General features: G+C 67.1%; 57 protein-coding genes (1 of these 57 cut by a window edge). 22 read left to right on the forward strand and 35 right to left on the reverse strand.

The genetic code is table 11. The annotated features are described in order from the left end of the window. The 4 genes from EWE75_RS17505 to sdhC form a co-directional block, all read right to left on the reverse strand. A partial coding sequence (locus tag EWE75_RS17505) for an IS5 family transposase (protein ID WP_130159404.1) occupies positions 1–310 on the reverse strand: 310 nt, incomplete at its 3' end. A 78-nt stretch (positions 311–388) separates the two neighbouring features. Then, positions 389–2206 carry a succinate dehydrogenase flavoprotein subunit gene (gene sdhA, locus EWE75_RS17510; RefSeq protein WP_130159405.1) on the reverse strand — a complete coding sequence of 606 codons (1818 nt, stop codon included), beginning with the start codon at positions 2204–2206 and terminating at the stop codon, positions 389–391. Continuing rightward, positions 2206–2601 (reverse strand): succinate dehydrogenase, hydrophobic membrane anchor protein, encoded by a 396-nt coding sequence (gene sdhD / locus EWE75_RS17515; RefSeq protein WP_130159406.1) that lies wholly within the window; start codon positions 2599–2601, stop codon positions 2206–2208. The genes sdhA and sdhD overlap by 1 nt, the downstream gene beginning before the upstream one ends. After that, positions 2601–3011 carry a succinate dehydrogenase, cytochrome b556 subunit gene (gene sdhC / locus EWE75_RS17520; protein WP_130159407.1) on the reverse strand — a complete coding sequence of 137 codons (411 nt, stop codon included), beginning with the start codon at positions 3009–3011 and terminating at the stop codon, positions 2601–2603. Before sdhC ends, sdhD begins: the two co-directional genes overlap by 1 nt. Before the next feature lie 199 nt (positions 3012–3210). Between sdhC and EWE75_RS17525 the strand changes: the two genes are divergently transcribed. Then, entirely contained in the window at positions 3211–4554 is a 1344-nt protein-coding gene (locus EWE75_RS17525; RefSeq protein WP_130159457.1) for a methyl-accepting chemotaxis protein, read from the forward strand. 101 nt (positions 4555–4655) lie between these two features. Next, positions 4656–5996, forward strand: coding sequence for a cell envelope integrity protein CreD (creD, locus tag EWE75_RS17530; protein WP_231708431.1), 1341 nt, complete (start codon positions 4656–4658; stop codon positions 5994–5996). A 38-nt stretch (positions 5997–6034) separates the two neighbouring features. Here the strand turns inward: creD and EWE75_RS17535 are convergent, their stop codons facing one another. Next, positions 6035–6778 (reverse strand): SDR family NAD(P)-dependent oxidoreductase, encoded by a 744-nt coding sequence (locus tag EWE75_RS17535; RefSeq protein ID WP_130159408.1) that lies wholly within the window; start codon positions 6776–6778, stop codon positions 6035–6037. A 309-nt stretch (positions 6779–7087) separates the two neighbouring features. Here EWE75_RS17535 and EWE75_RS17540 point away from each other — a divergent pair, with 309 nt between their 5' ends. The 10 genes from EWE75_RS17540 (at position 7088) to EWE75_RS17585 (ending at position 18514) form a co-directional block, all read left to right on the forward strand. Next, positions 7088–7870: a succinate dehydrogenase iron-sulfur subunit gene (locus EWE75_RS17540; protein ID WP_130159409.1), complete on the forward strand. Its 783-nt coding sequence runs from the start codon at positions 7088–7090 to the stop codon at positions 7868–7870. 10 nt (positions 7871–7880) lie between these two features. Further along, positions 7881–9002, forward strand: coding sequence for a cell division protein ZapE (gene zapE / locus EWE75_RS17545; protein WP_130159410.1), 1122 nt, complete (start codon positions 7881–7883; stop codon positions 9000–9002). A gap of 98 nt (positions 9003–9100) precedes the next feature. Beyond that, positions 9101–9427 carry a YbjQ family protein gene (locus EWE75_RS17550; protein WP_130159411.1) on the forward strand — a complete coding sequence of 109 codons (327 nt, stop codon included), beginning with the start codon at positions 9101–9103 and terminating at the stop codon, positions 9425–9427. After that, positions 9424–9741, forward strand: a complete 318-nt coding sequence (locus tag EWE75_RS17555; protein ID WP_130159412.1) for a hypothetical protein — start codon at positions 9424–9426, stop codon at positions 9739–9741. Before EWE75_RS17550 ends, EWE75_RS17555 begins: the two co-directional genes overlap by 4 nt. Positions 9742–9860: 119 nt before the next feature. Continuing rightward, positions 9861–10823, forward strand: coding sequence for a malate dehydrogenase (gene mdh / locus EWE75_RS17560; protein ID WP_130159413.1), 963 nt, complete (start codon positions 9861–9863; stop codon positions 10821–10823). Between the two features lie 61 nt (positions 10824–10884). After that, positions 10885–11769 (forward strand): succinate--CoA ligase subunit alpha, encoded by an 885-nt coding sequence (gene sucD / locus EWE75_RS17565; protein ID WP_130159414.1) that lies wholly within the window; start codon positions 10885–10887, stop codon positions 11767–11769. Positions 11770–11866: 97 nt separating this feature from the next. Further along, the gene (locus EWE75_RS17570; protein ID WP_130159415.1) at positions 11867–14803 is read left to right on the forward strand and encodes a 2-oxoglutarate dehydrogenase E1 component; all 2937 of its coding nucleotides are present in this window, start codon (positions 11867–11869) and stop codon (positions 14801–14803) included. 109 nt (positions 14804–14912) lie between these two features. Further along, positions 14913–16127 (forward strand): 2-oxoglutarate dehydrogenase complex dihydrolipoyllysine-residue succinyltransferase, encoded by a 1215-nt coding sequence (odhB, locus tag EWE75_RS17575; protein ID WP_130159416.1) that lies wholly within the window; start codon positions 14913–14915, stop codon positions 16125–16127. A 111-nt stretch (positions 16128–16238) separates the two neighbouring features. After that, positions 16239–17630 carry a dihydrolipoyl dehydrogenase gene (gene lpdA, locus EWE75_RS17580; protein ID WP_130159417.1) on the forward strand — a complete coding sequence of 464 codons (1392 nt, stop codon included), beginning with the start codon at positions 16239–16241 and terminating at the stop codon, positions 17628–17630. A gap of 221 nt (positions 17631–17851) precedes the next feature. Continuing rightward, on the forward strand, positions 17852–18514 hold the full coding sequence (locus tag EWE75_RS17585) for a trimeric intracellular cation channel family protein (protein WP_130159418.1): 663 nt from the start codon (positions 17852–17854) through the stop codon (positions 18512–18514). On the opposite strand, the gene EWE75_RS17590 is transcribed toward EWE75_RS17585, so the two are convergent. The 7 genes from EWE75_RS17590 to EWE75_RS17620 form a co-directional block, all read right to left on the reverse strand. Continuing rightward, positions 18484–18987, reverse strand: a complete 504-nt coding sequence (locus tag EWE75_RS17590) for a DUF1993 domain-containing protein (protein ID WP_130159419.1) — start codon at positions 18985–18987, stop codon at positions 18484–18486. The genes EWE75_RS17585 and EWE75_RS17590 overlap by 31 nt on opposite strands. An 86-nt stretch (positions 18988–19073) precedes the next feature. Continuing rightward, positions 19074–20636, reverse strand: coding sequence for a hypothetical protein (locus tag EWE75_RS17595; RefSeq protein WP_130159420.1), 1563 nt, complete (start codon positions 20634–20636; stop codon positions 19074–19076). Positions 20637–20879: 243 nt separating this feature from the next. Continuing rightward, the gene (locus EWE75_RS17600; RefSeq protein ID WP_130159421.1) at positions 20880–21707 is read right to left on the reverse strand and encodes a TorF family putative porin; all 828 of its coding nucleotides are present in this window, start codon (positions 21705–21707) and stop codon (positions 20880–20882) included. 216 nt (positions 21708–21923) lie between these two features. After that, positions 21924–23438, reverse strand: coding sequence for a SulP family inorganic anion transporter (locus EWE75_RS17605; RefSeq protein ID WP_427915795.1), 1515 nt, complete (start codon positions 23436–23438; stop codon positions 21924–21926). After that, on the reverse strand, positions 23435–24130 hold the full coding sequence (locus EWE75_RS17610; RefSeq protein WP_130159423.1) for a carbonic anhydrase: 696 nt from the start codon (positions 24128–24130) through the stop codon (positions 23435–23437). Before EWE75_RS17610 ends, EWE75_RS17605 begins: the two co-directional genes overlap by 4 nt. 140 nt (positions 24131–24270) lie before the next feature. Then, a complete protein-coding gene (locus tag EWE75_RS17615; RefSeq protein WP_130159459.1) occupies positions 24271–25632 on the reverse strand; it encodes an ATP-binding protein in 1362 nt (453 codons plus the stop codon). Beyond that, positions 25629–26342: a response regulator transcription factor gene (locus tag EWE75_RS17620; RefSeq protein WP_130159424.1), complete on the reverse strand. Its 714-nt coding sequence runs from the start codon at positions 26340–26342 to the stop codon at positions 25629–25631. The genes EWE75_RS17615 and EWE75_RS17620 overlap by 4 nt, the downstream gene beginning before the upstream one ends. A gap of 233 nt (positions 26343–26575) precedes the next feature. Between EWE75_RS17620 and EWE75_RS17625 the strand changes: the two genes are divergently transcribed. Beyond that, a complete protein-coding gene (locus tag EWE75_RS17625; RefSeq protein ID WP_130159425.1) occupies positions 26576–26845 on the forward strand; it encodes a hypothetical protein in 270 nt (89 codons plus the stop codon). A 69-nt stretch (positions 26846–26914) separates the two neighbouring features. Here EWE75_RS17625 and EWE75_RS17630 read toward each other — a convergent pair whose 3' ends face one another. Both EWE75_RS17630 and trmB read right to left on the reverse strand, forming a co-directional pair. Continuing rightward, on the reverse strand, positions 26915–27391 hold the full coding sequence (locus EWE75_RS17630; protein ID WP_130159426.1) for a DUF2721 domain-containing protein: 477 nt from the start codon (positions 27389–27391) through the stop codon (positions 26915–26917). Between the two features lie 166 nt (positions 27392–27557). After that, positions 27558–28238 carry a tRNA (guanosine(46)-N7)-methyltransferase TrmB gene (trmB, locus tag EWE75_RS17635; RefSeq protein WP_130159427.1) on the reverse strand — a complete coding sequence of 227 codons (681 nt, stop codon included), beginning with the start codon at positions 28236–28238 and terminating at the stop codon, positions 27558–27560. Between the two features lie 104 nt (positions 28239–28342). Between trmB and EWE75_RS17640 the strand changes: the two genes are divergently transcribed. Further along, positions 28343–29200, forward strand: coding sequence for a formate/nitrite transporter family protein (locus tag EWE75_RS17640; RefSeq protein ID WP_130159428.1), 858 nt, complete (start codon positions 28343–28345; stop codon positions 29198–29200). 6 nt (positions 29201–29206) lie between these two features. Here the strand turns inward: EWE75_RS17640 and EWE75_RS17645 are convergent, their stop codons facing one another. From EWE75_RS17645 to lnt, 3 genes are all read right to left on the reverse strand, one after another. Next, positions 29207–30025: a hypothetical protein gene (locus EWE75_RS17645; protein ID WP_130159429.1), complete on the reverse strand. Its 819-nt coding sequence runs from the start codon at positions 30023–30025 to the stop codon at positions 29207–29209. A gap of 64 nt (positions 30026–30089) precedes the next feature. Further along, positions 30090–31310 (reverse strand): methionine adenosyltransferase, encoded by a 1221-nt coding sequence (gene metK / locus EWE75_RS17650; RefSeq protein ID WP_130159430.1) that lies wholly within the window; start codon positions 31308–31310, stop codon positions 30090–30092. Between the two features lie 70 nt (positions 31311–31380). Then, positions 31381–32919, reverse strand: coding sequence for an apolipoprotein N-acyltransferase (lnt, locus tag EWE75_RS17655; RefSeq protein WP_231708435.1), 1539 nt, complete (start codon positions 32917–32919; stop codon positions 31381–31383). A 187-nt stretch (positions 32920–33106) separates the two neighbouring features. Between lnt and EWE75_RS17660 the strand changes: the two genes are divergently transcribed. From EWE75_RS17660 to EWE75_RS17680, 4 genes are all read left to right on the forward strand, one after another. After that, positions 33107–33523, forward strand: a complete 417-nt coding sequence (locus EWE75_RS17660) for a VOC family protein (RefSeq protein ID WP_130159431.1) — start codon at positions 33107–33109, stop codon at positions 33521–33523. Positions 33524–33615: 92 nt separating this feature from the next. Beyond that, positions 33616–33918, forward strand: a complete 303-nt coding sequence (locus tag EWE75_RS17670) for a polyhydroxyalkanoic acid system family protein (RefSeq protein ID WP_130159432.1) — start codon at positions 33616–33618, stop codon at positions 33916–33918. Between the two features lie 109 nt (positions 33919–34027). Then, entirely contained in the window at positions 34028–34234 is a 207-nt protein-coding gene (gene rpsU, locus EWE75_RS17675) for a 30S ribosomal protein S21 (RefSeq protein WP_069203433.1), read from the forward strand. Positions 34235–34321: 87 nt separating this feature from the next. Further along, a complete protein-coding gene (locus tag EWE75_RS17680; RefSeq protein ID WP_130159433.1) occupies positions 34322–34936 on the forward strand; it encodes an FKBP-type peptidyl-prolyl cis-trans isomerase in 615 nt (204 codons plus the stop codon). Positions 34937–35063: 127 nt separating this feature from the next. Here EWE75_RS17680 and EWE75_RS17685 read toward each other — a convergent pair whose 3' ends face one another. The 7 genes from EWE75_RS17685 to EWE75_RS17715 form a co-directional block, all read right to left on the reverse strand. Further along, positions 35064–36110 (reverse strand): cell wall hydrolase, encoded by a 1047-nt coding sequence (locus EWE75_RS17685; RefSeq protein ID WP_130159434.1) that lies wholly within the window; start codon positions 36108–36110, stop codon positions 35064–35066. Between the two features lie 179 nt (positions 36111–36289). Beyond that, on the reverse strand, positions 36290–39118 hold the full coding sequence (locus tag EWE75_RS17690; protein ID WP_130159435.1) for a M16 family metallopeptidase: 2829 nt from the start codon (positions 39116–39118) through the stop codon (positions 36290–36292). Positions 39119–39185: 67 nt separating this feature from the next. After that, positions 39186–39368, reverse strand: a complete 183-nt coding sequence (locus tag EWE75_RS17695; protein ID WP_069203431.1) for a hypothetical protein — start codon at positions 39366–39368, stop codon at positions 39186–39188. Further along, entirely contained in the window at positions 39365–40510 is a 1146-nt protein-coding gene (gene tgt, locus EWE75_RS17700; protein WP_130159436.1) for a tRNA guanosine(34) transglycosylase Tgt, read from the reverse strand. Before tgt ends, EWE75_RS17695 begins: the two co-directional genes overlap by 4 nt. A gap of 120 nt (positions 40511–40630) precedes the next feature. Beyond that, positions 40631–41527, reverse strand: coding sequence for a GTPase Era (gene era, locus EWE75_RS17705; RefSeq protein WP_130159437.1), 897 nt, complete (start codon positions 41525–41527; stop codon positions 40631–40633). Between the two features lie 114 nt (positions 41528–41641). Then, positions 41642–42370: a class I SAM-dependent methyltransferase gene (locus EWE75_RS17710; RefSeq protein ID WP_130159438.1), complete on the reverse strand. Its 729-nt coding sequence runs from the start codon at positions 42368–42370 to the stop codon at positions 41642–41644. Further along, entirely contained in the window at positions 42370–42753 is a 384-nt protein-coding gene (locus tag EWE75_RS17715; RefSeq protein WP_130159461.1) for a GtrA family protein, read from the reverse strand. Before EWE75_RS17715 ends, EWE75_RS17710 begins: the two co-directional genes overlap by 1 nt. Positions 42754–42872: 119 nt before the next feature. Between EWE75_RS17715 and EWE75_RS17720 the strand changes: the two genes are divergently transcribed. Further along, entirely contained in the window at positions 42873–44648 is a 1776-nt protein-coding gene (locus EWE75_RS17720) for an AcrB/AcrD/AcrF family protein (protein WP_130159439.1), read from the forward strand. 43 nt (positions 44649–44691) lie between these two features. On the opposite strand, the gene EWE75_RS17725 is transcribed toward EWE75_RS17720, so the two are convergent. The 10 genes from EWE75_RS17725 to EWE75_RS17770 all read right to left on the reverse strand — a co-directional run bounded on the left by EWE75_RS17725 (position 44692) and on the right by EWE75_RS17770 (position 53614). Next, the gene (locus EWE75_RS17725) at positions 44692–45312 is read right to left on the reverse strand and encodes a MarC family protein (RefSeq protein WP_130159440.1); all 621 of its coding nucleotides are present in this window, start codon (positions 45310–45312) and stop codon (positions 44692–44694) included. Then, a complete protein-coding gene (locus tag EWE75_RS17730; RefSeq protein WP_130159441.1) occupies positions 45309–45902 on the reverse strand; it encodes a hypothetical protein in 594 nt (197 codons plus the stop codon). Before EWE75_RS17730 ends, EWE75_RS17725 begins: the two co-directional genes overlap by 4 nt. Next, complete coding sequence (gene folD, locus EWE75_RS17735) at positions 45899–46774, reverse strand: bifunctional methylenetetrahydrofolate dehydrogenase/methenyltetrahydrofolate cyclohydrolase FolD (RefSeq protein ID WP_130159442.1); 876 nt, start codon at positions 46772–46774, stop codon at positions 45899–45901. Before folD ends, EWE75_RS17730 begins: the two co-directional genes overlap by 4 nt. A gap of 4 nt (positions 46775–46778) precedes the next feature. Next, positions 46779–47102 (reverse strand): DUF167 domain-containing protein, encoded by a 324-nt coding sequence (locus EWE75_RS17740; protein WP_231708433.1) that lies wholly within the window; start codon positions 47100–47102, stop codon positions 46779–46781. Next, on the reverse strand, positions 47069–47380 hold the full coding sequence (locus EWE75_RS17745) for a YggT family protein (protein ID WP_231708434.1): 312 nt from the start codon (positions 47378–47380) through the stop codon (positions 47069–47071). The genes EWE75_RS17740 and EWE75_RS17745 overlap by 34 nt, the downstream gene beginning before the upstream one ends. 61 nt (positions 47381–47441) lie before the next feature. Then, positions 47442–48341 carry an acetylglutamate kinase gene (gene argB, locus EWE75_RS17750; RefSeq protein ID WP_130159444.1) on the reverse strand — a complete coding sequence of 300 codons (900 nt, stop codon included), beginning with the start codon at positions 48339–48341 and terminating at the stop codon, positions 47442–47444. A gap of 54 nt (positions 48342–48395) precedes the next feature. Beyond that, positions 48396–49985 (reverse strand): S1C family serine protease, encoded by a 1590-nt coding sequence (locus tag EWE75_RS17755; RefSeq protein WP_130159445.1) that lies wholly within the window; start codon positions 49983–49985, stop codon positions 48396–48398. Between the two features lie 77 nt (positions 49986–50062). After that, complete coding sequence (locus EWE75_RS17760) at positions 50063–50368, reverse strand: hypothetical protein (protein ID WP_130159446.1); 306 nt, start codon at positions 50366–50368, stop codon at positions 50063–50065. After that, positions 50365–51192, reverse strand: coding sequence for a hypothetical protein (locus EWE75_RS17765; RefSeq protein WP_130159447.1), 828 nt, complete (start codon positions 51190–51192; stop codon positions 50365–50367). Before EWE75_RS17765 ends, EWE75_RS17760 begins: the two co-directional genes overlap by 4 nt. A 253-nt stretch (positions 51193–51445) precedes the next feature. Further along, positions 51446–53614 (reverse strand): primosomal protein N', encoded by a 2169-nt coding sequence (locus tag EWE75_RS17770; protein ID WP_130159448.1) that lies wholly within the window; start codon positions 53612–53614, stop codon positions 51446–51448. 151 nt (positions 53615–53765) lie between these two features. Between EWE75_RS17770 and EWE75_RS17775 the strand changes: the two genes are divergently transcribed. After that, entirely contained in the window at positions 53766–54215 is a 450-nt protein-coding gene (locus EWE75_RS17775) for a hypothetical protein (RefSeq protein ID WP_165388432.1), read from the forward strand. Beyond that, complete coding sequence (locus EWE75_RS17780) at positions 54212–55090, forward strand: tyrosine recombinase XerC (protein WP_130159450.1); 879 nt, start codon at positions 54212–54214, stop codon at positions 55088–55090. Before EWE75_RS17775 ends, EWE75_RS17780 begins: the two co-directional genes overlap by 4 nt. Before the next feature lie 131 nt (positions 55091–55221). Here the strand turns inward: EWE75_RS17780 and EWE75_RS17790 are convergent, their stop codons facing one another. Next, complete coding sequence (locus EWE75_RS17790) at positions 55222–55587, reverse strand: PRC-barrel domain-containing protein (protein ID WP_130159451.1); 366 nt, start codon at positions 55585–55587, stop codon at positions 55222–55224. Positions 55588–55720: 133 nt separating this feature from the next. On the opposite strand from EWE75_RS17790, the gene EWE75_RS17795 reads away from it, so the two are divergent. After that, positions 55721–56152 carry the 5' portion of a hypothetical protein gene (locus EWE75_RS17795; RefSeq protein WP_130159452.1) on the forward strand. 108 nt of this gene lie beyond the right edge of the window, so the window shows 432 of its 540 coding nt (coding positions 1–432); the start codon lies at positions 55721–55723; its stop codon lies off the right edge, out of view.

Consider the following 56152-nt stretch of genomic DNA (forward strand, 5'->3'; position numbering starts at 1 on the left):
CATGCTGGTGGGCGCGTACGATGGTGCTGTCGATCATCAGCCATTCAAGATCGGCCTCACGCGTCAGCACCGACAACATCGCGTCGAGAACGCCCATCTCGATCCAGCGATAATAGCGCCGTTTTACAGACCGATAGTCGCCGAGCCGTTCCGGCAGGTCGCGCCAGCGCCCGCCCGAGCGCGCCATCCACAGCAGAGCATCCAGAAATTTCCGGTTGTCGGTGCGGGGGCCACGCTTACCCTTCGTCCCGCCAGGCACGAACCCTTTGATCCGGTCCCATTGATCATCCCGAAGCGCATCGCAATCCATCGCTGATCTCCAAAAATCAGCCTTGAATCCGATTTAACAGCGATTGGGAATCCCTGATCCTTAAATCGTCACCACGTCCTAGTACACGCGTTTCTTGGGTTTGATGTACTCGGCGTCGTCGGTCAGCGTGTAATCGTGGACCGGGCGATAATCGAGCGTCACCTTGCCATCCGAGCCGCCCCAGCCGTCGAACCAACTGATCGTGTGCTTCATCCAGTTGGTGTCGTCGCGATCGGGGAAATCCTCGTGCGCGTGCGCGCCGCGCGATTCCTTGCGGGCTTCGGCGCTGGTGATCGTGGCGACCGCCTGGCACATGAGGTTGTCGAGTTCGAGCGTCTCGACCAGATCGGTGTTCCAGATCAGCGAGCGATCGGTGACGCGGACGTCCTGAAGGCGCTTGTTGACCTGCTGCATCTTGGCGACGCCTTCGCTGAGCAGCGCGCTGTCGCGGAACACCGCAGCATGCTTCTGCATCGTGCGCTGCATCTCAAGCCGGATTTCCGCCGTCGTCGAACTGCCGTCGGCATTGCGGAACCTGTCGAGCCGCGCGAGCGCGAGATCGGCCGAGTCCTTGGGCAGCGGCTGCTGCGTGGCGTTGGGCTTGAGCGTCTCTTTCAGGTGCAGGCCGGTAGCGCGGCCGAACACGACGAGATCGATCAGCGAGTTCGAGCCGAGTCGATTTGCGCCGTGGACCGAGACGCAGGCGGCTTCGCCGACCGCGAACAGGCCGGGCACCGACACTTCGGGATCGTCGCCGACCTTGGTGACGACCTGGCCGTGATAGTTACACGGGATGCCGCCCATGTTGTAATGCACCGTCGGCGTGACGGGGAGCGGCTGGCGCGCGAGATCGACGCCGGCGAAGATCTTGCCGCTCTCGGTGATGCCGGGGAGCCGTTCGGCCAGCACCTTGGGATCGATGTGATCGAGGTGCAGGAAGATATGGTCCTTGTGCTCGCCGACGCCCCGCCCTTCGCGCATTTCCAGCGCCATCGAACGCGAGACGACGTCGCGCGAGGCGAGATCCTTGGCGGAGGGGGCATAGCGCTCCATGAAGCGCTCGCCCTCGGAATTGGTCAGGTAGCCGCCTTCGCCGCGTGCGCCCTCGGTGATGAGCACGCCCGCGCCATAGATGCCGGTCGGGTGGAACTGGACGAATTCGAGATCCTGCAGGGGCAGGCCGGCGCGCAGCACCATGCCGCCGCCGTCGCCGGTGCAGGTGTGCGCCGAGGTCGCCGAGAAATAGCAGCGGCCGTAGCCGCCGGTCGCCAGCACCACCGCCTGCGCGCGGAAGCGGTGGATCGCGCCGGTTTCCATGCAGAGCGCGATCACGCCACGGCAGACCGGCACGCCGTCAGCGCCCTTCTCCATGATGAGATCGAGCGCGAAATATTCGATGTAGAAATCGGCGTCGTACTTGAGGCTCTGCTGATAGAGCGCGTGGAGCATCGCGTGGCCGGTGCGGTCGGCGGCGGCGCAGGTGCGCTGTACGGGCGGGCCTTCGCCCATGTTCTGCATGTGGCCGCCGAACGGGCGCTGGTAGATCGTGCCGTCCTCGTTGCGGCTGAACGGCACGCCGGCATGTTCGAGTTCATAGACGGCGGCGGGCGCCTCGCGCACCATATATTCGATCGCGTCCTGGTCGCCGAGCCAGTCGGAACCCTTGACGGTGTCGTACATATGCCACGTCCAATGGTCGGGCGTGTTGTTGCCGAGGCTGGCGGCGATGCCGCCCTGCGCCGCGACCGTATGGCTGCGCGTCGGAAACACTTTGGTGATGCAGGCGGTGCGCAGGCCGGCCTCGGCGCTGCCCATCGTCGCGCGCAGGCCCGAACCGCCGGCGCCGACCACGACGGTATCGTAGCTGTGGTCGATGATCTTATAGGCGTCAGACATCAGGCGGGCACTCCGGCGGCGGCGGTGAACGCCACTTTGAGAATCGAGAAGATCGCGATCGCCGACGTGGCGACCACGAAGAAGTTGAGCAAGAACATCAGCGCGACGCGGGTTTCGGCATGGACGTAATCCTCGATCACGACCTGAAGCCCGAGCCGGAAGTGCCAGAACACCGAGACGATCAGCAGGATCATCGGCACCGCTACCCATGCCGAGGCGAGCCACGGCCGTACCGTTCCGTAATCATAGGCCGGCAGCCGCGCGATCACGATGACGAACCACAGCATCAGGAAAAGGTTGGACGCCGCCGTGATGCGATGCGTCAGCCAGTGATGCGCGCCAGCCTTGGCGCTGCCGAGGCCGCGAACGCGACCCAGTTCCGTACCGCCACGCATTATTTGGCTCCCAACAGAAAGGCCCAGAACGCGATCGTCGCGAGCACCGAGAAGACGAAGGTCGCCATCGCCGCGCGCTTGGCGCTGTTCAGTTCATAGCCGGCGCCAGTGTCGAGGATGAAGTGGCGGATGCCGCTCGCCATGTGCTGGAAGAACGACAGGGTCAGCCCCACCCCGAAGATATAGCCGAGCGCGCCCTTGCCGAATTCGGCGAAGACCATGTGGAACACCGCATAGCTCTGCGGGCCGCCGGCGATCGCCGCGAGCCACCAGACCAGCAGCAACGTGCCGACCGTCGCCATGCCGCTGCCGGTCACGCGGTGGAGAATCGAGACCGTCATATGCGGTCCCCACCTCCAGATGCTGAGGTGCGGGCTTAACGGGCGGGCGGCGGGGCGTTGGCTGGCCAAGGGCTGATCCTCTTACGGGCTATGGGCGCCGTATTAGTCGGCACACGCCCCGATGCAAGCGCTGCGACGCAATATGAATCGGCGGCGGCCCGGCGTTGGTTCCTAACCTCACCTTAACCAGCTTCGCTCTAGCCGGGGCACTGGGCGCATATTCGCGTCCTTCGCCCGCATTGGGAGTCGCTGCTTGCCCCTCACGGATCTGCCCGCACCCGGTGCTATCGCGGCGACGTTCGATATCGGCGCGCGGCTGCGCGCGTTCGACATGGATCCGGCGGTGCTGGCGACCTGCCGCGAGCTGTGGGCGATCCTCGAACCCGATGCGCGCGCGATCTCCGAAGGCTATTGGGCGCAGTGGCTTCGCCGCTTTTCCGACGAGCGCGTGTGGGCGCGGCACGAGACCGAGCGGATGGTCGACATCGGCTGCACCTTCCTGCGCGACCGCTTTCTCGATCCCACCGGGCGCGCGTGGATCGAATCGATCGAGCGCGCGGTCGCTTCGGCGGCAAAGGGCGGAATCGCGCCGATGGCGCTGCGCGCGATGATCTGCGCGAGCGATCGGGTCGCGCTGACGGTGCTGCTCAAGCGGGTCAGCGCCGATGATGCGCGGCTGCCGGCGATGCTCGACGCGCTGATGCGGCTGTCCGCGCTGGAGGCCGACGTCACCGGATCAATCTATCGCAGTTACGATGAGCATGCCGCGCTCGTCGCGCGTGAGCGACTCGCCGCGCAGTTCCGCGAGGGGATCACCGAGGTGGTCGAAAGCGCGGCTGAAGGCAGCGCCGCGTTGCGCTTGCATTCGGTGCGGACCTCGGCCGCGACGCGCGGGATGCTCGGCAAGACATCGGAGGTCGCCGCCGCCGCCGAGCAATCGGCGATGGCGATGCGCGAAGCGGCGCGGACCGCCGCCGGGCTGATCCGCGCGATCGGGGATGCGCGCGGCGAAGTCGAGGCCGCCGCCGAGATCGCCACGCGCGCGTCCGCGCAGGCGAGCCAGGCGGTCGGCATGTCGGAGGCACTGAGCGAGCATGCCAAGTCGATCGAATCGATCCTCGGCCTCATTCGCGATATCGCCGGGCAGACCAATCTGCTCGCCCTCAACGCCACGATCGAGGCGGCGCGCGCGGGCGATGCCGGGCGCGGCTTCGCGGTGGTCGCGCAGGAGGTGAAGAGCCTCGCCAGCCAAACCGCGCGCGCGACCGACGATATCGCCGCCAAGATCGCCGCGATCCAGTCCGCGACACGCTCGACAGTGGTGACCAACGCCTCGATCCAGTCGACCGTCGCCGAGGTGCAGGACAGCGCCAACCGCATCCGTCGCGCGATGGAGGCGCAGGCGCAGACCGTCACCACGATCACCGCGGCTGTCGACGAGACTGCGCTCGCCGCCGATTCGATGTCCCACACCATCGCCACGATCCGCGAGGATACCGAGAGCGTCGCCGCCGATATCGACCAGGTCGGGCGCGGTTTCGAGACGCTCAACGGCAAGCTCGGCACGCTCAAGACCAGCGCCGCCGATTTCGTGGCGCAGGTCGCGGCCTGAGCGGTCTGCACGGCATCTGCACACGCGGATGACGGGAAACCCTTTGGACCGCACCCCCGGCTGCGCCTAGCGCTTGGCCTCCCTTGTCAGGAGGCTTTGCCATGCAGGACGACGCTATTCGGCCGGAGCGTACCCCGGCCATCAAGATGCTGTTTGCGATGCTGATCGCGGGCTTGCTCGCGGTGCCGCTCTTCACCGTCTATCTGCTCGTCTACGATCGCCAGTCGCAGTCGCGCACCGCGCGCGCGTCGATCGCCGAAGGGTGGGGCGGCGCGCAGGTGATCGCCGGGCCGCTGCTCGCCATCCCCTATCTCGCGCAGACGCAGGAGGCGGTGAGCGAAGGGGGCAAGCAGGTTACGAAGACCGCGAGCGTCTGGCGCACGCTGATGCTGACGCCCGATGTTGCCGCGATCGACTCGACGCTTGCGCCGCAGGTGCGGCGGCGATCGATCTACGAGACGGTAGTGTACGAGGCGCGCAACCGTGGCAGCGCGCGCTTCAGCCTGCCCGCTGATCTGAGCCGCTACGGCGTGTCGCGCGAGGCGCTTGCGCTGGACCGCGCCGAACTGCGCTTCGGAGTAAGCGATGCAGGCGGGCTGGTCGGCGCGCCGCCGGTGGTGGCGGTCGAGGGGCGGCGGCTTGCCCTGCAACCGGGCAAGGGGCCACCCGCCACGGGCGGATCGGGCTTCTTCACCGCGTTCGACGCGAGCGCGCTTGGATCAAAGCCGCTGCGCGTCGCCTATGATTATCAGGTGCGCGGCAATGGCAGCCTGGCGCTCGCGCCGCTGGGCGGCGATACCGCGTGGACGGTGCGGTCGTCGTGGGCGAGCCCGAGTTTCCAGGGCGATTTGCTGCCGGGCACGTCCAAGCTGTCGGCGAAGGGTTTCGCCGCGACGTGGCGAGTCGGCAACCTCGCGCTCGGCCGCGCGCTGGTCTCGACCGATGCCGATCAGGCCGCCGACAGCCTGCCGGTGACTCAGGCGCGAGTCGATCTGGTCACGCCGGTCGACGTGTACGATCAGGTCAACCGATCCGTGAAATACGGTTTCCTGTTCATCGGCTTCACCTTCATGGCGTTTCTGATGTTCGACCTGATCGGCGGCGCGCGCGTCTCACCGATCGAGCTTGGGCTGGTCGGCGCGGGGCTGGTGCTGTTCTTTGTGATGTTGCTGGCGTTCGCCGAGGTGACGGGCTTCATGATCGCCTATGTCGTCGCGGCGGCGGCGATCATCGGGTTGCTCACCGCTTATTCCTCGGCGGTGTTGCGGAGCCGGCGGCGCGCCGGGTTCATCGCCGCGTTGCTCGTCGCTTTGTACGGCGTGCTGTATGTGCTGCTCAGCCTCGAAGCCTATTCGCTGCTGATCGGATCGCTGCTGCTGTTCGCGGCGCTCGCCGGGGTGATGTACCTCACACGCGGCATGGACTGGGGCCGGCGCGGGTGAGCGGGATGGGGCATGCCGCAGGGCATGCCCCGGTCTCGTCAGGCCGAGAGGCCGCCATCGACGTCGATCGTCGTGCCGGTGATGAACGACGCCTCGTCGCTGGCGAGGAACGCCGTCACCGCCGCGATCTCCTCGCTGCGGCCGTAGCGGCCGATCGGGATCATCGCGGTCAAATGTTCGGCGAATGCGCTGTCGGCGGGGTTCATGTCGGTATCGACCGGGCCCGGCTGCACCACATTGACGAGAATGCCGCGCGGCGCGAGATCGCGCGCCCAGCCACGCGCCAGGCCAGCCACCGCCGCCTTCGAGGCGCCATAGGGGGCGAGGCCCGGCATGAGTGAGCGGTCGCCGTTGATGCTGCCGATGATGATGACGCGCCCGCCGTCGTTGATGCGCGGCGCGGCGGCGGCGGTGCCGGCCTGCACGCCGCCGACGTTGACCGCGAACATCCGCTCGAACGCGGCGCTGTCGCTCTGGTCGACGGGCGCGATCTCGAACACGCCGGCATTATGGACGAGGATGTCGAGGCCGCCGAGCGCATCGATCGCCTGTCCGATCGCGTCGGCCTGCGCGGCGGGATCGCCCGCGTTCGCCTGGATGGCGTGGCCGCGACGGCCGGCGGCGGTGATTGCGCCGACGGTGACGGTGGCGGCTTCCTGGTTGCCGGCATAGGTGATGGCGACGTCCGCGCCTTCGGCGGCGAGCCGCTTGGCGATGGCGGCGCCGATGCCGCGCGAGCCGCCGGTGACGATCGCCTTCTTACCTTCGAATCTGGTGCTCATGACGAACTCCGCTGCGCAGTCCCGCCGGATGGACGGTCTTTCCGCGTCGCGGCGAAGATGGCGGTGCCGGGGGGCATATCAAGCCCGCGCGGCGGGCGGCTGGTGGCCTGACCTCGCAGAATATAAAGCAATATCAGTATTGTAAGTCTCGCAAAAATATTATCTACCGATCGGTAGATAATCCGGCGCCGCGCGCCGCAGCCGCGTTGCAGCACGCGAGGGAATGTTTGCGAGGCGGCGCATGCTTGTGTAACGGCAGTGCAAAGTCCGGGCGCTTCGCCGCTCACCAGCCACGGGACACCGATCACAATGGCCGAATTCTTCCTTCCCGCGAACAGCAAGCCCAAAGCGACCGGCAAGGTCCACAAGGCAGCCGCGGAGGCGAAGCGCGTCAAGAAGTTCAAGATCTACCGCTACGATCCCGATCTTGGCGAGAATCCGCGCTACGACACGTTCGAGATCGATCTCGACACCTGCGGCCCGATGGTGCTCGACGCGCTCATCAAGATGAAATCCGAACAGGATTCATCGCTGACCTTCCGCCGCTCGTGCCGCGAGGGCATCTGCGGATCGTGCGCGATGAACATGGACGGCAAGAACGGCCTCGCCTGCACCACCGCGATCGAGGATATCCGGGGCGACATCCGCATCACCCCGCTGCCGCACATGGACGTCATCAAGGATCTCGTCCCCGATTTCACGCATTTCTACGCGCAATATTCGTCGATCAAGCCGTGGTTGCAGACCGTGACGCCCAACCCGGGCAAGGAGCGGCTCCAGTCCCCTGAGGACCGCGAGAAGCTCGACGGCCTGTACGAGTGCATCCTGTGCGCGTGCTGCTCGACCTCGTGCCCGAGCTATTGGTGGAATTCGGACAAGTTCCTCGGCCCGGCGATCCTGTTGCAGGCCTATCGCTGGCTCGCCGACAGCCGCGACGAGATGACCGGCGAGCGGCTCGACCAGCTCGAAGACCCGTTCCGTCTGTATCGCTGCCACACGATCATGAACTGCGCCAACGTCTGCCCGAAGGGGCTGAACCCGGCCAAGGCGATCGCCGAGATCAAGAAAATGGAAGCCGAGCGCGTCCTGTAAGACACGCGGCATGAGTAACGTTCTCGCCCGGTACAACGCGCTCGTCGCTTCGGGCGAGTTGCGGGTCGATGCCGAGCAGGCGGCGGTGGCGGCGCGGCTCGATTCGCTTGCGACCGAACTCCAGGCGGTGCCGAAGCGCGGCTCGACGCTGTGGAAGCTGCTCGGCCGCAAGCCGGATCCGGTGCGCGGGCTGTACATCTGGGGCGGGGTCGGGCGCGGCAAATCGATGCTGATGGACCTGTTCTTCGACAGCCTCGCCATCCGCCGCAAGCGCCGCGTGCATTTCTCCGAATTCATGCTCGAAGTGCATCGCCGCATCGCCGCCGAGCGCGCGAAGGAGGTCGGTGACCCGATCGTCCCCGCCGCGCGCGCGATCGCCGAGGAAACGCGCGTGCTCGCCTTCGACGAGATCATGGTGACCAACAGCCCCGACGCGATGATCCTGTCGCGGCTGTTCACGCAGTTGCTGGCCGAGGGCGTGACGGTGGTGACGACTTCGAACCGGCACCCGAGCGACCTCTACAAGAACGGCCTCAACCGCGAGCATTTCCTGCCCTTCATCGATCTGATCGAGCAGAAGATGGACGTGCTGACGCTCAATGGACCCGTAGATTACCGGCGCGACCGGCTCGGCAAGATCGATACCTGGCTGGTGCCCAACGGCCCGCAGGCGACGGCGTTGCTGTCGGGCGATTTCTTCCGGCTCACCGACTTCCCGGTCGAGGACCGCGCGCATGTGCCGGCCGAGGATATTCCGGTCGAGGGCGGGCGCACGCTGCATGTGCCCAAGAGCATCAAGGGCGTGGCGGTGTTCTCGTTCAGGCGGCTGTGCGGCGAGGCGCGCGGCGCGGCGGACTATCTCGCGGTGGCGCGGCGCTATCATACCGTGATCCTCGTCGGCATCCCCAAGCTCGGGCCGGAGAACCGCAACGAGGCGGCGCGCTTCGTCGCGCTGATCGACGCGCTGTACGAGCATAAGGTCAAGCTGCTCGCGGCGGCGGATGCCGAGCCGGAGCGGCTGTACGAGACCGGCGATGGCCGCTTCGAGTTCGAGCGCACGGTGAGCCGGCTGGAGGAAATGCAGTCGGACGAGTATCTCGCGCAGGGGCATGGTTCGGCGGGCGCGGCGTAACGCACATATGGGCCGCCGCCTTCGTTGGGGAGTGGCTTGCGTGTTGGTGTGATCGGTTCGCGATGCTATTCTTCTCCTGACGCCAAGGAGAGGCCAATATGCTCGTCACCACCACCGAAAACGTCCCCGGTCATGCCGTTCGCGCCACGCTTGGCCCTGTCTTTGGGGTCGTCGTGCGGAGCCGCGGATTGGGCGGCAACATCACCGCGAGCCTGCGCTCGATCGTCGGCGGGGAGATTCCCGAATATACCCGGCTGATCGAGGAAACGCGGCGCCACGCGATCGACCGGATGGTGCAGAACGCAACGCTGATGGGCGCCAATGCGATCGTGATGATGCGATTCGACTCGGGCGAGATCGCGCAGTCGATGAACGAGGTGGTCGCCTATGGCACCGCCGTCATCCTCGATCCGGCGCCTGAATGATGCTGCGCGTGTTCGTCACCGTTGCGGCGATGCTGGCGTTCACCGTGGCGCTGGTCGTGGTCGTGCTGGCGCCGTTGCAATGGCCGGTGCTGATCTGGACCGGGGTGGTGCTGGCGGGCGTGCTGTTCGAGCGGGCGCGCTATGGGGCGGCGCGTGCGGCGCCGGTCGGCGGGGACTGGCGCGAGACGCCGGAGCGGTTCATCGACGATGCTTCGGGCAAGGTGATGGTGGTGTGGGTCAGTCCGAGCAGCGGCGAACGTCGCTATGTCGCAGCGGACGACGACGTTAACGCACCTGCGAATGAATTGCAATAATAAGCGTGACGATGAAACCTTTAGCGGTTGCCCTTGCGCGCAAACCGGCCTAAGCCGCGCCGCGTCAGATGGCATAAAAGGCCGCGCGCGCGGCTCGTAACGATCCGGAAAGGATGACAATGGCCCGCAAGAAGATCGCCCTTATCGGCGCAGGCAATATCGGCGGCACGCTCGCCCATCTCGCTGCGCTGAAAGCTCTCGGAGATATCGTCCTGTTCGACGTGGTCGAGGGCGTTCCGCAGGGCAAGGCGCTCGATCTCACGCAATGCGCGCCGGTCGAAGGCTTCGACGCCAAGATCATCGGCACCAACGATTATGCCGATATCGCGGGCGCGGACGTCATCATCGTCACCGCTGGCGTCGCCCGCAAGCCGGGCATGAGCCGCGACGATCTGCTCGGCATCAACCTCAAGGTGATGAAGTCGGTCGGCGAGGGCATCAAGGCCAACGCGCCCGACGCCTTCGTGATCTGCATCACCAACCCGCTCGACGCGATGGTGTGGGCGCTGCGTGAATTCTCCGGGCTTCCCGCCGAGAAGGTTGTCGGCATGGCCGGCGTGCTCGATTCGTCGCGCTTCAGCGCGTTCCTGGCGGAAGAATTCCAGGTCTCGATCAAGGACGTCACCAGTTTCGTGCTCGGCGGCCACGGCGACACGATGGTGCCGGTGATCGAATATTCGACGGTGTCGGGCATCCCGGTTCCCGATCTCATCAAGATGGGCCGCTCGACGCAGGAGAAGATCGACGCGATCATCAAGCGCACGCGCGGCGGCGGCGGCGAGATCGTCGCGCTGCTGAAGACCGGCTCGGCTTTCTATGCACCCGCGACCAGCGCGATCTCGATGGCGGAGAGCTATCTCTACGACCAGAAGCGCGTGCTGCCGGCGGCGGTGAACCTGACCGGCCAGTACGGCGTCGACAACCTCTATGTCGGCGTGCCGGTGGTGATCGGTGCGGGCGGCGTCGAGCAGATCGTCGAGATCGCGCTGTCGGACGAGGCCAAGGCGAACCTCGACGTCTCGGTCGAGGCGGTCAAGGAACTGCTGGTCGCGTGCAAGGCGATCGACCCGTCGCTCAATTGATTGACCTCCGGCGGCGCGGAACTCTCCCGCGTCGCGTCCTCGTTTCAGGGAAAAGTGCCGCATGAGCATTCTCGTCGACAAGAATACCAAGGTCATCACCCAGGGCATGACCGGTGAGACCGGCAGCTTCCACACGCAGACCGCGCTTGCTTACGGCACGCAGATGGTTGGCGGCGTGACGCCGGGCAAGGGTGGCACCACCCACCTCGATCTGCCGGTGTTCAACACCGTCGCCGAAGCCGCCGCCGTCACCGGCGCGACAGCATCGGTGATCTACGTGCCGCCCCCCTTCGCGGCCGATTCGATCCTCGAGGCGATCGACGCCCAGATCGAACTGATCGTCGCGATCACCGAGGGCATTCCGGTGCTCGACATGGTCAAGGTGAAGCGCGCGCTGTCGGGCTCGAAGTCGCGGCTGATCGGGCCGAACTGCCCGGGCGTGCTGACGCCGGGCGAGTGCAAGATCGGCATCATGCCGGGCAACATCTTTTCCAAGGGCTCGGTGGGCGTTGTCTCGCGTTCAGGTACGCTTACCTATGAGGCGGTGTTCCAGACCACCAACGCCGGCCTCGGCCAGACGACGGCGGTCGGCATCGGCGGTGATCCGGTCAACGGCACGAACTTCATCGACGTGCTCGAACTGTTCCTCGCCGACGACGCGACCCAGTCGATCATCATGATCGGCGAAATCGGCGGCTCGGCCGAAGAGGAAGCTGCGCAGTTCCTGCGTGACGAGGCCAAGCGTGGCCGCAAGAAGCCGATGGCCGGCTTCATCGCGGGCCGCACCGCGCCTCCGGGCCGTCGCATGGGCCATGCCGGTGCGATCGTCTCGGGCGGCCAGGGCGGCGCCGAGGACAAGATCGCGGCGATGGAAGCCGCCGGCATCAAGGTGGCAGACAGCCCCTCGCTGCTCGGCGAGACTTTGGTCGCGGTGCTGAACGGTTGAAGTGACTTGCCCCGGCGGCAACGCCGGGGCCGCTGCGGTGCGGGGCGTAGCGAGCGTAAGGGTTTTCCGGCTAGGCCGGGCAAAGAAGGACAGTCCGATGGGCTACGAAGGCCAGGATTTCGGTGATATCGCAGCCGGGGTTAGCCCGGCGTTCATCGAGACGCTTTACGCACGCTACCAGACCTCCCCCGAAAGCGTCGAGCCGGCATGGCGGAGCCTGTTCGACGGGCTCGACGGCATCGCGCAGAACCCGAGCTGGGAGCGTGCGAGTTGGCCGCTGACCAGCACCGACGATCTGACTGCGGCGCTTGACCCGACCCAGATGGAAGCGGCGCCAAAGCCCGCGAAGGGTGGCGCCAAGCCCGCCGCCGCGCCGGCCTCGGCACCGGCTTCGCAAGCCGATATCGTCCGTGCCGCCGCCGATTCGATCCGTGCCCAACTGCTGGTGCGGACCTACCGCGTGCGCGGCCACCTCGCCGCGACGCTCGATCCGCTTGGCCTGTCCTCGCGCGAGCTGCCGGCCGATCTGACGCCGGAATATCACGGTTTCTCGGGCGCCGATCTCGACCGCAATGTCTATATGGGCGGCACGCTCGGCATGGAATGGGCGACCGTGCGCGACATCGTCGCGACGCTGCGCACCAATTACTGCGGCAATGTCGGCCTCGAATACATGCACATCGCCGATGTCGAGGAGCGGCGCTTCCTGCAGGACCGCATGGAAGGCCAGGACAAGGCGATCGAATTCACCGATATCGGCAAGAAGGCGATCCTCAACAAGGTGATCGAAGCCGAGCAGTGGGAACGCTTCTGCGGCAAGAAATATGTCGGCACCAAGCGCTTCGGCCTTGATGGCGGCGAGAGCATGATCCCGGCGCTGGAAAGCGTCATCAAGTCGGGCGGCGCGCTCGGCGTGCGTGAGATCGTGTTCGGCATGGCGCATCGCGGCCGGCTCAACGTGCTGTCGAACGTGATGGCCAAGCCGTTCCGCGTGATCTTCCACGAATTCGGCGGCGGCTCCGACAATCCCGATGACGTGGCCGGCTCGGGCGACGTGAAGTATCACCTCGGCACCTCGACCGACCGTGAATTCGACGGGATCAGCGTGCATATGTCGCTGGTCGCCAACCCCTCGCATCTCGAAGCCGAAGACCCGGTCGTGCTCGGCAAGGTCCGCGCGATCCAGACGATCGCGGGCGATCTCAACGAGCACAAGGCGTCGCTGCCGGTGCTGATCCACGGCGACGCGGCGTTCGCGGGCCAGGGCATCGTGTGGGAGTGCCTCGGCTTCTCCGGCATCCGTGGTTACAATACCGGCGGCTGCCTGCACTTCATCATCAACAACCAGATCGGCTTCACCACCAGCCCGCAGTTCGCGCGCTCGTCGCCATACCCGAGCGATGTCGCGAAGGGCGTGCAGGCGCCGATCTTCCACGTCAACGGCGACGATCCCGAGGCGGTGACCTTCGCCACCAAGATGGCGATCGAGTTCCGCCAGCGCTTCCACCGCGACGTGGTGATCGACATGTGGTGCTATCGCCGCTTCGGCCACAACGAAGGCGACGAGCCGGGCTTCACGCAGCCGCTGATGTACGCGAAGATCCGCCAGCATCCGCCGGTCAGCGAAATCTATGGCCAGAAGCTGATCGAGCAGAAGGTGATCGATCGCGCCTGGATCGACAGCACGGTGGGCGCGTTCACCAGCTTGCTCGAAGGCGAGTTCGAGGCGGGCGCTGCGTACAAGCCCAACAAGGCGGACTGGTTCGCCGGTCGCTGGTCGGGCCTGCACGCGCCAGCCGACGCCGAGACCGCGCGGCGCAGCGTCGAAACGGGCATCGAGCAGAAATTGTTCGATTCGCTCGGCCGCACGCTGACCACGGTTCCTGAAGGTCTGACGATCCACAAGACGCTCGCCCGCGTGCTCGACGCCAAGCGTGAGATGTTCAAGAACGGCGCCGCCTTCGACTGGGCGACCGGCGAGGCGCTCGCGTTCGGTTCGCTGCTGTCGGAAGGCTATGGCGTTCGCCTGTCGGGGCAGGACTCCGGGCGCGGCACGTTCAGCCAGCGTCATGCGGTGTGGACCGACCAGACTGACGAGCACAAATATCGCCCGCTCGAAACGATCCCGCACGGCACGTTCGAAGTGCTCGACTCGCCGCTCAGCGAGTACGGTGTGCTCGGTTTCGAATACGGCTATGCGCTGGCCGACCCGAAGACGCTGGTGTTGTGGGAAGCGCAGTTCGGCGATTTCGCCAACGGCGCGCAGATCATGATCGACCAGTTCATCGCATCGGGCGAGAGCAAGTGGCTTCGCGCCAACGGTCTGGTGATGCTGCTGCCGCATGGTTACGAAGGGCAGGGGCCGGAGCATAGCTCGGCGCGGATCGAGCGGTTCCTGCAGTTGTGCGCGCAGGATAATATCCAGATCGCCAACTGCACCACCCCGGCCAACTATTACCACCTGCTGCGCCGGCAGATGCACCGTCCGTTCCGCAAGCCGCTGGTCGTGTTCACGCCGAAGTCGCTGCTGCGCCACAAGCTCGCTGTGTCGAAGACCGCCGACTTCCTCGGCGACAGCCACTTCATGCGGCTGCTGTCCGATCCATCGGCGCCGGCGGATGCCGATGTGACTCGGCTGGTGCTGTGCACCGGCAAGGTCGCCTATGATCTGATCGAGGCGCGCGATGCGGCCGAGGACAAGACCACCGCGATCGTCCGGGTCGAGCAGCTCTATCCGTTCCCGAGCGAGGCGCTGACCAAGCGCTTCCAGAACCTGCCCAACCTCGAAACGGTGGTGTGGGCGCAGGAAGAGCCGAAGAACAACGGCGCGTGGAGCTTTGTCGAGCCGTTCATCGAGGCGAGCCTCGTCGCGGCGGGTGGCTCGGTGCAGCGGCCGCGCTACGCCGGCCGTGCGGCGGCGGCGTCGCCCGCCACGGGCCTGATGAAGCGCCATCTCGTCGAGCAAGGTGCGCTCGTCGCCGAGGCGCTCGGCCATAATGTGCGCGGTGAAATCCGTCGCACGCGGAAGAACTGACGCGGCTGGCCGCTCCCGCGCCGGGGGCGGTCACCGATGGATGCATTAGCGCACGATATTCCAGTGCGTGAACTTACCCCGGCCGCAGCCGGGAACGAGGAAGATAGCGATGGCAACCGAAGTCAAAGTCCCCGTTCTGGGCGAATCGATCACCGAAGCGACCTTGGGCGAATGGCTCAAGAAGCCGGGCGAGGCGGTGCAGGCCGACGAGCCGATCGCGAGCCTGGAGACCGACAAGGTCTCGGTCGAAGTGCCGTCGCCGGTCGCTGGCGTGATGGGTGAGTGGGCGGTCAAGGTCGGTGACACGGTCGAAGTCGGCGCGATGATCGCGACGATCGAGGCGGGTGACGGTTCGGCCGCCGCCAAGCCTGCGGCTGCTCCGGCTGCGGCCCCCGCCGCGACCGCTGGGCAGCAAGCGCCCGCGCAGCCCAGCTCAGACACGCCAGCCGCGTTGTCGCCGTCGGTGCGCCGCGCCGTGCTCGAGACGGGGGTCGATCCGTCGAACCTCAAGGGCACCGGCAAGGATGGCCGTCTGACCAAGGACGACGTGCTCGCCGCCAAGCCCGCGCCGGCGCCCGCCGCCGCGCCGCTGCCGGTCGCGCCTTCGGTCGCCGCCGCGACGGGCCGCAAGGAAGAGCGCGTCCGCATGACGCGGCTGCGCCAGACGATCGCCAAGCGCCTGAAGGACGCGCAGAACACTGCGGCGATGCTCACCACCTTCAACGACGTCGACATGACGGCGGTGATCGAGGCCCGCGCCAAGTATAAGGATCTGTTCGAGAAGAAGCATGGTGTCCGGCTGGGCTTCATGGGCTTCTTCGTGAAGGCCGCGACGATGGCGCTGAAGGACATCCCCAGCGTCAACGCCTCGATCGAAGGCGACGAGATCGTCTATCACGATTACGCCGATATCTCGGTGGCTGTGTCGTCGCCCGGTGGCCTTGTCGTGCCGGTGATCCGCGATGCCGACCAGATGTCGGTCGCCACAATCGAGAAGACGATCGGCGACTTCGGCAAGCGCGCCAAGGACGGCACGCTCAAGATGGACGAGATGAAGGGCGGCACATTCACGATCTCGAACGGCGGCGTGTTCGGTTCGCTGATGTCGACCCCGATCATCAACCCGCCGCAGGCGGCGGTGCTCGGGCTTCACCGCATCGATGAGCGCCCTGTGGTGGTGAACGGGCAGGTCGTGGTGCGCCCGATGATGTACCTCGCGCTCAGCTACGATCACCGCCTGATCGATGGTCGTGAGGCCGTCACGTTCCTCGTCGCGCTGAAGAACGCGATCGAAGACCCGACGCGCATTCTGATCGACCTGTAACTATATAGACGTCGCCCCGGCGCCAAATTTCTTTGGGGCCGGGGCCGCTGCGAGATGCAGCGCAACACCATAAGCCGGCCCCGGCCTTCGCCGGGGCGACGGAGATAAAAAATGGCTGATTTCGACTATGACGTTCTGGTGATCGGCTCCGGCCCCGGCGGCTATGTCGCGGCGATCCGCGCGGCGCAGCTTGGGCTGCGCACCGCTTGCGTCGAGAGCCGCGAGACGCTGGGTGGTACCTGCCTCAACGTCGGCTGCATCCCGTCCAAGGCGATGCTGCACGCGTCGGAATATTTCGATGCGGCGGCCAATGGCACGATGGCCAAGATGGGCATCAAGGTCACGCCCGAGCTCGATCTGCCGGCGATGCACGCGCAGCGGATCGATGCCGTCACGCAGCTCACCGGCGGCATCGCCTATCTGTTCAAGAAGAACAAGGTGACGTGGCTGAAGGGCCGTGGCGCCTTTGTCGACGCGCACACCGTTCAGGTCGGCGAGCAGACCGTTACCGCCAAGGACATCGTCATCGCGACCGGGTCTTCGGTCACGCCACTGCCCGGCGTCACCGTCGACCAGACGGTGGTGGTCGATTCGACCGGCGCGCTCGAACTCGCCAAGGTGCCAGAGCATCTCGTCGTGATCGGCGGCGGCGTGATCGGGCTCGAACTCGGCAGCGTGTGGCGCCGGCTCGGCGCCAAGGTGACGTGCATCGAATATCTGGACCAGATCCTGCCCGGTTTCGATGGCGATATCCGCAAGGAAGCCAACAAGGTCTTCAAGAAGCAGGGCATCGAGTTCAAGCTGTCGACCAAGGTGACCGGCGTTTCGGTGAGCGGCGACACCGCCAGCATCACCGTCGAACCCGCTGCAGGTGGCGACGCCGAGACGATCACCGCCGATTGCGTGCTGGTCTCGATCGGGCGTCGTCCCAACACCGACGGGCTTGCGCTCGACAAGGCTGGGCTTTCGGTCAACGCGCGTGGCCAGATCGACACCGATCACCGCTTCCAGACGACCGTCCCCGGCATCTGGGCGATCGGTGACGTCATCCCCGGCCCGATGCTCGCGCACAAGGCCGAGGACGAGGGCATCGCGGTCGCCGAGAATATCGGCGGGCTGACCGGCATCGTGAACCACGCTGTCATCCCGAGCGTCGTCTACACCTGGCCCGAAATCGCCGGCGTCGGCCTGACCGAAGAAGCCGCCAAGGAAAAGGGCGAGATCAAGGTCGGCAAGTTCCCGATGGCGGGCAACAGCCGCGCCAAGACCAATCACGAGCCCGACGGCTTCGTGAAAATCATCGCCGATGCCAAATCGGACCGCGTGCTCGGCGTCTGGGCGATCGCCGTCCCGGCCGGCACGATGATCGCGGAAGCCGCGCTCGGCATGGAAATGGGCGCGACCAGCGAGGACATCGCCTATACCTGCCACGCGCATCCGACGCATTCGGAAGCGATCAAGGAAGCGGCAATGGCGGTGCGCGGCAAGGCCATTCACATTTAAGCTAAGCGTAAATGTGAATCCAAAGGCCTTGCCCGGCCGGCGGCGCTCCAGCGCCGACCGACGGCGCGGGCTTTGCCCGCGGCGCTGCTCGACGTCGCCCCGGCTGAGGCCGGGGCCGGCTGCTGGCTTGGCAAGCGGTTCGCTTAACCCACAGCGGCCCCGGCCTTCGCCGGGGCGACGGGTGGTGGCGCAACGCCCCACCCGCGTCTAAACCCCTCCTTATGCACCCAGCACTTCCCTGGCAGGTCGGCTCGATCCTTCCGTGGCTCGATCTGTTCGGCATCGCGGTGTTCGCCTGTACCGGCGCGCTCGCGGCTACGCAGCGTAACCAGACGCTCGTCACCGCGACCTTCTTCGCGCTGATCACCGGTGTGGGCGGCGGATCGGTGCGCGATCTGCTGATCGGCGTGCCGGTGTTCTGGGTGCATGATCCGCTGGTCGCGGGCGTGTGCCTCGGCGTGGCGGTGCTGGTGTGGTGGACGCCGGTACGGTGGTGGCGCGGGGCGACGCTGGCGTGGCTCGATGCGGTCGGGCTCGCGGCCTATGCGGTGTTCGGCGCGGCCAAGGCGCTCGCGTTCGGGGTGCCGCCGATCCCGGCGGCGTTGATGGGGGTCGTCACCGCCTGCGTGGGCGGGATCATCCGCGATGTACTGGCGGGCGAACCGTCGATCCTGATGCGGCCCGAACTGTACGTGACGGCGGCGGCGCTGGCGGCGGGATCGCACGTCGCGCTGGTCGCGCTTGGCGTGCCGCCGACGATCGCGGCGCCGGTCGCCGCCGTCGCCGGCTTCACGCTGCGCGCGGCGGCGATCCACTGGCGGATCGCGCTACCGGCGTATCGTCGCGACGACGATCAGGCGACGCCCACGCCGCCCGCCAGATAATCCATCTTGCCGATGCCGACGCCCTTCATGCGCAGCAGCGCATAAGCGGTGGTGACGTGGAAGAAGAAGTTGGGCAGCGCAAAATCGGTGATGTAGCTGGCGCCGGTGAAGGTCAGCTCGGTCTTGGGCAGCTTGAGGATCACCTCGGCATCCTCGCGCCCGTCGAAGCCGGCGGGATCGACGCTTTCGAGATAGGCGATCGTCTTGCTGATCCGTGCGCGCAGCTCGGCGAGCGTCGTCTCGTCGTCGGTCATCGGCAGCGCCGGCGCATTGCCGACACGCATCGCGGCGAACTTGGCGGTGTCGCAGGCGATCTGGACCTGGCGGGTGAGCGGCAGCATGTCCTCGATCAGCCGCGCCTCGACCAGAGATTGCGCGTCGATTCCGCAATCGATCGCTTTGGCGAGCACGTGATCGAGGTTCTTCAGGCCACGGACGAAGATCGGCACGGACACGCTATAGAGGCTGGGCACGGATCGATTTTCCCTTCTTCACGCTCTCCGGGACGGTCCGGCGGCGCCGCGCCGACATGGGCGCGTGCCGCCGGGTCGGCAAGGGGTTAGTGCTGGTCGCGGCGCGGGTTTTCCGGTCGCGCGGGGCGGGGCGGTTCGGGCCGACGTGGCGGGTGGACCTGCGCGCGCTGTGCCAGTGCCTGCTGCCGCGCAGCCTGCGCCTGTTGCTGGGCGGCGGCGTGGGCCTGGGCGCGCTGGGCCTGTTCGGCGGCGCGGGCCTCCGCAGCGCGCTGTTGGCCCTGCGCGCGTTGCTGCTCGGCTGCCTGTTGGCGAGCGGCTTGCGCTTGCTGGCGCTGCTGCTGGAGATCGTTGCGGCGTTGCTCGATCACGCGTTGGCGTTCGGCCTGTGCCTGTCGCCGCTGTTGGCCGATGGCTTGCTGGTGGGCGGCTTGGGCTTGTTGCCGCGCGATATCGCGCTGGTGTTCGGCCTGTTGCCGCTCTGCCTGTGCGCGTTGGCCGGCGGCCTCGCGTTGCTGGCGGATCGCCTGTTGGCGGGCATCGAGCGCGTGTTGACGTTGCGCCTGAGCCTGCTGCTGCGCCTGCCGATGCTGATCGGCGCTCGCGCGCTGCTGTTCGGCGCGCTGGCGGGCCGCCTGCTGTTCGGCGACGCGCTGCTGTTGCGCTTGCTGTGCGACGGCGCGTTGGCGTTGCTGCTCGACGGCGACCGCCTGTTGCTGCCGCATGCGCTGTTGCTGTTGAAGCTGCGCGTCGCGCTGCTCGTCGATGCGAACCTGTTGGCGGTATGCGGCCTGCTGCGCGTAAAGCTGTGGCGGCGCGTTGCGGCCGCCCTGTTGTTGCCAGCGATCGAAGCGTTGCGCGGCTTGCGCGCGTTGATTGCGTTCGGCGGCGAGTTCAGCGGCGCCTTCGGCATCGTGGCGGTCGCGATAGGCGCGCCATTGCGCGTCGTCCCGGCGTGCGCGGTCCCAATCGGCGCGCTGGCGGGCGATCTGCTCGCGGCGTTCCGCCCATTGCGCGGCGACCACACCGCGGCGTTCGCGCTGGCCGGCCGCTACGTACAAGGCGCGCGCGCGGGCATAATAGCGCGCGGCATCGTCCGCCCGCTGCCGGGCCTGGTCTGCGGCGAGCGCGCGTCCGTCGCGATACACCGTGACGACACGCCCGTCCGAATAGCCGTAGCTGTAAGCGGGATCGCGCACGAGGTATGGTGCGTCATCACCCGGTTGGTAGTAATAATAGCGGTAGCCGCCATCGACCGGCTCCGCATAGGTGCGGTAGCCGCCCGCGAGATCCCAGCCATAGGGCTGGACGCCGCCGTCATAGTCGAACGCGTAGTCGGGCGGCGCGTCGCCGATCGTGTCGCTGATCCGGTCGGCGCGGTCGATCCAGGCGTAGGTGTCGGCCTGTGGGGCTGGGGCATAAGCGATCCGCCGCGTTAGCGGCAGCGCGGCAGCGGCGGGCGCGGTGCGGACGGGGGCGGCGGGGCCGCTGACGAGCGGCTGGACTTGCGGCAGCGGCGGCAGCGCTGCGGTGTTGCCGGTCGCGGCAGCGGTGTTGCCCGTCGCGGGCTGCTCGTTCTGTGAGGTTTGCTGACCGCACGCGGCGAGCGCCAGCGCGCTTGCGGTGATGAACAGTGCTCGCGCTCGAAACATCGCTCGTGCTCCTTCGTAGGTCGAAACGGCCTCGTAACGTCGCACAACGCATCTGAACGTGATCTGGCTTCATCGTTCATGTCGGGTTTGGGCAGCGCGCGCCTTTCCTCGTGCGCGCCCCGACGGCGCGGGAGGCGCTCGATCTGTCGCTGTCGGTGTTGCGGAGTCACGTCGAATACCCTCGGCGACCGCAACAGCTTCGCTCCTCCCTCCCTCTCCCGATCGGAGAGGGAGGGATGTCGATCAGAAGCCCGCGCTGACCGAGAACAGCACCTTGCCCGAGGCGATCGATTTGCCGTCCTTGGTGCTGGAGAAGTTCGGCTGGAGGTACAGCGAATCGCGCCATTTGATGTCGGTGCCGACGAAGGCGATACCGAGCGTGACCGGCGACAGCACGTAATCCGCGCCGACGAGGTAATCGACATAGCTGCCGGTCGGCGTGACGCTGGTGCCGTTGGGGCCGAGGCCGGGGTTGCCGTGTGAATAGCCGACATGGCCCTTCACGGTGAGGGCGGTGCCGGGGACGCCTGCGGCGGCATCACCCCACACGTAGAGATTGTCTTCCTTGTCGCCGATCCGGCTTTCAGGCGTGTTGCTCCAGTTGCCGAGTGCCTGCTGTTCGGGCGCATAAGCGACGCCGGCGAGCAGCGAGACCGGGCCGAGCGTGTGGCTCAGCTTGACATAAGGCTCGGCGAAGTCGGTCTTGTCGCTGCCGCCCGGATACATATACCACGTAAGGCCGACATCGACGGTGGTGCCGCCGAAGCTGTGCTTGTAGCCGCCGATCACATCGAGTTCCATGTTGGCGCCGCCGAACTGGCCCCATCCGGCGAGGTTCGATCCCCACAGCGCCGCGTAGAAGCCGCTCTCATGCGTGGCGGTGAGGCCGCCCTGAATGGCCATCTGCTTGTCGGTCTGCGAGACGCCGCGGAAGCGATAGTCGGTAACCAAGGCGACACTGCCCGAGACCGTGATCGGCTTGGGCGGCGCTTCTTCCTGCGCGAGGGCAGGGGTCGCCGCGCCCAAACCTACCGTAAGTAGCGAGGCGACGAGCGCGATTGCGTATTTCATTGGAAGACCTTCCCCTTTTATCGGTGAACGTCCCCGCCTGCGCCCGCGCGGTGCGCGCCTCTCGGTTGGTTGACCGGGGCGGCATCCGCTGCGGGAGCCCCGGATGTGACAGGCCGGCTTGGCTCAAGCGTTGCCGGTTCGTGACAAAATGTGTCTGGGGGAGGCGGTCCGTATGGACCACCTCCCCCAATGTCTCTCCGAACCTGTGGCGTGGTTCTACGCGGCCAGCCGGTACAGGTGCGCCGAGGAGCCGAGCAGTTCGACCTCGTAGCCGCGCTTGCGCTGGCGGCCGAGCCACTCACGCAGCAGTTCGGCGCAACTATGGTCGATCGCCGGAACGCCGTGGAGTTCAAGCGTCAGCGGCTTGCCCTCGGGCAGTGCGTCGAGCGCCTTGTTGAGCTTGGGCACGCTGAGGAAGGTCGCGGCGCCATCGAGCCGGACGTGGCTGCGTTCGGCGCTGTGGTTGGTATCGACCTTGAGGTTCAGGCGACGGACATGCGGCGCGAGTTCGATCAGCGAGAGCGCCAGGCCAGCGAGTACGCCGGTCAGCAGATCGGTCGTCACGACCAGCACGAAGGTCGCCGCCCAGATCAGCGCCGGCAACACACCGTAATGCGCGAACAGATGCGTGACATGCTTGAGGCTGATGAGCCGTGCGCCCGTCACCACCAACACGCCGCCGAGCGCCGCCATCGGGATCTCGCGCAGCAGCCACGGCAGCAGCGCGACGAAGCCGAGAATCCAGGCGCCGTGGAGGATGGTCGAAAGCCGCGTCGTCGCGCCGGCCTGCACGTTGGCCGAGCTGCGCACGATCACGCCGGTCATCGGCAGCGCGCCGGCGGCGCCGCACAACAGGTTGCCGATGCCCTGCGCGCGCAGTTCCTTGTTATAGTCGGTGCGGACGCCGTCGTGCATGCGATCGACCGCCGCCGCCGACAGCAATGTCTCGGCGCTGGCGATGAAGGCGATGGCGACCGCGCTGAGCAGGAGGGCGGGGTTGGTGAGCAGCGGGGCAAGGAAGCCGCCATCGGGCACCGCCACCGCCGCCGCGATCGATTCGGGGACGCTCACGCGCACTACGTTGAGGCTGGCGAACCACGCGACCAAAGTCGCGCCGACCACGCCGATCAGCGCGCCGGGGACGAGCTTCATCGAGGTCGGGCGGAGCTTTTCCCAACCGATCATCAGCGCGATGGTGAGCAGGCCGATGCCGAGCGCGATCTCGGTGCCGGCGATGTTGCTGGGATCGAGACCCATCACGCGGCTTGGGACGGCTGCGAGGTTGGCGAGGCCGCTCGACAGCGGCTTGGCGTCGAACAGGGTGTGGAACTGGCCGACCACGATCAGCGCGCCGATGCCGGCGAGCATGCCGTGGACAACCGCGGGCGAGATCGCGCGGAACCAGCCGCCGAGCTTGAAGATGCCGGCGGTGAGCTGGAGCAGCCCGGCCAGCACGAGGATCGGGCCGAGCGCGGACAGGCCGTGATCGCGCACCAGTTCGAACACGATGACGGCGAGGCCCGCCGCCGGGCCGCTCACCTGGAGCGGCGATCCGGCGAACAGACCGACGACGAGGCCGCCGATGATGCCCGTCACGAGGCCCTTCTCGGGCGGCACGCCCGATGCGATCGCGATGCCCATGCAGAGCGGCATCGCGACGAGGAAGACGACGACCGACGCGGCGATGTCGCGGGTCATCCAGCCCTTGGGCTTATCGGCGGCGGTCATCATTCCGCTGCCTCGGGCAGCGCGAAGTCGGCGGCGAGCCGCTGCGAGGCGGCATGCGCGATCGGCAGCGGCGACCCTTCGCGCATCGGCACGAAACGTCCGCTCGCGCCGTCGAGGCCGAGCACGAGGCCGGCATGGATATCGACGAGCCAGCCGTGCAGCGAAATCTGGCCGCGCGCGACGCCGGCCGCGACCGAAGGATGCGTGCGCAGATGCGCGATCTGCGCGACGACGTTCTCCAGCGCGATGGCGTGGACACGCTCGGTCGGCGAGAGTTCGGGATAGCCGCTCGACACGACGCTCTCCGCCGCAGCCGAATGCTTCAGCCACGAGCCGACGTTGGGCATCGCCTCAAGCCCCTTTGGATTGGCGACCGCCTTCATCGCGCCACAGTCCGAATGGCCGCACACGATGATGTCACGCACGCCGAGCGCCATGACGGCATATTCGACCGTCGCCGACACGCCGCCGAGCATCTCGCCATAGGGCGGCACGATGTTGCCGGCGTTGCGGCAGACAAACAGGTCGCCGGGGTTCGCCTGCAACACCTGCTCGGGCACGATGCGCGAATCGGCGCAGGAGATCATGAGGGCCTTGGGGCTCTGTCCGTCGCGGACGAGCTGGCCGAACAGGGCGCTCTGGTTGGGGAAGACGGTCTTTTCAAAGCTGAAAACGCGCCCGATCAATTCGTTCATTGCCGCACTCCTTTTGGAACGCGCACACACGGAGGTGCGCCAGATTTCCAATGTACGGAGGCAATCTTGCTGCGACGCAGCGGCGACGTGACAAAGTGTTTCCGGTCATTCGCGCCGGGAAAACGGGGTGTGCGGAGGTTTTAGGGGTTTCGTTTCAACAGGATCGTCGCCGTCAGCCCGCCCCCTGCGCGGTTCGCCAGCGTCAGCGTGCCGCCTTCGGCTTCGACAGCGCTCGCGACGATGGCGAGGCCGAGGCCCATGCCCTTGGTGTTGCGCGCCCGCGCTTCGTCGAGGCGGACGAAGGGCGTGAGCACGTCGCGGATTCGCTCCGGCGGGATGCCGGGGCCGTCGTCCTCGACGATGACGCACACGCGCGTCGCGTCGGCCTCCAGCCGCACGCGGGCGCGCTCGCCGTAATGGAGCGCGTTCTCGATGAGGTTGGCGATCGCGCGGCGCATCGCCGAGGCGCGGACGCGCAGTTCGAAATGGTCGGGGCCGTCGTAGGTGGCATCGAGGCCGCGGTCGGCGGCATTGTCCACCAGCGTGGCGACCAGCACGGCGAGATCGGCGAGGGCGGGCTTTTCCGGGTCGCTCTGCCCGCCGAAGAAGGCGAGCAGCGAGCCGAGCATCTCGCTCATTTCGGCGACATCCTCGGCGAGTTCGCCGCGCAAGGCATCGTCCTCGATGCCTTCGAGCCGCAAGTGCAGTCGCGCGAGCGGCGTGCGCAGGTCGTGGCCGACCGCCGCCAGCGCCTGGGTGCGGCTCTCGATCAATTCATGGATGCGGTCCTGCATTTCGTTGAACGCGTGGATCAGACTGCGGATCTCGGCCGAGCCTTCTTCCACGATCGGCGCGCGCAGGCCGAGGCCGACGTGATGCGACGCACGGATCAGCCCGCGCAGGCCGAGGCCGACGTGATGCGACGCACGGATCAGCCCGCGCAACGGCCTGAGCGTCGAACGGATCAGCAGCCCGGCGAGCATGGCAAGCAGGATCGCCGGGAGCAGCGCGCGCAGGATACGGTCGTAGGAGGGATTGAACGCGCTGGTGATGCCGCGCATCTGGAAGGTCATCCAGCTCCCGTCCGCCAGTTGCAGGTCGCCGAGTACGGTCGACCCATCCTGGTGGAGCGCGGGCAGCCGCAGCCGCAGGTTGGAGCGGGCGAGATCGGGCTCCCACGCGAGGATCTGGCCCTGCATGCTGCCGAGCTGCGGGCGGAACGTGCTCGTGTTGGGATCGACCGGGCTCCAGCCGATCCGGTAGCGATCGGTCGCCAGTTCGCGCGCGATCCGCACGCGCTGGTCCGCCGGCCATTCGTTGAGCAATTTGCGCGAGACGACGAGATGTTCGGCGAGGCGGTTGGCCTCGTCCTCGCGCAGCGACAGTTCCGACGCGCGCTCGTACAGCAAAGTGCTCGCGCCGAATTCGACGACGATGGTCAGCAGCAGGATGACGAGCAGCCGCCCGAGCAGCCCGAGCGAGATGCGCCGCGCGAGGGTCAGGACCGGGTCACCGCAGAGCGCAACATATAGCCGATGCCGCGTACCGTCACGATCGGCGCGTCCTGGCCGGTCGCCGAAAGCTTGCGGCGCAGGCGGCTGACCAGCACGTCGATGCTGCGATCCGAGCTTTCGCCGAGCCGCGTGCGCGACAATTCGATCAGCCGCTCGCGCGCGATGACGCGTTGCGGTTGTGCGACGAAGGTGGCGAGCAGATCGAACTCGGCGCCGGTCAGCTCGACCGTGGCGCCGCTTTCCGCGCGCAGTTCGCGGCGCGGGAAGTTGACCGTCCAGCCATCGAAATGCGCTTCGTCCTGGCGCTCGACCCCGCCGAGGCTGTCGCTGCCCGAGCGGCGGCGCAGCACCGCGCGCACCCGTGCGATCAGCTCGCGCGTGCCGAACGGCTTGGCGAGATAATCGTCGGCGCCGAGTTCGAGGCCCATCACGCGGTCCTCCTCGCTGCCGCGCGCGCTGACGAAGATGATCGGCACGTCGCTCTTGCGGCGGATCTGCCGGCACAGGTCGATACCATTGGTGCCGGGCAGCATGATGTCGAGCACGATCAGATCGGCGGGCACGTTGTCGAACGCGATCCACAGCTCGGGCGCGGAGCCGGCGGTGTGGACCGCATAGCCGTTTTCACGCAGCGCGCGCGCGGTGAGCGTGCGGAGCGGCGGGTCGTCTTCGACCAGGATGATGACGGGTTCGCTCACGCGGCGGCGGGTCTTTGAAACGCAAACATGGTGCAAGGTCTAGGCGCGACGGTGCGTGCGATCAACGGCTACGCTGCCGGTCGTTGGCGACGTGCGACGACGAGCAACACTTTGTCACGATGGCGCAACCGACCGGAACGGCACGCGTCATGTTTCAACACGAACCAGACAGGTGCGGGCAAAACCGGCGGGCTACCTTGGTCTCATTGCTCGATATGAGAGGATCGCCCGTGATGTACATGAAGTTCGCCCTGCTCCCGCTTGCCTTGATTGCTGCCCCCGTCGCGGCGCAATCGCTGTCCGACACGCACCAGATGCGCTGGGCGCCCGCTGGCAAGACCACGCCGCTGGTAAGCTATCACCCCAACAAGCGCGGCTGCACGCAAGCCGCCGCGCCGCTGCACCTGTCTGGCAAGACCCCGCACATGACAGCGGCGCCGGCATCGTGCGGCGCGGCGCTCGCCACCGTCGAGCGCAAGGCGGAGATCGCCGCGACCAACTAATCGCGGCGACTTTCGCAAGGATCGTGAACGCGTCGGCCGCATCAGCGCGCCGGCGCGTTTTGCCGTGTGCTACGCGTCTTTGCCGTCTTCGAGCAGTTCGGGGCGGATGTGGATCGCGGTCAGCGACATATGCACTTCGACGAGGAACGAGATCAGCCCGGCGATCAGCAGGATCATCGCGAGGATGAACGACAGCGCGACCACGGTGCCGATGTGCAGCTTGAACAGCACCGCGACGAACAGGATCGCGACGACCGTGCAGGTCATCACCGCGCTCGACACGGTGAGCACCAGCGCGCGGTTGATGACGCTCATGCGCCTGTCGAGGATGCGCAATTCCCAAACGTGACGATCGTGTTCCGGCCCGGCGGAGCGCGGATGAAGCGCTTCGAGATCGCGCGCGCGATCGACCACGCGTGACAGCCGCCCGGCGAGCACGTTGAGCAGCGCGCCGATGGCCGTCAGCATGAAGATCGGCGAGAGCGAAAGCTGAATCGCCTGCGCGATCGTCTGGATCGCGGGGATCGCGTTGGGCAGGGAATTCATGGTGCCGCTTTGTGCAAGCCGCATGCGCTATGTGCAAGTGAGGTTGCGCGAAATGATGCGGTGTGCACCAAGTCGCCGACCAGCCCGGCGCGTGTGCCGTGCGACGCTGGGGCCAGGCCTGCCGGCCAGTGCGGCGTTTTTCGTCTAGGCGGGGTTTGGCTACGCCTTACTGTCGCACATAGCGGAAATACCAGACCTCATGCCCCTGCCGGCGCGCCTTGCGTTCGTAGCGCGTCTCGGGCCAGTCGGCGGGGCGCTCCAGGAAATCGCGCGCGGTTTCCGCCAACCACCGAAAGTCGCGACGCTGGTTCATTACCATCATCGCCCAGCGGCAATAGGTCGGGTCGTCGGTGCCGAGGCGGAATTCGCCGCCGGGCTTGAGCTTGGCGGCGATCAGGTCGAGCGGGCCGTGGTTGACCATGCGGCGCTTGGCGTGGCGTGCCTTCCGCCACGGATCAGGGTGGAGCAAATAGAGCCGGTCGAGCGAAGCGTCGGGCAGCCGCTCGACGACCTCGAGCGCGTCGCCCATGTGCAGCCGCACGTTCTCCAGCGCGCCGTCGCGGATGTGGTTGAGCGCGCCGACCACGCCGTTCAGGAACGGCTCGCAGCCGATGAAGCCGTGGGTGGGGCGCATCGTGGCTTGCCCGGCGAGATGCTCACCCGCGCCGAAGCCGATCTCCAGTTCGAGCGGGCGATCTTCGCCGAACAACGTGTACGCGTCGATCGGGCCGGTTTCGGGAATGCTGACGCGCGGCAGCAAATCCTCGACCAGCGCGGACTGGCCTTGCCGCAGTTTGTGGCCCTGACGGCGGCCGTAGAGGCGGCGGATGGTGGTTGGGTCGTTCATGATCGCGCAGGCGATAGCGAAGCCGTCGCGTTCCGTCACCCTTTCGGAGTGGAGACATTCACGCGGCCAGCCGTTCCCCGCGATACAACAGGGAAGGACGGGTTTTGGCGGACGAAACAGGCGGCGTCGACGATCTCAAGGCGGCGAACGCGAAGGAATTGCATCGGGCGATCCGCGAGGAGGGTGAGGACGAGCTTCGCCGTCCGCTCGCGTCGCTGTTCTGGTCGGGCATCGCGGCGGGGCTGGCGATCAACGCCTCGCTGCTGGCCGAGGGCGTGCTGTACCAGAAACTGCCGACGGGCGTGTGGCGCGATCTGGTGGTGGCGATGGGCTATCCGGTCGGCTTCCTGATCGTGATCCTTGGGCGGATGCAATTGTTCACTGAAAGCACGATCACCGCAGTGTTGCCGCTGGTGAGCGATCCGACGCGCGAATCGCTGCTGCGCACGCTGCGATTGTGGGGCGTGGTGCTCGGCGCCAATCTGATCGGCACCGCGACCGGGGCGGCGGTGATCGCGTTCGGCGGACTCGGTTCGGCGGGCGCGCACGATGCGATGATCGCGGTCGCGCTGCCGATCCTCGACCATTCGCCGTTCGCGACGCTGGTCAATGCGGTGCCTGCGGGGTTTTTGATCGCGATCCTCGCCTGGTCGCTGCCCAACGCGCGCGAACAATCCTTCCTCGTCATCTTCGCGGTGACATGGGTGGTGGCGATCGGCGGCTTCTCGCATTCGGTGGTCGGGTCGAGCGAGGCGTTCCTGTTGTTCTATACCGGCCACGCCGATGCGCTGCGCACGGTGTTCGGGCTGATCGTGCCGGCGGTGGTGGGCAACCTGATCGGCGGCGCAGGCATCTTCGCGCTGCTCGCGCACGGGCAGGTGCGCGGCGAAATGACCGAGGAGACGCGGCGCCAACGCCGCGAGGCTCGCAGGCAGCGGCGGCTGGAGCGGCGGGCGCACTGACGCGCGTCATTTGTTAGGGAGCACCGTGCTCGCCACAACGTGCGGGCCGGTCACAGTCCACAGATAACGGTTTGATATCGTGGCGACGAGCACCGGCAGATGCGCCGCAAGCGACGTAAATACGTGAACCTCGGTGGGTGTTGGGTCAAGTAAATGGGTGACGAACAGGGAGGCCGGTGCTTTGCCTTTCACATCCTGCATGGAGGCGTTGATGCAGGTATTAGCGAACGCATGAACCGGACCGGCCTTGCCTGCGGACGACACTTCAACGCGGTAATGGCCCCCCATCGGGAAGGTGCCCATGTCCGGCTGGGGTGTTAGCAGGTAAACGAGTATTGGGCCGTCAGGCGTGTCCGGTGGAAGCACGACGGTGTTCGGCCTCTCCTTCGAACACAGCTTAACCTGCTGCTGGGCGAAGGAGAGGCGCGCGACTGCGAGCGCGGCGATCATGCGTTGGCGGATCGGCGAGATCGGCGCGGCATCATCGGGCTTGATGACGCGCGAGGACACGATTTTACCATCCTTGAAGTCGGCAATGTAGATGGCGCGGGGCTGTGCCGCCGACGTGTCGAAGAAAACGAGTTCGGGCGCATCTGCCGGCCCATCGACGATCCAGCCGCCCGATGTGAGTTTCGCGCGATCAATCTTGCCGAGCAGATCGTCGGTACCGTGCCACGCCGCCTGATCGTAGCTGTAGAGTAGCGCGCCACGCCGTTCCGCAAGTGCGACTGCGGCCCGTTCCGCGTCGGTCAGCTTCGGTGGTGTCGCCGCGACGGCGGAAGTGGATGCGGTAAGGAAAGCCGCAATCGAGAGCACAAGACGCATGAAAAAGCCCCCCGGAAACCCTGTCCCGGGAGGCTAATCCATTCACGCGAAAAGCGAAACGGCGTTACGCCACCGCCGCCTTGAGCGCATCGACCAGATCGGTCTTTTCCCAGGTGAAGCTGTCGCCTTCGGGCTTGCGGCCGAAGTGACCGTAAGCGGCGGTCTTCTGGTAGATCGGCGCGTTGAGCTGGAGGTGTTCGCGGATGCCCTTCGGCGTCAGGCGGACCAGCTTGGGCAGCACTTCCTCGATCTTCGCTTCGGAAACCGTGCCGGTGCCGTGCAGATCGACATACAGCGACAGCGGCTCGGCGATGCCGATCGCGTAGGAGAGCTGGATCGTGCAGCGGCGGGCGAGGCCGGCGGCGACGACGTTCTTCGCCATGTAGCGCGCGACATAGGCCGCCGAGCGATCGACCTTGGTGGGGTCCTTGCCGCTGAACGCGCCGCCGCCGTGGGGCGAAGCGCCGCCGTAAGTGTCGACGATGATCTTGCGCCCGGTCAGGCCGGCGTCGCCGTCAGGGCCGCCGATTTCGAAACGGCCGGTCGGGTTGACGTAGATCTTGGTCTCGTCGGTGATGAAGCCCTCCGGCAGCACTTCATGGAACACGCCGACGACATAGTCGCGCAGTTCCTGATATTTGGCCGCATCGCTACCTTCGCCGCCATCGTCGAAATAGCCCGGCGCATGCTGCGTGGAAACGACCAGCGCGGTCGCGCGCACCGGCACTTCGTTCTCGTACTGGAGCGTCACCTGGCTCTTGGCGTCCGGCTCTAGGAACGGCACGACCTTGTTGTGGCGATCCGAAGCGAGCTTCTCGAGGATGCGGTGCGAATAATAGAGCGTCGCGGGCAGCAGATCGGGGGTCTCGTCGGTCGCGTAGCCGAACATGATGCCCTGATCGCCGGCGCCCTCGTCCTTGTTGCCGCTCTCATCGACGCCCTGCGCGATGTGCGCGGACTGGCCGTGGAGGTTGTTCTCGAAGCGGAAGGTCTCCCAGTGGAAGCCGTCCTGCTCGTAGCCGATCCGCTTCACCGTCGCGCGGACGGCGGCTTCGATCTCTTCCTGAGCGCCCGGCGCCCATGCGCCGTCCTCATAGACGCCCTTGCAGCGGATCTCACCGGCGAGGACGACCAACTGCGTGGTGGTCAGCGTCTCGCAAGCGATGCGCGCATAGGGATCTTTCGACAGGAACAGATCGACCACGGCGTCCGAAATCTGGTCGGCGACCTTGTCGGGATGACCTTCCGAGACCGACTCGGAGGTGAACAGGAACGAAGCACGCATCAATCTTGCCCTTTGCTGGCGCGGTCCCGGACCCCGGAACGGCGATATAAAGCTTTCCTTATATGACCACCTAGCGGCGCCACCAGCGGAAGGCAACGGCCAACAGCAGCATTGCGGATGCAACGATCGCGGCCAGCCAATTGCCGAACTGTGCGAACAGCGTGGGCGGGAGGGGCGGGGGCAATGGCGCCTCGACCGCGCCGCGGGTGTTCCACGGGATCGACGCGAGCACGCGGCCGTGCGCGTCGATAATCGCGGACACGCCGGTTGAGGTCGCGCGCAGCACCGGCAGGCCTTCCTCGATCGCGCGCAGGCGGGCTTGCGCGAGGTTCTGCTCGGGGCCGGAGCGGCTGTACCAGCTATCGTTCGAGGGGTTGAAGAGGAAGTCTGGGCGATGTTTGGGATCGACGACATTGCCTGAGAAGATGATTTCGTAGCAGACTTGAAACCCCGCCTTGCCGAAGCCGGGCAAGGCGAGCGTGCGCGGACCGGGGCCGGCCGCGAAATCGATATCGCCGGGCACCAGCCGCGACAGGCCGATCGCCGACATCAGCGGGCGCGCGGGGAGGTATTCGCCCCACGGCACCAGATGCGCTTTGTCGTAGCGGCCGATCAGCCGGGCGCGCGCATCGATCGCGAAGATCGAATTACCCGCGCTGACGAGGTTTTCGTGTGTGTCGAACTGAAGCGCCTGTCCGCCCGAGAGCACGACGTCACGCGGCCCGAGCGGCGCGGCGATGGCGGCGCGGACTTCGCCCGGATCGGCGAGGTAATTGTATTGCGCCGGATAGCCGTCCTCGATGTTGAAGCGCAACGCGCCCTCGGGCCACAGGATCAGCCGCGGGGCGGGGCCGGGCGTGCCGCCGAGCTTCATCAGCGCGCGCAAATTGGCGATCGGATAATCGTCGCGCGGGCGCTGTTCCTGATCGAGATCGGGCTGGACGATGCGGACGCGGGGGGCGTCGGCCGGCACCACGGCCGGGGTAAGCGGCAGTTGGACGCCGCCGAGCGTCAGCAGCGCGAGCACGACAGCCGTTCCCGCCGCCAAACGCCATCGCCGCACCGCGAGCAACGTCAGCGCCCCCGAGGCGACGATCGTCAGGCCCGACAGGGCATAGGTGCCGATATAGGCCAGTAAGGCCGAGGCCCCCGGCAATGGCAGCCAGATTTCCGCCAGCGGGTTCCACGGGTAGCCGGTCAACAGCGTGCCGCGCAGATATTCGGTAACAATCCACGCGGCGGCGAACACCAGCACATAGGCAACGTCGGGCTGCGTGCGGCGGAAGCGCCACGCCACGCCCGCCGCCAGCATCGGGTAGATCGCAAGGAACAGCGCGAGCAGGAACGGCGCGACCGGGCCGAGCCAATGCGGCACGGCATCCTGATAGGAGAAGGCCTCAGCGATCCAGATGTTGCCGAGGGTGAAATGCGCCAGCCCGAACAGCCACCCGCGCCACAACGCCGCGCGGATGGTCGGCGCGGCGTGGACCAGCCACAGCCACGCGGCAAAACAGGCGAGCGTAACCGGCCACCACCCCCACGGCGCGAAGCCTAGCACCGCCAGGCCGCCGAGTAAAAGGCAGGCCAGGGCCGGGCGGTTCGCAATCATCGAGACGATTTTGTTTGCCACTCGGCACCTCACTTAACGCCACGTCGGTTCGTTCCTGCATCCACCGGACCGCCAGAGCCTCGGCAGGCGCGTATGCGGAACGGTGGACCCCGGAACAAGGCTCTCGTGAGCTTTGTCGAAGGGTGCGGGGTGACTGTAGAGGGCGAATCGCGCTATCACGTCAACCATGCCACGCCCGTTCCATCTCGCCTTTCCCGTCCATGATCTTACCGCCGCGCGCGCCTTTTATGGCGATACGCTTGGCTGCGCGGAGGGGCGCAGCGCGGCGGCATGGATCGACTTTGACCTGTTCGGGCATCAGATCGTCGCGCATCGCGATCCCGCGGCGAAGCCGGTCGCGGTGGCGAACCCGGTCGATGGGCATGACGTGCCGGTGCCGCATTTCGGCGTGGTGCTGACGATGGCCGACTGGCAGGCGCTCGCCGAACGGCTGCGCGCGGCGGGGACGCGCTTCGGCATCGAGCCGCACATCCGCTTCGTCGGCCAACCCGGCGAGCAGGCGACGATGTTCTTTTGTGACCCCAGCGGCAACGCTTTGGAGTTCAAGGCGTTCGCAAACGATGACATGATATTTGCGAAGTAGCCCATATCCGTTCGTCCCGAGCGAAATCGAGGGATCGAACCGGAGCGCAGGTGTTTCGACTTCGCTCGACACGAACGGTTTGAAAGAAACATATGCCCGACCCGATCACGATGGACATCCCGCACAAGCATACGCGCGCGATCGTGCGTGCGCGGCTGGAGGAAGGGATGCAGAAGGCCGCGACGATGCTGCCGGGCAGCACCGTCACCGAACATCGCTGGGATGGCGACTCGCTCCACGTCACCATCGTCGCGATGGGGCAGCGCGTGGCGAGCCGAGTCGATCTGCTTGATGATCGCGTCCATGCAGAGGTCGATCTGCCGCCGTTCCTGCGGCTGTTCGCCGACAAGATTCGCGCGAAACTGGCCAAAGAAGGGCCGAAGCTGCTGGCCTGAGCCAACAAGAGGTTGAAAACCGTGGCGGGCGCGTGTAGGGCGCTCGCCTTGCGGCGCGGGCCATGCCTCGCGACGACCGATTTCTATTGATCCGGAGTTTGAGCGTTTTATGCAAATCATCGTTCGCGACAATAACGTCGACCAGGCGCTGCGCGCCCTGAAGAAGAAGCTGCAGCGCGAAGGCGTTTATCGTGAGATGAAGCTGCGCCGCCACTACGAGAAGCCCAGCGAGAAGCGCGCCCGCGAGCGCGCCGCCGCCATCCGCCGCGCGCGCAAGCTCGAGCGCAAGCGCCTGGAGCGTGACGGCGCCCGGTAAGCGGGTGACGGGGGCGGTGACGCCCTCGTCCATCATATCGTAACGACCTGATTCGGCGCGCGCGCCGGGTGTTTCCGGGGGCTGCCCATGTCGATCACCGCCGTACCGATGAAGCCGATCCGCCGCAGCGTGCTGATGTATGTGTGGATCGGCGTCGCGCTGGCGCTGGTCGCGGCCGCAGCGCTCGCCATGCAGGCGCCGGCTGACCCGGTGACGAGCTTCCTCGCCAAGAACCGCCACGCCAAGGGTGTGGTGGAGACGCCGTCGGGCCTCCAGTACAAGGTGCTGTCGCCGGGCCAGGGCGATGCGAAGCCGACCGACGCCGACGTCGCGCTCGTCAACTATGAGGGCAAGCTGCTCGACGGCACCACCTTCGACAAGTCGCAGCAGCCCACGCCGATGCCCGTGACGGGCGTCGTGCCGGGCTTCAGCGAGGCGCTGAAGCTGATGACCAAGGGCTCGAAATACCAGTTCTGGATCAAGCCAAGCCTCGGCTACGGCGACAAGGCGAGTGGCCCGATCCCGGCGCATTCGGTGCTGGTGTTCACGGTCGACCTGCTCGATTTCATCCCCGAGGCGACGCTGCGCCAGATGCAGATGCAGCAGCAGATGCAAATGCAGCAGCAGCAGCAGCAGGGTGGCGCGCCGGGTTCGGCTCCGCCGGCCGGTGCGGCGCCGGGCGCGGTCCCGCCGGGGCAGTGATGCGGCGGGCGGCGCTTCGGCGCTGCCGCTTTCATCGACGGAATATCGAAGCGCCCCGTTCGCGAGAACGGGGCGCTTCTTGTGTCGGGAACCCCAATCGGTTCCGTGGGACGATCGGATGCGGCTACTATTGCAGCGGCTTGCCCGAGTCTTTCCAGCGATCGAGGATCTGTGAATCGCCGGGCTGTGCCTCGGCGGCGTGCGCTGGCGTGATCGGCGTGCCGCTTTGCGCATAGGCCGGCTGGATCGTTGCGGGCAGGGTGCGCGGCACCGGGAGCGGGACGGTCGCTGCCGCGAGTGTGATGGCCGGTATGGGCTGCGCCTCAAGGATGCGGGCATGTGGACCGGGGACGGGTTCGCCGCCGGCATAGATCTGGCGGAACGCGCCGGGCGTGCCCCACCAGCCCTGCCAGCGGTGGAAGAAATGCGCGCCGATCGCCGCCGTCATCACGAGATGCCGGTTCCACGCCGGGGTGACGGCATAAGTGTGGTAATGCGTCGCCAGCCCGACCGGCGCGCTGACATAGCCGCCGAGCGCTGCCGCCGCGACTCGCATCGCGCGCAGCCAATAGGCGCGTGATGGCTGGCCGCGCGCCATCGCGCCGTCGCAGGCGAAGCTGAACTGGCAGCCGCTCCGCTCGGAACCCTGATAGACCACGCCGCACACCGTCGCCGGGAAGGCGGGGTGGCGGACGCGGTTGAGGATCACCTGTGCGACCGCTTGCTGGCCAGCGTCCGACTCGCTCGCCGCCTCGTAATAGATCGCGGTGGTCAGGCATTCGAGCGCGCGGCTGCGATCGAGCGCAGTGGCGCGGCGCATATCGAACGGCGCGGCGGGGTGGATCGAGGCATCGGCGGTGAAGGATGCGGCCTCGGGCGGGAGCGGTAGATCGGGCAGGTCGATCGTGCCGGTCGTGCCCCGCGCCGGCGCGGCGAGCGCGGCGGCGGCGGTGTCGTCGGCGGCGTAGAGCAGTGCAGCGCCGGGGAAATGATCCTCGACCTCATAGCCGCGCGCTATGGTCATAGCCGGGGCCGCCGGCGTTCCCTGATCCTCAATCGCGCGATAGGCGGCGTGCGCGGATACGCCCGCGCAGACCAGGAGCGACAATCCGGCGACGTGTAGCCCGGTCAGCTTGCGATCACGTCGCGATTCGGGGGCGGGCGGCCGGGTCATGCGCTCGCGCATACCCGATCGGGCCTGGTTCGGCTCCCGGCATTTCCCGTGTGTCTCACGGCGAAACAGGTAATGGTTAAGGTAACGTCTCGTCGCCCCGGCGCAGGCCGGGGCCGTTACGTTTGGGGCACCCGGCTCGCCAGATTACGCGGCGGCCCCGGCCTTCGCCGGGGCGACGATCATTTTAGCCCTGCCTTCCCCAGATCGAGCGCGCTGGCCGGGATCACCTCGACCTGCGGATATGCTTTCTTCAGCGCATCGAGGAACAGCTTGGCGTCGCCGACCACGACGATGCTGGCTCGTGCGGGGTCGATCACCGCCTTTGCCGCCGCCGTCACCGCCGCCGGATCGACCGCCGTCACTGCCGGGATGTAGCGCTTGAGTTCGTCGAGCGGCACGCCCTCCAGTACATATTGGCCGAGCACCGCCGCGATGCCGCCGGTGGTTTCGCTGGTGCGGCCGAAGCCGCCGATCAGCACCGCCTTGCGCGTTTCCAGCTCCGCTGCCGGGACGGGTTCGGTGCCGAGGCGCTTCATCTGCTCGATCATGATCGCGACGGTGTCGGGTGCGGTCGGGTTCTTGGTCTGGGTGCGCGCCGAGAGCGTGCCGGGGCCGCGATGCGCGGTGAGCGAACTGCTCGCGCCATACGCGAGGCCGCGTTTGATGCGGATTTCCGAATTGAGCCGCGACGAATAGCCGCCGCCCAGCACCGCATTGGCGACGCTCGCCGGATAATAGTTCGGGTCGCTGCGCGCGATGCCGGGCCGCGCGACGACGACGCCAGCCTGTCCGGCATCGGGCATATCGACGACGATCACGCGCGGCGCCGGATAGGCGCTCGCCATCGGGCCGGCTGGCGCGGGCGCGGCGGTCGCGGACCAGCGCGCGAAATTGGCTTCGGCGAGCGTCCTGGCCTGCGTGGCCGTGATGTCGCCGACGAGGATCAGGGTCGCCTGACCGGGCCGCCATGCCTTGCCATAAGCGGTGCGGATGTCGCCCTGCGTGATCGCCTTGAGCGAGGTCGGCGTGCCCGACAGCGGATGGCCGTACGGCGCGTCCCCAAACACGGCGCGCGCCGCGATCAGCCCGGAAAGCTGGCCGGGGTCCTTGAGTGTCACCGTCACGCCGTCGATCGCCTGCGCGCGGGCGCGTTCGATCTCTTCGGGTGCGAACACCGGATGCTGCGCGACATCGGCGAGGATGGCGAGCGCGGGCGCGGCCTGATCCGACTTGATCGTGACGTCGACATCCGATCCGTCCCAGCCGGCGTCGCTGGAGATCGAGCCACCCAGCGCCTCGATCTCGCGCGCGATTTGGGTCGCCGAGCGAGTCGTGGTGCCCTTGGTCATCAGATCGGCGGTGAGATCGGCGAGACCGGCGCGGGTGGCGGGATCATCGGCGCCGCCGCCGGTCGTCACCAGTGCGGCGCTGAGCAATGGCAGTTCGTGGCGCTCGACCACCACCACGCGCAGGCCGTTGGCGAGGCGGAATTCGTTGGGGCTGGGGATCGCGGCGGTGACGGGCGTGCCCGGCTTGGGCGGCGCGATCCGGTCGGCCTCGCTCGCCAGCACCGGCGTGTCGATGTGCGCGGGGGCGGTCAGCGGCGCGACCTGCACGGCATCGGCGATCGCGATCGTGTCGCCCTTCGCGCCAGCGGGGGCGGCTTCGGGCGGCAGATAGGTGATCGCCGCCGAACGCTCGTCGCGGAGATATTTGCGCGCGACGCGCTGCACGTCGGCGGCGGTGACCTTGGCGATCTCGGCGAGCTGGCGATCGGAGGTGCGCGGATCACCGTCGATGATCGCCGACATGGCGAGCGCGCGGCCCTTGCCTTCGGCGGTCTCGCGGCCGAGCAGCGCCGAGGTGAGGATCTGGTTCTTCGCCTCGGTCAGTTCGGCGGTGGTGACCGGCGTATCGCGCAGCCGCGCGACTTCGGCGCGCAGCGCAGCCTCGCCCGCCGTGACCGGCTTGCCGCTCGCCATCGCCGCGAACAGGATGACGTTGCCCGGCCCCTGCTTGGTATCGACATAGCTCTGTGCCTGCGCGGCGAGCTGATCGCGGTAGACGAGCGTTTCGTAGAGCCGCGAACTCTCGCCCATCGACAGCACTGCGTTGAGGACGGTCAGCGCGGGGTTGTCGGGGTCTTTGTCGGCGGGCACCGGATAGGCGATCAGCACCGCCGGCAGCGGCGTGTTGGGTTCGTAGACGGTGTAATGCGTCGCCTTGGTCCGCTCGGGCTCGGTGACCGCGACGCGCGGGATCGGCGTCGTCGGGCGCTTGATGCCTGCGAAATACTGATCGACCCACGCGTCGAGCTGCTTGGGATCGAAATTGCCCGATACCACCAGCACGGCATTGTCGGGGCGGTAATAGACCGCGTGGAAGGCGCGGACATCGTCGATGCTGGCGCTGTCGAGGTTGGCGATGCTGCCGATCGTCGAGCGCGCATAAGGATGGCGGCTGTACGACACCGCCGAAGCATAGGCGGAGAACAATTTGCCGTAGGGCCGGGCGAAGTCGCCGCGCAACTCCTCCTTCACCACGTCGCGTTCGGAGGCGAAGCCGGCTGGGTCTACGACGAGACTCGCCATCCGGTCGGCTTCGGCGAACAGCAGCCGCTGGAGGTGGTTGGCGGGAACGGTCTCGTGATATTCGGTGTAATCGTCGCTGGTCGAGGCGTTGTTGTTGCCGCCGACATCTTCGGTCAGGCGGTCGAACGTCTCGGGCGGGAGGTTGCGCGTCGCCTTGAACATCAGATGTTCGAACAGATGCGCGAAGCCCGAGCGGCCTTCGGGATCGTCCTTCGAGCCGACATCGTACCAGACCTGTACCGACACGTTCGACGTGCCGGTATCGCGGATCGCGTAGACCTTGAGGCCATTGGGCAAGGTGCGCTCGGTGAAGTCGAGCGGCTTCAGCGCTGCGACGGGCGGCTTGGCGGGTTGGGCCTGCGCGGTAAGCGGGAGCAGGGCGGCGCCCATCAGAAGGGCGGCACGGAACAGGCGCATCAACATCTCCGGCGAACAGGAAGCACCATCTGTTCGCCGCGCGGCCGCCGCTGTCAACGCCTGCGGGTTACTTCTTGCGGCTGCTGTTGACGAACAGGAACGCCGCCGCCAGCGCGGCCGAGCCGACGCCAATCGCGATCGGCACGATCGGCCAGCTCTGGCGATTGTAGACGGTCGAATCGGCGGCGGCTTCGCGCGCGCGCTTGGCGTCGCGGGCTGCTGCGGCGATTTCGTTGAGCTCGTCGGTCATGTCACCCTCTCTTTGTGTCGGCCATAAGCCGATCGAAATCGATCCGCGAACGCGGTCAACGTACCCGCCGCGATCGCGCCGCGCAGATCCGCCATCAACGCCTGGTAGAAGTAAAGGTTGTGCTCGGTCATCAGCATGGCGCCGAGAATCTCGCCGGCGCGCACGAGGTGGTGGATATAGGCACGCGTCCATGTGGTGCAGACCGGGCAGGCGCAGGCGGGGTCGAGCGGGCCTTGATCCTCGGCGAATTTGGCGTTGCGCAGGTTGATCGGCCCTTCGCGCGTGAACGCCTGGCCGGTGCGGCCCGAGCGGGTCGGCAGCACGCAATCGAACATGTCGATGCCGCGCTCGACCGCGCCGACGATGTCGTCGGGCTTGCCGACGCCCATCAGATAGCGGGGCTTGTCGGCGGGAAGCTGGCCCGGCGCGAAATCGAGGCAGCCGAACATCGCCTCCTGCCCCTCGCCGACGGCGAGCCCGCCGACCGCATAGCCATCGAAGCCGATGTCGATCAGCGCGGCGGCGCTATCGCCGCGCAGCGTCTGGTCGAGCGCGCCCTGCTGGATGCCGAAGATCGCGGCGTTTTCGGCATGCGTGCCGCCGCCATCGAAAGCGTCGCGGCTGCGCTTCGCCCAGCGCATCGAGCGCGCCATCGCGGCGGCCTGCACCTCGGGCGTCGAGGTGGTCGGCACCAGCTCATCGAACGCCATCACGATGTCCGAGCCGAGCAGCCGCTGGATTTCGATCGAGCGTTCCGGGCTGAGCGTGTGGCGCGTGCCATCGAGATGGCTCTTGAAGGTGACGCCGTTTTCGTCGCGCTTGGTGAGATCAGACAGGCTCATCACCTGATAGCCGCCCGAATCGGTGAGGATCGGGCGGTTCCAGCCCATAAAATTGTGGAGCCCGCCCAGCCGCGCGACGCGCTCGGCGCCCGGGCGCAGCATCAGGTGATAGGTGTTGCCGAGGATGATGTCGGCGCCGGTCGCGCGGACATCGCCGGGCTTCATCGCCTTCACCGTCGCGGCGGTGCCGACCGGCATGAAGGCGGGGGTGCGGATCTCGCCGCGCCGCATCTGGATAGTGCCGGTGCGCGCCTTGCCGTCGGTGGCGCTGATGGTGAACTCGAAACGCGGGGCCGTCATGAGGTAGGCCTAGCTACTCGGTGATATTGTCGCAACTATCGTCTCGCCACTTGTTCCCCCGCGAAGGCGGGGGCCAGTCTGGACCCCCGCCTTTGCGGGGGAACATACTTGGCTTAGGGTTCAATCGACCCAGTCGAGGCCCATGTCGCGGTACACCTCGCGCTCGTCGTCCCAGCCGGGGCGGACCTTGACGTGGAGATAGAGATGCACCGGGCGGCCCATGATGCCGCTCAACTCGGCGCGGGCACGCGCGCCGATTTCCTTGATGCGGGTGCCGCCCTTGCCGAGCACGATCGCACGTTGCGTCGGGCGCTCGACGAGGATCTGCTGGTGGATCTCGACCGATCCGTCCTCGCGCTCCTTATACTGCTCGGTCTCGACCGCGCTGGCGTAAGGCAGTTCGGCGTGGAGCTGGAGGTAGAGCTGCTCGCGCGTCACCTCGGCGGCGAGCGCGCGTTCGGTCGCGTCGGAAACCTGATCCTCGGGATAATGCCACGGCCCCGCCGGCATCGCCCTGGCGAAATGCGTCTTCAACTCGGGCAGGCCATCGCCGGTCGTGGCGCTGACGAAGAAGGTCTCGGCGAACGGGGCGAGGCCGTTCAGCCGCTCGGCATGGAGCAGCAGCTTGGCCTTGTCGGCGAGATCGACCTTGTTGAGAATCAAATATTTAGGTTCGGGGCGCGTCGCGATCGCCTCGGCGATTTCGGTGACCTTGTCCTTGAGGCCGCCCTTGGCATCGACCACCAGCGCGAGGATGTCGGCGCCCTCGGTGCCGCCCCATGCGGCCTGCACCATCGCGCGGTCGAGCCGGCGCTTGGGTTCGAAGATGCCGGGGGTGTCGACCAGCAGGATCTGCGCGGTCCCCTCGATCGCGACGCCCATCAGCCGGGTGCGCGTGGTCTGCGCCTTGGGGCTGACGATCGCGACCTTCTGCCCGACCAGCGCGTTGACGAGCGTGGACTTGCCCGCATTGGGCGCGCCGAGCACGGCGACGAGGCCGCAGGTTTGATCGGTCATGAATCTGCTTTCTGGAATGTTCCGCCCCACTACCACAACCGTTCGTGTCGAGCGAAGTCGAGACACTTGCGCTCGGGGCGGCCCCTCGACTTCGCTCGGGCCGAACGGGGGGTGTTAGGCAGGTGAGGCCAATGTCACGATCGACACGCCCGGCGACAACGGCACGCGACCGACCAGGTGGCGTTCAAAGCGGAAAATCCGCTCGAACACGGTGTTGACCAGCTTGGGCGGGGGCGAATCGTCGCTGTCGTCCTTGCCGGTCAGCCGCCCGGCGATGCGCGAGGCGGCGGCGAGCGGGAACAGCAGCGAGTTGAAATAGCCGAGCTTGCGCGATTTCAACCCCGCCGCGCCGATCGCCTTGGCGAGGCTCGCCTTGGAATAGCGGCGGTGGTGGTGGTTGACGGTGTCGTGCGCGCTCCACAGCCATTGGTGCGCGGGCACGGTGATGAGGATCTTGCCGCCGGGCTTGAGGCATTCGGCCATCGCCTTCAATGCGGCGACATCGTCCTCGATATGCTCGACCACGTCGAGCACCGCGACGAGATCATAGGCGCCGCGCTCGACCCCGGTCAGCGCGGGCAGGGGGGCGGCTCCGACCGGCTTGCCGAGCCGCTGGCTGGCGATCTCGCGCGCGGCGGGATCGATCTCGATCGCCTCGACGGTGCCGAAATGCGCGAGCATCGGCAGGTTGTGGCCCGTGCCGCAGCCGATCTCGAGAATGCGCGCGTCCTTGGGCAGATGGCCTTCGCGCGTGAGGAAATCGGCAAGGATATCGCGGCGCGCGCGATACCACCAATGCGTCGAATCATGCGCCGCCATGCGGTCGTAAACGATGCGGTCCATTATCCGAATACCAGCCAGCGATTGAGGATGAAGGTGAAGATCGTAGCCAGCGCGACCGCCGGCAGCAACGGCACCCACGCCGGATAGCCGAGCAACGCGGTGCCGACCCAGGTGATGATCGCGTTGAGCGCCATGCCGGATGCCTGCACCATCACGAACTTGGCCTGTTGCGTGCCGCCGCTCTCGCGCGCGCCATGCCCTTTGAAGCTCCAGCGGCTGTGCAGGAAATAGCCCGCCGTCACCGCCACCGCGAAAGCGAACGGCACCGCATAGACGGCATGATGCCGCTCGAACACGTAGAGCGTGAGCGGCAGATAGACTGCGGAATAGATCAGCGTCGAGACGCCGCCGGCGATGCCGAAGCGGATCAACTGGCCGAGCATCCCGCTCGATCGCATGGTTTCCAACCGGCTTGTCCCCGGCTCAGTCAATGTCATCGCGTTCACTTGCCCTTTGCGTCGCGCCTAGTAGAGCGCGCCGATACACGTGGAAAGCTTTTTGCATGGTTAGCGCGCGGCCCAAGGATTTGGTCGATCACTATTGGGTAAGGCTGACGCTGATCGCCTGGGTGGTGATCGCGGCGTGGTTCCTGCATGACCGCTGGGCGCAGATGCACTTCCTGTCGCTGCCCGATACCGATGACAACATGCGGCTGATGCAGGTGCGCGCGCTGCTGAACGGGCAGGGCTGGTACGATCTGCGCCAGTACCGGATGAACCCGCCGGGTGGGTTCAACATGCACTGGAGCCGAATCGTCGATCTGCCGATCGCGGGGATGATCCTGCTGTTCCGCCCGTTTTGCGGGCCGGCATGGGCGGAGCGGCTGGCGTGCGGGATCGCGCCGCTCCTCCCGCTCAGCATCGCGATGCTCGGGTTGGCGGCGACGGTGCGGCGGCTGGTGAGCCCGGTGGCGTGGCCGCTCGCGATCGTGTTCCTGCTGTGCTGCTCCGCGACGATGCTGATGTTCATGCCGGAGCGGATCGACCATCACGGCTGGCAGCTCGCGATGCTGAGCTTGACGGTGGCAGGGCTGTCCGACCCGAACGGACCGCGCGGCGGGCTGATCGTCGGGCTGGCGAGCGCAGTGTCGTTGACGATCGGGCTGGAGATGCTGCCATTCTGCGCCGGCGCTGGCGCGATCATAGCTTTGTGCTGGGTGTGGGACCGCGCCGACGCGCCGCGGATGAGCGCCTACGGGCTGTGCCTCGCCGGCGGATGTGCGCTGGGGTACGCCGGGTTCGCGTCCTACGCCAACAGCGTGATGCGCTGCGACGCGCTGACGCCGGTGTGGTTGAGCGTGATGATCGTCGCGGGCGCATTGCTGTTCCTGCTCGCGCGGCTCAGCCCGCAGAACCGCACGCTGCGGCTGGTGCTGGCGGTGGTGGCCGGGCTGGCGATCGTCGCCGGCTTCGCTTCGGTATTCCCGCAATGTCTTGGCCGGCCCGAACAGGTGTCGCCCGAACTGGCGCGAAACTGGCTCGCCAATGTGCGCGAGGCCAAGCCGATCTATCAGCATCCGCTGCGCACCGCGATTCCCGTGGTGACGCTGCCGATCATCGGGGTGATCGGCGCGTGCGTAGCGACATGGCAGGCGCGGCGGCAGCCCTCGTTCGTCGGCTGGATGACAGTGCTGCTGTTCACGACGATGGCGGCGCTGTTGCTGCTGTGGCAGGCGCGCGCCGGGCCGGGCGCGCAGATGCTCGCGGTGCCGGGGGCGGTGGCGCTCGGCTGGCTGGTGTTCCCAAATCTGCTCGGCAGCCGTTGGGTGGCGGTGCGCGTGCTCGGCACGGTGGCGGCGTTCCTGCTCGTGTCGGGGCTGTTCGCGGGCTATGTGATCCAATATCTGCCGATCGCCCGCCCGAGCGCGCGCGTAAACACGGTGATGCGCGCGAGCGGATCGTGCAACACCAACGGCGCGCTGCGCCCGCTCGATCGCTATCCGGCGGCGACGATCTTCACCTTCGTCGATCTCGGGCCGCGGCTCATCACACTGACGCATCATAATGCCGTAGCGGGGCCGTACCACCGCAATGGCGACGCGATCCTCGACGTGCAGCACGCGTTCACGCGCAGCCCGGCCGAGTTCCGCGCGATCGCCAAGCGGCACGGCGCGACGTTGCTGCTGGTGTGCCCGAATATGGCGGAATCGACCCAGTACCGGGCGCGCCATCCGGGCGGATTCTACGACCAGCTCGCGCACGGCAAGGTGCCGGCGTGGCTGGAGCAATTGCCGCTGCCGGCGAAATCCCCGCTGAGGTTGTGGCGGATCAATTACTGAGCGGCTGCTGAATCTTCAGTGCGAACGGGACGGGGCCGACGCCTTACCCCAGGCTGATCTTCACCCCGTCGATCACGAATTGCACTGCCAGCGCGGCGAGCAGCACGCCGAGGATGCGCGTCACCACCGCTTCGATCTTGGCGCCGAGGATACGCATCAGCGGCCCCGCTGCGAGCAAGGCGGCGAGTGTCAGCAGCAGGATCGAGACCAGGGCGCCGAGGATCACCAGGCTGCGCTCGATGCCTTCGTTGCGGCTCATCAGCAGCATCACCGAGGCGATCGAGCCCGGGCCGGCGATCATCGGCATCGCCATCGGGAAGATCGACACATCTTCGGCTTCCGGGGTCGCGGCGACCTTGGCGGCGCGATCCTCGCGGCGCTCGGTGCGCTTTTCGAACACCATTTCCAGCGCGATCAGGAACAGCATGATGCCGCCGGCGATGCGGAAACTCGCCAGGCTGATGCCCAGCCCGCGCAGGAGATCCTCGCCGAACAACGCGAAAACGAGCAGGATCGTCGCCGCGACCAGCACCGCGCGCACCGCCATCGCGCGGGCGTGGGCCGGCGTCGCGGTGGCGGTCAGCCCGGCGTAGATCGGCAGACAGCCGGGCGGATCGATCACCACGAAGAAGGTGATGAGCGACGAAATGAACAGTTCGATCATTTTGGCGGCGCGACCACGTCGTTGATGACGCGCTGATATTGATCGCCGTCCCACAGTTCGACCGAGAGCGTGCGGCCCTTGGTGTAGGTGACGTTCCAGCGCCAGCGCAACGTCTGGTCGCCCGAGGAACCGAAGCCGGCATCGGCATCGACCCCGAACGTGCCGGTGCCCTTGCCGCTACAGGCGGCGTGGTGAACGACCGGCTTGGGCGGGATGATCCGCGCCGCCGCCGTGGTGTCGCCGTGATCGAACACCCAGCGCCAGTGACGCTTGCCGCGATGCCAGATCGTCGTGAAATAGCCGCTGGTGCCGTCCGGGCGCTGCCAGCCGCCGGTGTTGACCGCCCAATGGCCGTCGCACGAGACGTAGCTCACCGCCGGCTGCCAGCGGGTGGCGGTGGCGGGATCGTCGCGGTTCTGGAGCCATTCCTGCGCCTTCACGACATCGGGCACGAACATCACCGCGTCGGGCGCGGCGAAGCGACGGAACGCGGTCCATTGTCCCTCGCCGCGCGCCGCCTTGGCGAAGGCGAGTTCGGCATCGACGGCGGTCTGGGGCACGGCGGCGGCGAGCAGCAGCGTGAGGATCACAGCGCCACCTCGTTGATCGCGACGCCTTCGCGGCGTCCGGCCGAGACCAGGGTGTTGCGCAGCAACACCGCGATCGTCATCGGGCCGACCCCGCCCGGCACCGGCGTGATCGCACCGGCGACACTGGCGGCACCGGCGAAATCGACATCGCCGACCAGCCCGGTCGCGGTTCGGTTGATGCCGACGTCGATCACGGTCGCGCCGGGTTTGATCCATTCGCCCTTGACCATCTCAGGTCGCCCCACAGCCGCGACGACGATATCGGCGCGCTTGACCACGCTCGACAGATCGCGCGTGCGCGAATGCGCGATCGTGACGGTGCAGCTTTCCTTGAGCAGCAATTGCGCCATCGGCTTGCCGACGATGTTCGAACGCCCGATCACCACCGCGTCTAGCCCGGTGAGATCGCCGAGCTGGTCCTTGAGCAGCATCACGCAGCCGAGCGGGGTGCAGGGCACGAACCCTTCCAACCCTGTGGCGAGCCACCCGGCGTTGACCGGGTGGAAGCCATCGACATCCTTGTCGGGGTCGATCCGCGTCGTCACCGCCAGTTCGTCGAGATGGCCGGGCAGCGGCAGTTGCACGAGGATGCCGTCCACCGCCGGATCGACGTTGAGCGTATCGACCAGCGCGAGCAGATCGTCCAGCGCGACATCGGCGGGCAAGCGATGTTCGAAGCTTGTCATGCCGGCGGCGACCGTCGCCTTGCCCTTCGAGCGGACATAGACCGCCGAAGCCGGGTCTTCGCCGACCAGCACCACCGCCAGGCCGGGCTTGCGGCCCGCCGCCGCCACAAAATCCGCGACCTGTGCCGCGATGCGTTCACGCAAGCTCAGTGCGAATGCCTTGCCGTCGATGATGTTCGCACTCATGCCGTCACCCCATTCGCTCTGTGGCAATCACCCCCAGCGTCGCTGGATCGCCCGTAATGTGCAGACGCTTGAGCCGCGCGGTCGCACCGCCGGTCAGCGTCACCGAACGCTTCGCCACGCCGAATTCCCGCGCGACGAGCGACAGCAACGCGGCATTGGCGGCGCCGTCGACCGGCGGAGCGGAAATCCGCGCCGCGAAATGCTCGGCCGTTCCCGGCCCCAGCGCCTCGCGACCGCCGCGCCGGGTTACCCGGACGGCGATGTGGATGCCGTCATCGCCAGGCCGCCACGCGCTCAACCCGCTGAAACCGCCAGACCGTACAGCCACGGCAGCACCGCGAGATCGAGGATGCGGATGAGGACCAGCACCACCAGCGGCGCGAAATCGATCGCGCCGGTCGCCGGCAACATGCGGCGGACCGGCCGGTACACCGGCTCGGTGATGACCGTCAGCCCGCGATCGAGCGAGCGGACGACTTCGTTCGTCGTGTTGACCACGTTGAACGAGATCAGCAGCGACAGGATGAACTGCACGATGATGATGAAGCTCGCCACGTCCAGCAGGATCTGAACGATGTTGAGCAGCATGATGAAAAACGAGGCCAACGAAAACTCCCGATGCTGCGATCGTGCGATACTAGCTTAGACGGCGCGTTCGCGCGACCGTTTACGCGTGGACGAGCGTGCCCGCGCCGCGCTTGGTGAAGATTTCGAGCAGCATCGCGTGCGGCACGCGCCCGTCGAGGATCACCGCCGCCTCGACGCCCTGCTCGACCGCCATCACGCACGTCTCGAGCTTGGGGATCATGCCGCCGCTGATCGTGCCGTCGGCACGCAGCGCGGCGACGCCGGCGGGGTTGAGATCGGTGACGAGTTCCTTGTTCTTGTCGAGCACGCCCGGCACGTCGGTGAGCAGGAAGAAGCGCTTCGCGCCGAGCGCGGCGGCGATCGCGCCGGCCATCGTATCGGCGTTGATGTTGTAGGTCTGGCCGTCGGCGCCGTGCGCGATCGGCGCGATCACCGGGATCACGCCCGCGTCGGAGAGCGTGTCGATGATGCGCCGGTCGACCGCGACGGGTTCGCCGACGAAGCCGAGATCGACGTGACGTTCGATGCCCTGGAGCTTGTCGGGGGTCGAGCGGCCGACCTTTTCGGCGGTGACGAAATTGGCGTCGCGCCCGGAGATGCCGACCGCGCGGCCGCCGGCCTGATCGATCCAGCCGACGATTTCCTTGTTGATCGATCCCGCCAGCACCATCTCCGCGATCCGCGCAGTCTCGGCATCGGTGACGCGCAGGCCGTCGACGAAGCGCGATTCGACGCCGAGGCGCTTGAGCATCGCGCCGATCTGCGGGCCGCCGCCGTGGACGACGACCGGATTGATGCCGACCGCCTTCATCAACACGACATCCTCGGCGAAATCGCGCGCCGCCTCGGGATCGCCCATCGCGTGGCCGCCGTATTTGATGACGAAGGTCGTGCCTTCGTGAAGCTGCATATAGGGCAGCGCCTCGACGAGCGTTTCGGCCTTGGCGAGCAGCGATGCGTGGGGCGTATGATCGGTCATGCGGCGCCGCTTACAGGCTTCCGCGCGCGCTGAGTAGTCTTTGCGCGCGCCGAATCACGGTGTCGTATCGGCGGTGCAGCGATAGACGATCTTCTCATTGGGATAGGCGGGCAAAGCGGCGCGGATCGCGCCCTGCTGCGTCGCGAGCGCGGCGCGCGCGGCGGGATCGGCCGAGCAGGCCTTGAGCGGGATCTGCGAGCGGATCTTGCGCAGCGCATCCATCTGGTCGGCGCCGAGGAAGTAGCGCAGCGCGGTATACGTCTTCGTCGCGGGATCGAACTGCAACAGCGAGGCGGTCTGTTCCTCGTTGGGGACGAGGAAGCGATCCCACCGCGTACCATCCTCGGCATATTGGGTGCGACCGTTCACGCAGCCATCCTTGCCCCAGTCGAGATGCACGTCGTCGGTCGAAGACGACACGATGCGGCTGCGCTCGGGCACGACCGAGCAGACCAATTTGCCGGTCGCGGCATCGGCGGCGAGCGGGGCCGGGGTCGCGGTCGCCACCGTCTCGGGCGGGAGAACCGGGTCGCCGGTCGGGCGGTTGAAGAAGACGATCGCCGCCGCGACCATCAGCAGCAGCCCGCCCGCGCCGACGCCGATCGCCCAGCGGCGCTGGTTGCGCACTTCGAGCAGCCCGGCGCCGCCGATGGCGAGCGCGCCGAGCACGAGCAGCACCGCGGCGAGCGCCATCACGTCCTCGCGGTTGTTCTCGACATCGGCGCGCGCCTTGGCGAGCGCGGCCTCATGCGCGGCGGCGGCTTTGACGGCGGCGTCGCGCTTCGCCGCATCGGCCTGCGCGCTCGCCTGCGCGTCGGCGTCGCTGTCGCGCTTGAGCGTGTCGGCGAGGCTGGTGCAGGGCAGGCCGACCGCGCTGTATGGCTGCTTGGCGGCGGCGAGGAACGCGGTCAGCTCGCTGTCGGCGATCGCGAAGCCGAAGCTGGTGTCGCCCTCCTCGCTATGGGTGATCGCCGAATTGACGCCGAGCACGCGCCCGCACGGATCGAGCAGCGGCCCGCCCGAATTGCCGCGCGCGATGCCGGCAGTGTGGAGCAGCACCTGTACGCCGGTCATGATACGCCGCCCCGAGAACACGCCGCCGGTGCGGATCGGGGTGAGCGGGTGGATGTAATCGGTGGCCGATTGCGCGGTGGCGAGATCGACGTTGCCTGGATAGCCGAGCGCGGTGACGGCGCTGCCCTCGTCGATCGGGCCGCTGTAGACCGTGACCGGCGGCAACCGCGCGCCGGCAACATCGATGATCGCGAGATCGCGGGTGGCGTCGAGCGCGATGACCTTGCCCTCGTAGCTCTTGCTGCCTTCCGACGGCACGACGCCGACGACGACATTGTCGGGATAGCGCTTGGCGAGTTCGACGACGTGCGCGTTGGTGACGATGCGGTTGGGCGTGATCGCGAAGCCGCTGCCGTGGCCGAAACCGACGACTTCGCCATCGACCATCGCGATCGTGACGACGCGCACCACGCCGCGCGCGGTCGCGCCGACATCGTCCGCGCGCGCCGGGGCGACGAGCGCCAGCACGGCGAGCAGCAGTGCCCAAAAGCGGCTAAGGTTGCCTAGAACGCGCATGGGCGCGGAGACGATGCGGCGTGCGCGGGCGAGGGTGTTGGGCAGAACGGTCATCGCCGTGATTTTGACAGGAAGCGCCGGTGTAGGACAGGGCAAAAGCGATGGGCCGGCTGCGACTGCGGTCGGCGCGATCAGATGCGGAACACCTTCACCGCCGTGACTTCCCTGTCCTGCTCCGCGCGAAAGATGGCTTCACCGCTGCATAGCAAGGCCTTGGCATTGGCGGGCGCGTCGTCCGCTTCGCGGACGACGGCGACATGAACCGTGTTATCCGTCGGCACCGGTACGTGCGACCGGTCGAAGACGACGACGGTGGTCTCGCCGTCGTTGCCGATCTGGCTGGCCTGTCCCCACACGATTTCATTCCCCCAGATGAAGGCCGCGAGATCGTCCAGCCCCCAATCGGGGGAAGCTGCACCGATTGCCTTGATCGTCATTTGAGATCTCCCAGAAGATGGTTCGGATCGTCCCAGGTGGCCGCGACCTGCTTAGCCGACGCGAGATCGCAAACTTTGACGGTAATATACTGCCGGATGACGTCGGCGAGTTCTTGCGGAGTCTTTGCGGCGGGATCGGGAACCAGCCCGAGGTTGCCGGGGCCGACGATCTTGGCGAGAGTCGGCTTGCCGGCGTCGTTGGTCAGGCTGTTGAGATAGGTGATCATCTTGCCACGTGGCAGATAGACCTCGCTCTTGGGGAGGCAGCCCTTGAAATCCGCCGTATACAGCGCGTTGGCGGCCTCGACGTGGGCCGCAGCTGCGCCGGTGAGCTGCTGGAGCGCGGTGTCGAGATTGGCGGCATCCTGATATCGCGACAGATCGATATCGGCCATCGCGAGGTTGTACTGATCGGCCGTCCTGCCAATGCCGGCGGTGAGTGACGCCTGCGCTTTTGTACGCGCGGTGTTCATTTCGTCGATTAGCGCCGGCAAGGTGCGTTCGTAGAACAGATCCTTGTTGAACGCCGCGCGCCCGCCGACCACTGCGGTCGCCCCCGACGAGAGGATATGCGCGGTTTTCTGGGCCGCGAACGATGCGCCGCCGGTCAATCCGAGTGTGGCGACATCGAGAACGAGACTGGTGCCGCGCGATTGTTGGGCGAGGCCGGTCAGGAAGGCACGATATCGCGCATCGATCGCCCGCATCTGCAGGATGATATATTTATCGCGAACCGTGCGCTGGCCGTTGAGATCGTTAGCCAGGCCCCGCGTCGACCACTCCGCCATCGCCTTTTCGAACGGATAGTCCGTTGCCGCCTTCAATTCCGAAGATACGCTGCGTAGCGGATCTGGCTTTGCGCTGAAGGACGCGCATCCCCCGAGCATCAACAGTGCGGAAGCGCCCAAGGCCAGGGTGCTTCCACGAAGACGTGCCGCAGCTATCATCATAATCCCCATTGTCCGTTGGATGCTACGCGAATCCCCGAAACAATGAGATATTGTAATACTATCAGGCCCAAACGGTTATAGCAACTATAGTATCATTGACTTAAAGACCGAAGATATCTCACGAATATTACAAGAAACTATACGGGTCGACATCCACCACCACGCGCACCTTCGCCGACCAATCCACTCCGCCCAGCCACGCCCGGATCACGTCCTGCACGTCGAGCGCGCGCTTGGCGTGGACGAGGAGGCGGAAGCGGTGGCGGCCGCGTAGCATGGCGAGCGGGGCGGGGGCGGGGCCGTAGACTTCCATCGCGTCGATGCGCGGCGCGGCGCGGCCGATCGCTTTCGCGGCGTCCTGCGCGGCATTCTGGTCCTCGCTGGAGACGACGATCGCGGCGAAGCGGCCGAACGGGGGCGCGCCGGCTTCGCGGCGGCTTTCGGTTTCGGCTGCGTAAAACGCCTCGGCATCGCCGGTGATGAGCGCGCGCATCACGGCGGCGTTCGGGCTGTGTGTCTGGAGATAGACGTGGCCGGGCTTGGCGCCGCGCCCGGCGCGCCCGGCGACCTGCATGATCTGCTGGAAGGTGCGCTCGCTCGCGCGCAGATCGCCGCCTTCGAGGCCGAGATCGGCGTCGATCACCCCGACCAAGGTCAAATTGGGGAAGTGATAGCCCTTGGTGATGAGCTGGGTGCCGACGATCAGGTCGATGTCGTGCGCCTCCATCCGGCCAACGAACTCGGCGGCTTTGGCGGGGGACCAGATCGTGTCCGAGGTGACGACCGCGACCTTGGCCTCGGGGAACAGCAACTTCACCTCGTCGGCGATTCGCTCGACGCCGGGGCCGACCGGCACCAACGTATCCTCGGTGCTGCACTCGGGGCAGACGCGCGGCACCGGTTCGGTATGGCCACAGTGATGGCAGGCGAGCCGGCGCACCAGCCGGTGCTCGACCATCCAGGCGGTGCAATTGGGGCATTGGAAGCGGTGGCCGCAGGTTCGGCAGAGCGTCAGCGGCGCATAGCCGCGCCGGTTGAGGAACAGGAGCGCCTGTTCGCGGCGGCCGAGCGTCTCGTCGATCGCTTTCACCAGACGCGGCGCGATCCAGCGGCCGCGTTCGGGCGGTTCGGCGATCAGGTCGATCGGCGCGATCGACGGCATTTCGGCGGCGCCCCAGCGACCGGGCAATTTCACTTCGGCGTAGCGGCCGGCGGCGACCTGCTGGCGGGTCTCGATCGCGGGGGTCGCGGAGGCGAGGATGACCGGGCAGCTTTCGAACTTGCCGCGCATCACCGCCACGTCGCGCGCGTGATAATGGACGCCCTCTTCCTGCTTGAAGCTGGTCTCATGCGCTTCATCGACGATGATGAGGCCGAGATTGGCGTAAGGGAGGAACAGCGCCGAGCGCGCGCCGACCGTGACGAGTGCCTGACCGTCGGCGATTTGCCGCCAGGCGCGGCGGCGTTGCGATTGCCTGAGGCCCGAGTGCCATGCCACCGGCGCGCAGCCGAAGCGCGCGGCGAAGCGCTTGAGGAAGGGTTCGGTGAGCGCGATCTCGGGTAGGAGGACGAGGGTTTGTTTGCCTTGGAGAATCGCGGCGGCGACCGCTTCGAAATAGACTTCGGTCTTGCCCGATCCGGTGACGCCGTCGAGCAAGGTGGGCTGGAAGCGGCTCGCCTCGACATCGGCGACGAGGGCGGCGGAGGCGGCGCGCTGGTCGGCGCTGAGCGCGGGTGCGCCGTGGCTCGGGTCGGGAAGTGGGAACGGCTGGTCGATATCGACCGAGACAGGCTCGATCGCGCCCACTTTGACGAGGCCACGGATCACCGCGTCGGAGACGTCGGCGATCGTCGCGAGTTCGCGGATCAGGCCCTGATGCGCGCCGATCCGTTCGAGCGCCTGTTCGCGCTGCGGGGTGAGGCGATCAGGCACTTCGCCGGTGGCGCGATATTCGGTGACGAGCTTGGCGCCTTCGAGCGCCGAAGTCGAGGCGAGCGCCATCCGCGCGACGGCGGCGGGGGCGGCGAGGTAGTAATCGGCGGTCCATTCGATCAGCCGCCGGAGCGGCGTTGCCAGCGGCGGCACCGGCAGCACGGCGAGCAGGTTGCGCAGCCGGTTGTCGCCGACTTCGGCGTCGGACGGCATGCGATCGGGTTCCCAGACGATGCCGAGCAACTGGCGCGGCCCGAGCGGCGCGACGACGACCGAGCCCGGCTCGACATGCATGCCGTGCGGCACGCGGTAATCGAGCGGGCCGAGCGCTGAGTTCATGACGAGGACGCGGGCGCGGGACATTGGCGTGTATCTAGGGTGGGATGCGGGAAAAGGCGACTTGTACGTCGCCCCGGCGAAGGCCGGGGCCGCTGCGTAATTTGGCGACCCAATTGCCCCACACACAGCGGCCCCGGCCTTCGCCGGGGCGACGGATGTGCTAGAACGCGCCGGGATGACGCCGCAACAGACTCTCGACGCGATGATCGATCGCTTCACGCCAGCGGTGGCGGCGGATGCGCGCGCGGCGCTGGCGATGGTCGCGGCGCGGCTGCCGGGCGCGACCCGGCTGGTCTATGATAACTACAACGCGCTCGCGATCGCTTTCGCCCCGGGTGATCGGTCGAGCCAGGCGATCTGTTCGGTTGCGCTCTATCCACGCTGGGTCAGCCTGTTCCTTGTGAACGGTCCGGCGCTGCCCGACCCGCATGCGCTGCTGGCGGGCGGGGGCGGCACGATGCGTCACATCCGCCTGAACCCCGCGCTGATCGAGGATGCGCGCGTGGCGGCGCTGCTCGATGCCGCTGCGGCAAGCGTGGCTGTGCCGATCGACCCGGCCGCCGCGCCACGGCTGCTCATCAAATCGGTGTCGGCCAAGCAGCGGGCGCGGCGGCCGGCGGCATGAACCTTCCCCAGGCCTTTGCCGAGCATCTCGCGCGTGATCGGCGGCGGTCGGTGCATACCGTGCGGGCGTATCAGGCGACGGCGGAGCGGTTGCTGGGGTTCTTGCAGGCGCATACCGGCGGGCCGCCGGCGCTGGAGGCGCTGACCGCCGCCGATCTGCGCGCGTTTCTGGCGATGCGGCGCGGTGCTGACAGTGGCGGGGGGATCGGCAATGCTTCGGCGGCGCGCGAGCTGTCGGCGGTGCGGGCGTTTCTCGGCTTCGCGGGGGTGGCGGTGCCGCGCCTCGCCGGGCCGCGCGTCAAGAAGGGCGTGCCGCGGCCGATCTCGCCCGACGAGGCGGTCGCGCTCGCCGATGAGGTTGCCGAGGATCGTGACGAGGCGTGGATCGGCGCGCGTGATCTCGCCGTGTTGCTGCTGCTGTATGGCGCTGGGCTGCGGATCGGCGAGGCGGTCGGGCTGACCGGGGCGGTGCTGCCGCTTGGCGAGACGCTGGTCGTCACCGGCAAGCGCGCCAAGACGCGGATCGTGCCGCTGCTGCCGCAGGTGCGCGCGGCGGTGGAGGATTATGTGGCGCTATGCCCGTATGCGCTGGGGCGCGAGGCGGCGCTGTTTCGCGGGGCGAAGGGCGGGCCGCTGGCCCCCGGACTGATCCGCCGTGCGGTGCAGGCGGCGCGGGTGCGGCTGGGGCTGCCCGAGCGGACCACGCCGCATGCACTGCGGCACAGTTTCGCTACGCATCTGTTGGGGCGTGGGGCCGATCTGCGCGCGTTGCAGGAGTTGTTGGGCCACGCGAGTCTGGGATCGACGCAGGTCTATACGGCGGTCGATGCGGCGCATCTGCTCGACGTGTATCGGAACGCGCATCCTCGGGCGTGAATATCCGCTCGTGCTGACTTGATCGAAACCCCCAAACCGTTCGTGTCGAGCGAAGTCGAGACACCCTGCGCATCGCTTGGGGCTTGTCCCTCGACTTCGCTCGGGACGAACGGAGTGGGAGAACGCGGGGATCAGACCGCCAAATTTTCGGTCGGCACCGAATAATAACTGGCGACGCGATCGGCATAGGCCTGGTCGAAATCGGGTGCGTTGTTGGCCCAGCTCGGGCCGCCTTCGAGCACGCGGCGGTCGATCGTGACGACATAGGCGTCCGCGATCGGGTCGAAATCGAGCAATGCGAACGGCAGCGGGTAGAACGCCTTGCCCATGCCGAGGAAGCCGCCGATCGTCAGCACCGCATAGAGCGCATGGCCGCTGCGCTTGTCGATCATGAAGGCGTTGACCGAGCCGATCCGTTCGCCGTCACGGCTGCGCACCTTCATCGCGTCGCTGCGGTTGGAGGAGATCAGCAATTGCGTGGCGGGCTGGTCGGTCATGCGGGGTTCCCATCTGTGTCGTTTGCGTAACGGCTGATGGTGCCGGCGGTTCCTGATCGCGGAGGCGCGGCATTTCATCGCTCAGGTGACGCGGGTGGTTGAGCCGCGCGCGTGCATCGCCCATAGCGTTGGGATGCGCGCACGTTTCCTCTCCGGCATCGCCCTCAGTCTCGCCGTGGTGGGGTGCGTCGAACCGGCGCCTCGCCCGCAGCCCTCGCGCCCCGCGCCCGTGGCGCCCCGGCCCGCCGCGCCGCTCCCGCCGCCGCCAACGCCCGCCGCGTCGGACTGGCGCGACTGGTCGCTGACGCCGGGTGACTGGGTGTACCGGCAGGATGCGCGCGGATCGCTGGCGCTCTACGGTACGCCGGGTAGCGACGCGGTGTTGACGCTGCGCTGCGACGTTGGCGCGCGGATGGTGTATCTGTCGCGTGCCGGCGCGGGCGGGGCTGGGGCGGCGACGATCCGCACCACCAGCACCGCGCGCACGCTCAACCTGACGCCGACCGGGGGCGCGACGCCGTATCTCGCGGTCGCGCTGACGCCGCGTGATTCGCTGCTCGATGCG

The sequence above is a fragment of the Sphingomonas populi genome, assembly GCF_004208535.1.
GTDB lineage: Bacteria > Pseudomonadota > Alphaproteobacteria > Sphingomonadales > Sphingomonadaceae > Sphingomonas > Sphingomonas populi.

What these genes read in the sequence shown, in the direction of transcription:
- sdhA (WP_130159405.1), bottom strand. Translation starts at nt 2,206, where the DNA reads ATGTCTGACGCCTATAAGATCATCGACCACAGCTACGATACCGTCGTG.
- sdhD (WP_130159406.1), bottom strand. Translation starts at nt 2,601, where the DNA reads ATGCGTGGCGGTACGGAACTGGGTCGCGTTCGCGGCCTCGGCAGCGCC.
- creD (WP_231708431.1), top strand. Translation starts at nt 4,656, where the DNA reads ATGCAGGACGACGCTATTCGGCCGGAGCGTACCCCGGCCATCAAGATG.
- EWE75_RS17535 (WP_130159408.1), bottom strand. Translation starts at nt 6,778, where the DNA reads ATGAGCACCAGATTCGAAGGTAAGAAGGCGATCGTCACCGGCGGCTCG.
- EWE75_RS17540 (WP_130159409.1), top strand. Translation starts at nt 7,088, where the DNA reads ATGGCCGAATTCTTCCTTCCCGCGAACAGCAAGCCCAAAGCGACCGGC.
- zapE (WP_130159410.1), top strand. Translation starts at nt 7,881, where the DNA reads ATGAGTAACGTTCTCGCCCGGTACAACGCGCTCGTCGCTTCGGGCGAG.
- EWE75_RS17550 (WP_130159411.1), top strand. Translation starts at nt 9,101, where the DNA reads ATGCTCGTCACCACCACCGAAAACGTCCCCGGTCATGCCGTTCGCGCC.
- EWE75_RS17555 (WP_130159412.1), top strand. Translation starts at nt 9,424, where the DNA reads ATGATGCTGCGCGTGTTCGTCACCGTTGCGGCGATGCTGGCGTTCACC.
- mdh (WP_130159413.1), top strand. Translation starts at nt 9,861, where the DNA reads ATGGCCCGCAAGAAGATCGCCCTTATCGGCGCAGGCAATATCGGCGGC.
- sucD (WP_130159414.1), top strand. Translation starts at nt 10,885, where the DNA reads ATGAGCATTCTCGTCGACAAGAATACCAAGGTCATCACCCAGGGCATG.
- EWE75_RS17570 (WP_130159415.1), top strand. Translation starts at nt 11,867, where the DNA reads ATGGGCTACGAAGGCCAGGATTTCGGTGATATCGCAGCCGGGGTTAGC.
- odhB (WP_130159416.1), top strand. Translation starts at nt 14,913, where the DNA reads ATGGCAACCGAAGTCAAAGTCCCCGTTCTGGGCGAATCGATCACCGAA.
- lpdA (WP_130159417.1), top strand. Translation starts at nt 16,239, where the DNA reads ATGGCTGATTTCGACTATGACGTTCTGGTGATCGGCTCCGGCCCCGGC.
- EWE75_RS17585 (WP_130159418.1), top strand. Translation starts at nt 17,852, where the DNA reads ATGCACCCAGCACTTCCCTGGCAGGTCGGCTCGATCCTTCCGTGGCTC.
- EWE75_RS17595 (WP_130159420.1), bottom strand. Translation starts at nt 20,636, where the DNA reads ATGTTTCGAGCGCGAGCACTGTTCATCACCGCAAGCGCGCTGGCGCTC.
- EWE75_RS17600 (WP_130159421.1), bottom strand. Translation starts at nt 21,707, where the DNA reads ATGAAATACGCAATCGCGCTCGTCGCCTCGCTACTTACGGTAGGTTTG.
- EWE75_RS17605 (WP_427915795.1), bottom strand. Translation starts at nt 23,438, where the DNA reads ATGATGACCGCCGCCGATAAGCCCAAGGGCTGGATGACCCGCGACATC.
- EWE75_RS17610 (WP_130159423.1), bottom strand. Translation starts at nt 24,130, where the DNA reads ATGAACGAATTGATCGGGCGCGTTTTCAGCTTTGAAAAGACCGTCTTC.
- EWE75_RS17625 (WP_130159425.1), top strand. Translation starts at nt 26,576, where the DNA reads ATGTACATGAAGTTCGCCCTGCTCCCGCTTGCCTTGATTGCTGCCCCC.
- EWE75_RS17630 (WP_130159426.1), bottom strand. Translation starts at nt 27,391, where the DNA reads ATGAATTCCCTGCCCAACGCGATCCCCGCGATCCAGACGATCGCGCAG.
- trmB (WP_130159427.1), bottom strand. Translation starts at nt 28,238, where the DNA reads ATGAACGACCCAACCACCATCCGCCGCCTCTACGGCCGCCGTCAGGGC.
- EWE75_RS17645 (WP_130159429.1), bottom strand. Translation starts at nt 30,025, where the DNA reads ATGCGTCTTGTGCTCTCGATTGCGGCTTTCCTTACCGCATCCACTTCC.
- metK (WP_130159430.1), bottom strand. Translation starts at nt 31,310, where the DNA reads ATGCGTGCTTCGTTCCTGTTCACCTCCGAGTCGGTCTCGGAAGGTCAT.
- lnt (WP_231708435.1), bottom strand. Translation starts at nt 32,919, where the DNA reads ATGATTGCGAACCGCCCGGCCCTGGCCTGCCTTTTACTCGGCGGCCTG.
- EWE75_RS17660 (WP_130159431.1), top strand. Translation starts at nt 33,107, where the DNA reads ATGCCACGCCCGTTCCATCTCGCCTTTCCCGTCCATGATCTTACCGCC.
- EWE75_RS17670 (WP_130159432.1), top strand. Translation starts at nt 33,616, where the DNA reads ATGCCCGACCCGATCACGATGGACATCCCGCACAAGCATACGCGCGCG.
- rpsU (WP_069203433.1), top strand. Translation starts at nt 34,028, where the DNA reads ATGCAAATCATCGTTCGCGACAATAACGTCGACCAGGCGCTGCGCGCC.
- EWE75_RS17680 (WP_130159433.1), top strand. Translation starts at nt 34,322, where the DNA reads ATGTCGATCACCGCCGTACCGATGAAGCCGATCCGCCGCAGCGTGCTG.
- EWE75_RS17685 (WP_130159434.1), bottom strand. Translation starts at nt 36,110, where the DNA reads ATGACCCGGCCGCCCGCCCCCGAATCGCGACGTGATCGCAAGCTGACC.
- EWE75_RS17690 (WP_130159435.1), bottom strand. Translation starts at nt 39,118, where the DNA reads ATGCGCCTGTTCCGTGCCGCCCTTCTGATGGGCGCCGCCCTGCTCCCG.
- EWE75_RS17695 (WP_069203431.1), bottom strand. Translation starts at nt 39,368, where the DNA reads ATGACCGACGAGCTCAACGAAATCGCCGCAGCAGCCCGCGACGCCAAG.
- tgt (WP_130159436.1), bottom strand. Translation starts at nt 40,510, where the DNA reads ATGACGGCCCCGCGTTTCGAGTTCACCATCAGCGCCACCGACGGCAAG.
- era (WP_130159437.1), bottom strand. Translation starts at nt 41,527, where the DNA reads ATGACCGATCAAACCTGCGGCCTCGTCGCCGTGCTCGGCGCGCCCAAT.
- EWE75_RS17710 (WP_130159438.1), bottom strand. Translation starts at nt 42,370, where the DNA reads ATGGACCGCATCGTTTACGACCGCATGGCGGCGCATGATTCGACGCAT.
- EWE75_RS17715 (WP_130159461.1), bottom strand. Translation starts at nt 42,753, where the DNA reads ATGCTCGGCCAGTTGATCCGCTTCGGCATCGCCGGCGGCGTCTCGACG.
- EWE75_RS17720 (WP_130159439.1), top strand. Translation starts at nt 42,873, where the DNA reads ATGGTTAGCGCGCGGCCCAAGGATTTGGTCGATCACTATTGGGTAAGG.
- EWE75_RS17725 (WP_130159440.1), bottom strand. Translation starts at nt 45,312, where the DNA reads ATGATCGAACTGTTCATTTCGTCGCTCATCACCTTCTTCGTGGTGATC.
- folD (WP_130159442.1), bottom strand. Translation starts at nt 46,774, where the DNA reads ATGAGTGCGAACATCATCGACGGCAAGGCATTCGCACTGAGCTTGCGT.
- argB (WP_130159444.1), bottom strand. Translation starts at nt 48,341, where the DNA reads ATGACCGATCATACGCCCCACGCATCGCTGCTCGCCAAGGCCGAAACG.
- EWE75_RS17755 (WP_130159445.1), bottom strand. Translation starts at nt 49,985, where the DNA reads ATGACCGTTCTGCCCAACACCCTCGCCCGCGCACGCCGCATCGTCTCC.
- EWE75_RS17760 (WP_130159446.1), bottom strand. Translation starts at nt 50,368, where the DNA reads ATGACGATCAAGGCAATCGGTGCAGCTTCCCCCGATTGGGGGCTGGAC.
- EWE75_RS17770 (WP_130159448.1), bottom strand. Translation starts at nt 53,614, where the DNA reads ATGTCCCGCGCCCGCGTCCTCGTCATGAACTCAGCGCTCGGCCCGCTC.
- EWE75_RS17775 (WP_165388432.1), top strand. Translation starts at nt 53,766, where the DNA reads ATGACGCCGCAACAGACTCTCGACGCGATGATCGATCGCTTCACGCCA.
- EWE75_RS17780 (WP_130159450.1), top strand. Translation starts at nt 54,212, where the DNA reads ATGAACCTTCCCCAGGCCTTTGCCGAGCATCTCGCGCGTGATCGGCGG.
- EWE75_RS17790 (WP_130159451.1), bottom strand. Translation starts at nt 55,587, where the DNA reads ATGACCGACCAGCCCGCCACGCAATTGCTGATCTCCTCCAACCGCAGC.